Origin of the sequence: Micromonospora citrea, assembly GCF_049629545.1 — a bacterium.
Lineage (GTDB): Bacteria > Actinomycetota > Actinomycetes > Mycobacteriales > Micromonosporaceae > Micromonospora > Micromonospora citrea_A.
Genome location: NZ_JBNADX010000035.1, coordinates 1 through 47,568, shown reverse-complemented (window position 1 = coordinate 47,568; position 47,568 = coordinate 1). Strand labels below are relative to the sequence as shown.

At 70.7% G+C, this 47,568-nt stretch carries 54 protein-coding genes, 1 tRNA gene and 2 pseudogenes; 33 read left to right on the top strand and 24 right to left on the bottom strand.

Annotated elements, in window-relative coordinates; all coding sequences use genetic code 11:
• Positions 1-524: 524 nt before the first annotated feature.
• A complete protein-coding gene (locus ACPFP2_RS27350) occupies positions 525-1,319 on the top strand; it encodes an SGNH/GDSL hydrolase family protein (RefSeq protein ID WP_424092738.1) in 795 nt (264 codons plus the stop codon).
• Between the two features lie 135 nt (positions 1,320-1,454).
• Here the strand turns inward: ACPFP2_RS27350 and ACPFP2_RS27345 are convergent, their stop codons facing one another.
• Together ACPFP2_RS27345 and ACPFP2_RS27340 are read right to left on the bottom strand one after the other, a co-directional pair.
• Positions 1,455-1,631, bottom strand: coding sequence for a hypothetical protein (locus ACPFP2_RS27345; RefSeq protein ID WP_424092736.1), 177 nt, complete (start codon positions 1,629-1,631; stop codon positions 1,455-1,457).
• 62 nt (positions 1,632-1,693) lie between these two features.
• Positions 1,694-2,590 (bottom strand): DUF72 domain-containing protein, encoded by an 897-nt coding sequence (locus ACPFP2_RS27340; protein ID WP_424092735.1) that lies wholly within the window; start codon positions 2,588-2,590, stop codon positions 1,694-1,696.
• 109 nt (positions 2,591-2,699) lie between these two features.
• Here ACPFP2_RS27340 and ACPFP2_RS27335 point away from each other — a divergent pair, with 109 nt between their 5' ends.
• Positions 2,700-3,206: a DinB family protein gene (locus ACPFP2_RS27335; protein WP_424092733.1), complete on the top strand. Its 507-nt coding sequence runs from the start codon at positions 2,700-2,702 to the stop codon at positions 3,204-3,206.
• A gap of 139 nt (positions 3,207-3,345) precedes the next feature.
• Positions 3,346-4,149: a hypothetical protein gene (locus ACPFP2_RS27330; protein ID WP_424092731.1), complete on the top strand. Its 804-nt coding sequence runs from the start codon at positions 3,346-3,348 to the stop codon at positions 4,147-4,149.
• A gap of 44 nt (positions 4,150-4,193) precedes the next feature.
• On the opposite strand, the gene ACPFP2_RS27325 is transcribed toward ACPFP2_RS27330, so the two are convergent.
• Positions 4,194-4,952: a molybdopterin-dependent oxidoreductase gene (locus ACPFP2_RS27325; protein ID WP_424092730.1), complete on the bottom strand. Its 759-nt coding sequence runs from the start codon at positions 4,950-4,952 to the stop codon at positions 4,194-4,196.
• A gap of 233 nt (positions 4,953-5,185) precedes the next feature.
• On the opposite strand from ACPFP2_RS27325, the gene ACPFP2_RS27320 reads away from it, so the two are divergent.
• The gene (locus ACPFP2_RS27320) at positions 5,186-5,890 is read left to right on the top strand and encodes a Pr6Pr family membrane protein (protein ID WP_424092728.1); all 705 of its coding nucleotides are present in this window, start codon (positions 5,186-5,188) and stop codon (positions 5,888-5,890) included.
• A 78-nt stretch (positions 5,891-5,968) separates the two neighbouring features.
• Complete coding sequence (locus tag ACPFP2_RS27315; RefSeq protein WP_424092726.1) at positions 5,969-6,955, top strand: glycoside hydrolase family 88 protein; 987 nt, start codon at positions 5,969-5,971, stop codon at positions 6,953-6,955.
• Here the strand turns inward: ACPFP2_RS27315 and ACPFP2_RS27310 are convergent.
• Complete coding sequence (locus tag ACPFP2_RS27310) at positions 6,925-7,335, bottom strand: mycothiol transferase (RefSeq protein ID WP_424092724.1); 411 nt, start codon at positions 7,333-7,335, stop codon at positions 6,925-6,927. The genes ACPFP2_RS27315 and ACPFP2_RS27310 overlap by 31 nt on opposite strands.
• Positions 7,336-7,358: 23 nt before the next feature.
• Between ACPFP2_RS27310 and ACPFP2_RS27305 the strand changes: the two genes are divergently transcribed.
• Together ACPFP2_RS27305 and ACPFP2_RS27300 are read left to right on the top strand one after the other, a co-directional pair.
• Positions 7,359-7,874, top strand: coding sequence for a 2'-5' RNA ligase family protein (locus ACPFP2_RS27305; protein WP_424092722.1), 516 nt, complete (start codon positions 7,359-7,361; stop codon positions 7,872-7,874).
• Between the two features lie 56 nt (positions 7,875-7,930).
• A complete protein-coding gene (locus ACPFP2_RS27300) occupies positions 7,931-8,323 on the top strand; it encodes an MmcQ/YjbR family DNA-binding protein (RefSeq protein ID WP_424092720.1) in 393 nt (130 codons plus the stop codon).
• Between the two features lie 31 nt (positions 8,324-8,354).
• On the opposite strand, the gene ACPFP2_RS27295 is transcribed toward ACPFP2_RS27300, so the two are convergent.
• Complete coding sequence (locus tag ACPFP2_RS27295) at positions 8,355-9,005, bottom strand: GNAT family N-acetyltransferase (protein WP_424092718.1); 651 nt, start codon at positions 9,003-9,005, stop codon at positions 8,355-8,357.
• Between the two features lie 5 nt (positions 9,006-9,010).
• Entirely contained in the window at positions 9,011-9,742 is a 732-nt protein-coding gene (locus tag ACPFP2_RS27290) for a VOC family protein (protein WP_424092716.1), read from the bottom strand.
• 96 nt (positions 9,743-9,838) lie between these two features.
• Here ACPFP2_RS27290 and ACPFP2_RS27285 point away from each other — a divergent pair, with 96 nt between their 5' ends.
• Both ACPFP2_RS27285 and ACPFP2_RS27280 read left to right on the top strand, forming a co-directional pair.
• The gene (locus tag ACPFP2_RS27285; protein ID WP_424092715.1) at positions 9,839-10,795 is read left to right on the top strand and encodes a helix-turn-helix transcriptional regulator; all 957 of its coding nucleotides are present in this window, start codon (positions 9,839-9,841) and stop codon (positions 10,793-10,795) included.
• A 38-nt stretch (positions 10,796-10,833) separates the two neighbouring features.
• Positions 10,834-11,235, top strand: a complete 402-nt coding sequence (locus ACPFP2_RS27280; protein ID WP_424092712.1) for a hypothetical protein — start codon at positions 10,834-10,836, stop codon at positions 11,233-11,235.
• Between the two features lie 97 nt (positions 11,236-11,332).
• Here the strand turns inward: ACPFP2_RS27280 and ACPFP2_RS27275 are convergent, their stop codons facing one another.
• Together ACPFP2_RS27275 and ACPFP2_RS27270 are read right to left on the bottom strand one after the other, a co-directional pair.
• Positions 11,333-11,512, bottom strand: coding sequence for a hypothetical protein (locus ACPFP2_RS27275; RefSeq protein ID WP_424092710.1), 180 nt, complete (start codon positions 11,510-11,512; stop codon positions 11,333-11,335).
• 108 nt (positions 11,513-11,620) lie between these two features.
• Positions 11,621-11,983 carry an STAS domain-containing protein gene (locus ACPFP2_RS27270; protein ID WP_424092708.1) on the bottom strand — a complete coding sequence of 121 codons (363 nt, stop codon included), beginning with the start codon at positions 11,981-11,983 and terminating at the stop codon, positions 11,621-11,623.
• A 253-nt stretch (positions 11,984-12,236) separates the two neighbouring features.
• Between ACPFP2_RS27270 and ACPFP2_RS27265 the strand changes: the two genes are divergently transcribed.
• Positions 12,237-12,989 (top strand): GAF and ANTAR domain-containing protein, encoded by a 753-nt coding sequence (locus tag ACPFP2_RS27265; RefSeq protein WP_424092706.1) that lies wholly within the window; start codon positions 12,237-12,239, stop codon positions 12,987-12,989.
• A 182-nt stretch (positions 12,990-13,171) separates the two neighbouring features.
• Positions 13,172-13,561, top strand: a complete 390-nt coding sequence (locus ACPFP2_RS27260) for an MmcQ/YjbR family DNA-binding protein (RefSeq protein WP_424092704.1) — start codon at positions 13,172-13,174, stop codon at positions 13,559-13,561.
• A gap of 83 nt (positions 13,562-13,644) precedes the next feature.
• Here ACPFP2_RS27260 and ACPFP2_RS27255 read toward each other — a convergent pair.
• Both ACPFP2_RS27255 and ACPFP2_RS27250 read right to left on the bottom strand, forming a co-directional pair.
• Positions 13,645-14,236, bottom strand: a pseudogene (locus ACPFP2_RS27255) (YdeI/OmpD-associated family protein).
• A 127-nt stretch (positions 14,237-14,363) separates the two neighbouring features.
• Positions 14,364-14,777 carry an SHOCT domain-containing protein gene (locus ACPFP2_RS27250; RefSeq protein ID WP_424092702.1) on the bottom strand — a complete coding sequence of 138 codons (414 nt, stop codon included), beginning with the start codon at positions 14,775-14,777 and terminating at the stop codon, positions 14,364-14,366.
• Positions 14,778-14,857: 80 nt separating this feature from the next.
• Here ACPFP2_RS27250 and ACPFP2_RS27245 point away from each other — a divergent pair, with 80 nt between their 5' ends.
• The gene (locus ACPFP2_RS27245; protein ID WP_424092701.1) at positions 14,858-15,229 is read left to right on the top strand and encodes a YciI family protein; all 372 of its coding nucleotides are present in this window, start codon (positions 14,858-14,860) and stop codon (positions 15,227-15,229) included.
• 402 nt (positions 15,230-15,631) lie between these two features.
• Here ACPFP2_RS27245 and ACPFP2_RS27240 read toward each other — a convergent pair whose 3' ends face one another.
• Positions 15,632-16,396 (bottom strand): SDR family oxidoreductase, encoded by a 765-nt coding sequence (locus ACPFP2_RS27240; RefSeq protein ID WP_424092699.1) that lies wholly within the window; start codon positions 16,394-16,396, stop codon positions 15,632-15,634.
• Positions 16,397-16,449: 53 nt separating this feature from the next.
• Here ACPFP2_RS27240 and ACPFP2_RS27235 point away from each other — a divergent pair, with 53 nt between their 5' ends.
• The gene (locus ACPFP2_RS27235) at positions 16,450-17,052 is read left to right on the top strand and encodes a TetR/AcrR family transcriptional regulator (RefSeq protein ID WP_424092697.1); all 603 of its coding nucleotides are present in this window, start codon (positions 16,450-16,452) and stop codon (positions 17,050-17,052) included.
• Between the two features lie 87 nt (positions 17,053-17,139).
• A pseudogene (locus ACPFP2_RS27230) lies at positions 17,140-17,247 on the top strand (GntR family transcriptional regulator); the annotation flags it as partial.
• Between the two features lie 681 nt (positions 17,248-17,928).
• Here the strand turns inward: ACPFP2_RS27230 and ACPFP2_RS27225 are convergent.
• The 6 genes from ACPFP2_RS27225 to ACPFP2_RS27200 form a co-directional block, all read right to left on the bottom strand.
• Positions 17,929-18,375, bottom strand: a complete 447-nt coding sequence (locus ACPFP2_RS27225; RefSeq protein ID WP_424092742.1) for a hypothetical protein — start codon at positions 18,373-18,375, stop codon at positions 17,929-17,931.
• Positions 18,376-18,503: 128 nt separating this feature from the next.
• Positions 18,504-19,844: a hypothetical protein gene (locus tag ACPFP2_RS27220; protein WP_424092696.1), complete on the bottom strand. Its 1,341-nt coding sequence runs from the start codon at positions 19,842-19,844 to the stop codon at positions 18,504-18,506.
• Entirely contained in the window at positions 19,841-20,647 is an 807-nt protein-coding gene (locus ACPFP2_RS27215) for an ATP-binding cassette domain-containing protein (RefSeq protein WP_424092694.1), read from the bottom strand. The genes ACPFP2_RS27220 and ACPFP2_RS27215 overlap by 4 nt, the downstream gene beginning before the upstream one ends.
• A 14-nt stretch (positions 20,648-20,661) precedes the next feature.
• Positions 20,662-21,468: a zf-HC2 domain-containing protein gene (locus ACPFP2_RS27210; protein WP_424092692.1), complete on the bottom strand. Its 807-nt coding sequence runs from the start codon at positions 21,466-21,468 to the stop codon at positions 20,662-20,664.
• Positions 21,465-22,004 (bottom strand): RNA polymerase sigma factor, encoded by a 540-nt coding sequence (locus tag ACPFP2_RS27205; RefSeq protein WP_424092690.1) that lies wholly within the window; start codon positions 22,002-22,004, stop codon positions 21,465-21,467. Before ACPFP2_RS27205 ends, ACPFP2_RS27210 begins: the two co-directional genes overlap by 4 nt.
• Positions 22,005-22,071: 67 nt before the next feature.
• Positions 22,072-22,752 (bottom strand): TetR/AcrR family transcriptional regulator C-terminal domain-containing protein, encoded by a 681-nt coding sequence (locus ACPFP2_RS27200; protein WP_424092688.1) that lies wholly within the window; start codon positions 22,750-22,752, stop codon positions 22,072-22,074.
• Positions 22,753-22,851: 99 nt separating this feature from the next.
• On the opposite strand from ACPFP2_RS27200, the gene ACPFP2_RS27195 reads away from it, so the two are divergent.
• The 7 genes from ACPFP2_RS27195 to ACPFP2_RS27165 all read left to right on the top strand — a co-directional run bounded on the left by ACPFP2_RS27195 (position 22,852) and on the right by ACPFP2_RS27165 (position 27,744).
• On the top strand, positions 22,852-23,586 hold the full coding sequence (locus ACPFP2_RS27195) for an NAD(P)-dependent oxidoreductase (protein WP_424092686.1): 735 nt from the start codon (positions 22,852-22,854) through the stop codon (positions 23,584-23,586).
• Between the two features lie 157 nt (positions 23,587-23,743).
• Positions 23,744-24,460 carry a DUF4386 domain-containing protein gene (locus tag ACPFP2_RS27190; protein WP_424092684.1) on the top strand — a complete coding sequence of 239 codons (717 nt, stop codon included), beginning with the start codon at positions 23,744-23,746 and terminating at the stop codon, positions 24,458-24,460.
• 144 nt (positions 24,461-24,604) lie between these two features.
• Complete coding sequence (locus ACPFP2_RS27185) at positions 24,605-25,138, top strand: RNA polymerase sigma factor (RefSeq protein WP_424092682.1); 534 nt, start codon at positions 24,605-24,607, stop codon at positions 25,136-25,138.
• Positions 25,135-25,620 carry a hypothetical protein gene (locus ACPFP2_RS27180; protein ID WP_424092680.1) on the top strand — a complete coding sequence of 162 codons (486 nt, stop codon included), beginning with the start codon at positions 25,135-25,137 and terminating at the stop codon, positions 25,618-25,620. Before ACPFP2_RS27185 ends, ACPFP2_RS27180 begins: the two co-directional genes overlap by 4 nt.
• 54 nt (positions 25,621-25,674) lie before the next feature.
• Positions 25,675-25,824 carry a hypothetical protein gene (locus ACPFP2_RS27175; RefSeq protein ID WP_424092679.1) on the top strand — a complete coding sequence of 50 codons (150 nt, stop codon included), beginning with the start codon at positions 25,675-25,677 and terminating at the stop codon, positions 25,822-25,824.
• A gap of 982 nt (positions 25,825-26,806) precedes the next feature.
• Complete coding sequence (locus ACPFP2_RS27170; RefSeq protein ID WP_424092678.1) at positions 26,807-27,208, top strand: GntR family transcriptional regulator; 402 nt, start codon at positions 26,807-26,809, stop codon at positions 27,206-27,208.
• A 170-nt stretch (positions 27,209-27,378) separates the two neighbouring features.
• Positions 27,379-27,744 (top strand): Imm51 family immunity protein, encoded by a 366-nt coding sequence (locus tag ACPFP2_RS27165; RefSeq protein ID WP_424092676.1) that lies wholly within the window; start codon positions 27,379-27,381, stop codon positions 27,742-27,744.
• Between the two features lie 236 nt (positions 27,745-27,980).
• On the opposite strand, the gene ACPFP2_RS27160 is transcribed toward ACPFP2_RS27165, so the two are convergent.
• Both ACPFP2_RS27160 and ACPFP2_RS27155 read right to left on the bottom strand, forming a co-directional pair.
• A complete protein-coding gene (locus ACPFP2_RS27160; RefSeq protein WP_424092675.1) occupies positions 27,981-31,175 on the bottom strand; it encodes an NACHT domain-containing protein in 3,195 nt (1,064 codons plus the stop codon).
• A 665-nt stretch (positions 31,176-31,840) separates the two neighbouring features.
• Positions 31,841-32,428 carry a nucleoside monophosphate kinase gene (locus tag ACPFP2_RS27155; RefSeq protein WP_424092674.1) on the bottom strand — a complete coding sequence of 196 codons (588 nt, stop codon included), beginning with the start codon at positions 32,426-32,428 and terminating at the stop codon, positions 31,841-31,843.
• Between the two features lie 634 nt (positions 32,429-33,062).
• On the opposite strand from ACPFP2_RS27155, the gene ACPFP2_RS27150 reads away from it, so the two are divergent.
• The 3 genes from ACPFP2_RS27150 to ACPFP2_RS27140 are packed head-to-tail and all read left to right on the top strand — an operon-like array spanning position 33,063 to position 36,042.
• Positions 33,063-34,628: a replication initiator gene (locus ACPFP2_RS27150; protein ID WP_424092673.1), complete on the top strand. Its 1,566-nt coding sequence runs from the start codon at positions 33,063-33,065 to the stop codon at positions 34,626-34,628.
• A complete protein-coding gene (locus tag ACPFP2_RS27145) occupies positions 34,625-34,822 on the top strand; it encodes an excisionase family DNA-binding protein (protein WP_091050912.1) in 198 nt (65 codons plus the stop codon). The genes ACPFP2_RS27150 and ACPFP2_RS27145 overlap by 4 nt, the downstream gene beginning before the upstream one ends.
• Entirely contained in the window at positions 34,822-36,042 is a 1,221-nt protein-coding gene (locus ACPFP2_RS27140; RefSeq protein WP_424092672.1) for a tyrosine-type recombinase/integrase, read from the top strand. The genes ACPFP2_RS27145 and ACPFP2_RS27140 overlap by 1 nt, the downstream gene beginning before the upstream one ends.
• A gap of 77 nt (positions 36,043-36,119) precedes the next feature.
• On the opposite strand, the gene ACPFP2_RS27135 is transcribed toward ACPFP2_RS27140, so the two are convergent.
• Together ACPFP2_RS27135 and ACPFP2_RS27130 are read right to left on the bottom strand one after the other, a co-directional pair.
• Positions 36,120-36,191, bottom strand: a tRNA-Val gene (locus ACPFP2_RS27135).
• Positions 36,192-36,276: 85 nt separating this feature from the next.
• Positions 36,277-36,891 (bottom strand): TIGR02611 family protein, encoded by a 615-nt coding sequence (locus tag ACPFP2_RS27130; protein ID WP_424092671.1) that lies wholly within the window; start codon positions 36,889-36,891, stop codon positions 36,277-36,279.
• 294 nt (positions 36,892-37,185) lie between these two features.
• Between ACPFP2_RS27130 and ACPFP2_RS27125 the strand changes: the two genes are divergently transcribed.
• The gene (locus ACPFP2_RS27125; protein WP_007457244.1) at positions 37,186-37,617 is read left to right on the top strand and encodes an SsgA family sporulation/cell division regulator; all 432 of its coding nucleotides are present in this window, start codon (positions 37,186-37,188) and stop codon (positions 37,615-37,617) included.
• Between the two features lie 95 nt (positions 37,618-37,712).
• On the opposite strand, the gene ACPFP2_RS27120 is transcribed toward ACPFP2_RS27125, so the two are convergent.
• Positions 37,713-38,489, bottom strand: a complete 777-nt coding sequence (locus ACPFP2_RS27120) for an SDR family oxidoreductase (RefSeq protein ID WP_424092667.1) — start codon at positions 38,487-38,489, stop codon at positions 37,713-37,715.
• A gap of 136 nt (positions 38,490-38,625) precedes the next feature.
• Here ACPFP2_RS27120 and ACPFP2_RS27115 point away from each other — a divergent pair, with 136 nt between their 5' ends.
• From ACPFP2_RS27115 to ACPFP2_RS27095, 5 genes are all read left to right on the top strand, one after another.
• Positions 38,626-39,522, top strand: coding sequence for a helix-turn-helix transcriptional regulator (locus ACPFP2_RS27115; protein WP_424092666.1), 897 nt, complete (start codon positions 38,626-38,628; stop codon positions 39,520-39,522).
• A gap of 7 nt (positions 39,523-39,529) precedes the next feature.
• Positions 39,530-39,985, top strand: a complete 456-nt coding sequence (locus tag ACPFP2_RS27110; protein WP_424092665.1) for an RrF2 family transcriptional regulator — start codon at positions 39,530-39,532, stop codon at positions 39,983-39,985.
• Positions 39,985-40,503: a GNAT family N-acetyltransferase gene (locus ACPFP2_RS27105; RefSeq protein ID WP_424092663.1), complete on the top strand. Its 519-nt coding sequence runs from the start codon at positions 39,985-39,987 to the stop codon at positions 40,501-40,503. The genes ACPFP2_RS27110 and ACPFP2_RS27105 overlap by 1 nt, the downstream gene beginning before the upstream one ends.
• Positions 40,504-40,731: 228 nt before the next feature.
• Positions 40,732-40,911, top strand: a complete 180-nt coding sequence (locus tag ACPFP2_RS27100; RefSeq protein ID WP_088978182.1) for a DUF4236 domain-containing protein — start codon at positions 40,732-40,734, stop codon at positions 40,909-40,911.
• A 154-nt stretch (positions 40,912-41,065) separates the two neighbouring features.
• Positions 41,066-41,584, top strand: coding sequence for a potassium channel family protein (locus ACPFP2_RS27095; protein ID WP_424092660.1), 519 nt, complete (start codon positions 41,066-41,068; stop codon positions 41,582-41,584).
• Here ACPFP2_RS27095 and ACPFP2_RS27090 read toward each other — a convergent pair.
• Positions 41,553-42,449 carry a hypothetical protein gene (locus ACPFP2_RS27090; protein WP_424092658.1) on the bottom strand — a complete coding sequence of 299 codons (897 nt, stop codon included), beginning with the start codon at positions 42,447-42,449 and terminating at the stop codon, positions 41,553-41,555. The genes ACPFP2_RS27095 and ACPFP2_RS27090 overlap by 32 nt on opposite strands.
• Positions 42,450-42,473: 24 nt before the next feature.
• Positions 42,474-42,995, bottom strand: coding sequence for a VOC family protein (locus ACPFP2_RS27085; protein ID WP_424092657.1), 522 nt, complete (start codon positions 42,993-42,995; stop codon positions 42,474-42,476).
• Between the two features lie 50 nt (positions 42,996-43,045).
• Between ACPFP2_RS27085 and ACPFP2_RS27080 the strand changes: the two genes are divergently transcribed.
• The 3 genes from ACPFP2_RS27080 to ACPFP2_RS27070 all read left to right on the top strand — a co-directional run bounded on the left by ACPFP2_RS27080 (position 43,046) and on the right by ACPFP2_RS27070 (position 47,532).
• Complete coding sequence (locus ACPFP2_RS27080; RefSeq protein WP_424092655.1) at positions 43,046-43,504, top strand: MarR family winged helix-turn-helix transcriptional regulator; 459 nt, start codon at positions 43,046-43,048, stop codon at positions 43,502-43,504.
• 60 nt (positions 43,505-43,564) lie between these two features.
• A complete protein-coding gene (locus tag ACPFP2_RS27075) occupies positions 43,565-45,079 on the top strand; it encodes a tetratricopeptide repeat protein (RefSeq protein WP_424092653.1) in 1,515 nt (504 codons plus the stop codon).
• Positions 45,080-45,309: 230 nt separating this feature from the next.
• Positions 45,310-47,532: a HelD family protein gene (locus ACPFP2_RS27070; protein WP_424092740.1), complete on the top strand. Its 2,223-nt coding sequence runs from the start codon at positions 45,310-45,312 to the stop codon at positions 47,530-47,532.
• Positions 47,533-47,568: the final 36 nt, after the last annotated feature.

Here is a 47,568-nt window from a genome sequence, read left to right as displayed (position 1 = left end):
CACGGCCCGCTCGCGGCTGGACCTGACGCCCGACCTCGCTCCGACGGGGGCCCTGCCCGCCCGGCCGGTGCCGGCGTGCGCCGTCACCCGGCGGCGTCGCACGGGCCCGACGAAACCCCTGCCACCGACACGACGCACCACATGCGCCCGCCCGGCCGGCGGCGTGCTCGTCGCACCGCACCGACCTGAGCTGCGTCCGTACGCGGCGGTCCGGATCCGTCCGGGCCGCCGCGTCGTGCATGCCGTCGGCCGGGCCGCCGCGTCGCGTCGCGTCGTCGGCCGGAGCGTCGTGCCGTGTCGTGGGCCGAGCCGTCGCGTCACGAGACCGAGCGCGGCGTGCGGGTGCGGTGACCCGGTGTGCCCGGGACGGCGGACACAAAGACATCCATGATCGTCGATCAAGCGCCGATCGGCAAGCCGCAATCGCCAGCTTTTCGCCAGGCGTGGGATCGACCCGGGGAAATGTTACCAGCGAGTAGACGCCATGTTACGAAGTGGGCCCCCATCACCACGGAGGTCCCTGAATGCGTCTCCGCCCCACCCCCGCGGTCGGCTCCCTCGTCGCCGGTCTGCTCCTCACCCTCGGACTCGCCACCCCGGCGGCCGCCGCCGGCACCGACTACGCCGCGCTCGGCGACTCGTACTCCTCCGGCGTCGGCATCAACAGCTACGACGGGACCAGCGGCTCCTGCCTGCGCAGCCCCAAGGCGTACCCGCAACTGTGGGCCAACAGCCACACCGTGGCCACCTTCCGCTTCGTCGCCTGTTCCGGGGCCACCACCCGGGAGGTGCTGAACAACCAGCTCGGCGCGCTGAACTCCGGCACCGACCTGGTGACCGTCTCCATCGGCGGCAACGACGCCGGCTTCGCCGACGTGGTCACCACCTGCCGGCTCGGCAGCGACAGCAGCTGTGCCGGCGCGGTGAACACCGCGAAGTCGTACATCACCAACACGCTGCCGGGACGGCTCGACGAGACGTACCGGGCGATCCGCAGCCGGGCGCCGGGAGCGCGGGTGGTGGTGCTCGGCTACCCGCGCCTGTTCGAGCTCGGCTCCTGCGGCTTCGGCAGCATCAGCGCGTACAAGCGCAGCCTGCTCAACGGCGGCTCGGACACGATGTCCGGCGTGATCTCCGCGCGCGCCGGGGCAGCCGGCTTCAGCTACGTCGACGTCCGGGGCCGGTTCGCCGGGCACGGGGTGTGCGCGTCCAGCCCGTGGATCAACGGGACCACCTGGCCGATCGTCGAGTCGTACCACCCGAACGCCAGTGGCCACTCCGCCGGCTACCTGCCGGCGCTGAGCGCCACCACCGGCTGACCGGCAGCGGGACGGGCCGGTGACGCGTCCCCGTCACCGGCACGCGTCGCGTCCGGGCACCGGGGTCCACACCGGACGCGCGCACGATGACGCCCGGGACCGCGAGGTGGCGGTCCCGGGCGTCGTCCGTACCGGTCAGGAGCCGGTGCCGTCCTCGTCGCCGGCCGGGGCCGGCGGCGGCTCGGTTACCGGCCGGCCGGTCTCGTCCACCACGCCCGGGGCCATGCTGCCGCCGTGCGCCTCCTCGGCCTCGCGGACCCGTCGGGCCTCCGCGTCGTCCGGTACGCCCGGCCGCTGCTGCTCGTGCGTCATCACCGCACCTCCCTGTCGTCCCTGGCGCGGTACCCGCCCCACCGGGACGCAAACGGCCATGATCAGACCTCGGCGGGCTCCGTCGCGGGGGTCACGCCGAGCAGCTCGGCCAGCCGGCCCGCGTCACGTTGCGCCTGCCCCTCGCAGCAGTTGTTGAACAGCACGTGCAACTCGCCGGTGGTGCCGGCCAGGTCGGTCAGCAGTCCCGCCCAGCGGCGCAACTCACCGTCGGAGTACGCGTACCGGAAGCGGTCCTCCTTGCCACCGTCCGCCCAGTGCGCGCTGTGCCCGTGGAACCGCACCAGCCCCGGCTCGGCCGTGGCGATCATGATCGGCGGGACCGAGGAGGGATGCCCCTGCGGCATGTCCACGCAGACCATGCTCAGGTCGTGGTCGGCCAGGAAGGTCACCGTCTCCGCCGCGGCCGCGCCGTCGAACCAGGATCCGTGCCGCAGCTCCACCGCCACCCGCCAGGGCCGGCACCGCCGGGCCAGCTCGACGATGCGTCGTCGGGCGGCCGCACCGCACACCAGCCACGGGGGGAACTGCAACAGCACCACACCGAGCCGGTCGGCCGCCGCGAGCGGGTCCAGCGCCGCCCGGAACCGGCGCCACAACTCCTCGTACGACTCCTCGGGCAGGTCGCGGCGGCGGACCCGGGTTCCGCCGATGGCCGGTCGCAGATCCCGGGGCAGCATCTTCACCGGCGTCGGGTGTCCGGTGAAGAGGCTGAACGCCTTGACGTCGAAGGTGAACCCGGGCGGGGTGGCGGCCACCCAACCGGCGGTGGTCTCCGGCGCCGGCACCGCGTAGTAGGAGGTGTCCACCTCGACCAGTCCGAAGTGGCGGGAGTAGTGGGCGAGCCGGTCGGCGGGGGTCTTCACCGATCGCGGGTACCAGCCCGCCCGCAGCAGCGTCCGGTCCGCCCAGGAGGAGGTGCCCACTCGAATCTCACCCATGTCGTCCAGTGCTACCCGCGGCGGCCGCCACGGCAACCCGCGGCCGGCGGAGAACTGTCGGTGGCCCTGCCTACGGTGGGCGTCGACGACATCGACGGAGGGCGGATGGATGACCACTTCGGAGCGGGTTCTCACCGGCGAGCGGGCGGATCTGGCGCAGACCCTGGCCCTGCACCGTGACTTCCTGCGGCAGACCGTGCGAGAGCTGACCGACGAGCAGGCCGCGACGCGCAGCACGGTCAGCGAGCTCTGTCTCGGCGGGCTCATCAAGCACGTCGCGACCGTGGAGGAGCGGTGGGCGCGGTTCATGGTCGGCGGCGCCGAGGCGATGCAGGCCGAGCCGGTCGACTGGCAGGGCGCGTTCCGGATGACCGACGGCGAGACCCTGGCCGGCCTCCTCGACCGGTACGCCGAGGTCGCCGCCCGCACCGACGAACTGATCGCCACCCTCGACCTCGACGCGGCGCGGCCGCTGCCGCAGGCGCCCTGGTTCGAGCCGGGCGCGACCTGGACGGCGCGCCGGGTGCTGCTGCACCTGATCGCCGAGACCTCGCAGCACGCCGGGCACGCCGACATCCTGCGCGAGAGCATCGACGGGGCCAGGACGATGGGCTGACGCGAGTTCGGCTCCGGCGGCCGTGCTCCCCGCCGGAGTCGGCCCGCGCGCCGCGCCTCCCGACCCTGGGCGTGATCGACGCCACCCTGACCCCGGTGGATGTGACGCCCCGACGGTCGGCGGCGCTGAGGGACACGAGATGAACGCACATCGCATGGACCAGGAGACCGCCGAGCGGCTGCTCGTCGGTCCGGTCGTCGACCCGCAGGACGGCCCGGCGTCGCTGGTACGACTCCTGGCAGCGGTCCGGGCCGCGCCCCACCCCGCCGAACTGCGCGGGGAGGCTGCCGCCATGCAGGCGTTCCAGCGAGCGTGCGCGGGAGCGCCGCTCCCCGTCCGCACCCTTTCCGCCCGACCGGGTGTCCTGGCCGGACTGGCCGGGCTGAAGGTCGCGCTGGCCGCCCTCGCCGTGGCCGCGACCGGCGGCGTCGCGTTCGCCGCCGTCACCGGCACGCTGCCCGGCCGGCCGGACTCGGACGATCCCGGCACACGGCCGTCCGCCGCCCCGGCGACCACCCCGGCCGCCACGGCGGACGCGGGCACGTCGGGCGGTCCCGCCACGACCGACGGGGCGTCCGCCTCCCCCACGGCGTCGATCCTCGGCCTGTGCCGTGCCTACCGGGCCGACGCCGGGGACAACCCCGGACGGACCTTGGACAACCCGGTCTTCGAGGACCTCATCGTGACGGCCGGGGGCCGCAACAAGGTGGCCGGCTACTGCGCACGGGCGATCAAGGACGAGCAGAGCCCGGGCGGCCCGGCGACCGACCGGGGCGACGCCACGCCCACCCTCGGTTCGAGCAGCCGCCCCACGCAGCACGCCACCGGTGCCCCGACGCCCCCGCCCACCTCGACGCCGCCGGTCCCGGCCGAGCCGTCCATACCGGCCGGCAAGCCGACCCTGCCGGGGCCGGACCGGACGGATCCGCCCCGACCCGACTAACGGATCCGCTCCGACCCGACCAGCCGCTCGCCCGCGCGACCCGGTCAGCCGTCGACGGCGTGGAAGGCACGGCGCACCCGGGGCTGGGCCCACCGCCAGACCGGCCGCCACACCCGTCCGGGCAGGAAACGGCTGCGCTCCTCCCGTCCCACCCGGGCCCGGGGGTGTCCGAGCCAGCCGGCCGAGCCGCCCTCGTGGTCGAGCAGGTAGTCGATCGCGCAGACGTGCCGGACGCTCTTGTAGCCGTACTGACGCGGGGCGACGAGACGTACCGGGGCGCCGACCGGGCCGGTCAGCGGCGCGCCGTCGAAGGTGTCGGCGAGCAGCACGTCGTCGGCGAGCGCGTCGTCGAGCCGCAGGCAGGCCCGGTAGCCGTCCAGACCGGTCACCCCGATCCAGCGGGCCCGGGGGTGCGGGTGCACCAGGTCGGCGAGGTACAGGTGCACGGTGGCGAACGGCGTCCCGCCCCAGCGCAGGCCGGTCGCCGTCCAGGTGGTGACGCAGTGCAGGTCGGCGACGAGGTCGCGGCGCGGGCCCAGCGCCATCAGCTCGGCGACCGGGACCTGGGTGGGGCGGCGGACCACCCCACCGATGGTGATCACCGGCGCGACGGGCGGGGCCGGGACCCGGCCGGCGAACCAGGGCAGCCCGAAGCGGCGCAGCGGCGCGACGCGTTGCCCCGGCGGCAACGGCCGGGCGGCCCCGGCGGACGACCCCTCGGTCAGCGGCACGGTCGGCTCCTGTCGTGATCGGTCGGGCACGGTGGCCCGGTACGCCCCGGTGGCCCGGTCGTCGGGCGGCACCTCCGACGTCCCGACGAGGGGCCCGACGCGGGCGCGGTACGCCGGTGTGCCCCGGCGGGGGTGATCCGGGCACGGCGCCGGCGGGCGTACCCGATCCGCCGGGCGGCGAGCCGGCGCGGCACCGGCGCCACCAGCGGATGATATGGGTGGACGTCGACATGGACCACCCGTACCGGGGCCGGGGGCCCACTCCGGCGGCCGGTGCGGGCGGGCGGGGCTGGTAGCTTGCCCCGATGAGTCTGCGGCGTCGACGCCTGGCGGTGGTCTTCCGCCTGGCGATCGTCATCAGTGTGCTGGCCGGGATCGTGCTCACCGCGCTCGGCCCGGCCACGGTCACCGGCCTGTTGCCGTACTTCACCATCCAGAGCAACGTGGCGGTGGGCCTCTTCGCCGGCTACGCCGCCTGGCGGGCCTGGCAGGAGCTGCCGGAGCCGCCGTCGGCGCTCAAGGGCGCGGTGACGCTCTACATCACCATCACCGGCGTGGTCTACCACCTGGTCCTGGCCAACCCGGCCAGCCCGTTCGCGATGCCCCAGCCGGACCGGGCGCTCGGCGAGGCGCTGGGCAACCAGTTCCTGCACACCGTCGTGCCGCTGCTGGCCGTCGCCGACTGGGCGCTGTTCGACCAGCGCGGTCGGCTGCGGGTCCGCTACGCCGCCTGGTGGCTGGCCTTCCCGCTGGCGTACCTCGGTTTTGCCCTGGTGCGCGGGCTGATCGTGGACCGGTACCCGTACCCGTTCATCGACGCCGGGCAGCTCGGCTACGACGGCGTCTCGCTCAGCGCGGTCCTCTTCGCCTTCGCGTTCTGGCTGCTCGGGCTCCTCTTCGTCGGCATCGACCGGGGGCTGTCCCGGCGGCCGGGTCCGCGACCGACGGTGCCCGCCGCGCGCGCCGGCGCCGACGACGCCGTGCCGGGCCGCACCGCCGGCCGGCGCTGACCGGAGGCACGACAACCCGCAACGGGTGAACCCCGGTCGCGCTGGTGCGCGATCCCGATCCGGGGTACGACAGGTGAAATGCGCGCACTGGACGATCCCCGGCTGGACCGGGTGCTGACGGCGCTGCTGGCCATGCAGCGGCAGTCCTGGGAGCAGGGTGTGGCCGCCCACGCCCTGCTCGACCTGGGGTGGGACGAGGAGGCGGTGCTGCTCGCCGACGCCGCGGTGACCCGGCAGCACCCGGACGGCCGGCTCGGTGACGTCTCCGGCGAGCAGGGTGCGGTCAACGGCGCGGCCTGCGGCGAGGCGGTCCGGCACGCGGCCCGCCTGCACCCCGACGAACGGTGGACGACGGCGCTGCGGCGGCAACTCGACTGGCTGCTGACCCGCGCGCCCCGGACCGCCGACGGCACCCTGTTCCACCTGCTCGGCAACCGCCAGGTGTGGGCGGACACCGTGTACATGGTGGTGCCGCTGCTCGCCGTGTGCGGGCACCCGCAACAAGCCGCGGCCCAACTGGACGGGCACCGCCTCCGGTTGTACGACCCGCACGCCGGCCTCTACGCCGCCCGCTGGGACGCCGACACCGGAGTCCTGGCGCAGCCGCAGCTCTGGGGCACCGGCAACGGCTGGGTCGTCGCCGGGATCGCCCGGGCCCTGCGGCTGCTGCCGCACTGGCCGGACGGCCTGCGCGAGGAGTTGGCCGGGCACGCCCGACAGGTGCTCGACGCCTGCCTGGCGCACCGGCGTCCGGACGGGCTCTTCCACGACGTGCTCGACGACCGGAGCAGCCACGTGGAGACCAACGTCGCGCAGATGCTGGCGTACGCGGCCCTGACCGGCGCGGCCGACGGCTGGCTGCCGCCGTCGTACGCGGGCACCGGGCGGGACCTGCTCGCCACCGCCGACCGGCAGGTCGACCGGTACGGGCTGGTGCGACCGGTCAGCGGCGCGCCGCACTTCGACCGCCCGGGCACCTCCGCCGAGGCGCAGGCGTTCCACCTGCTCGCCCACGCCGCCCTGCGCCGTACGGGTCAGCCCGGGGTGAGCAGCCCGCGCACGTAGGCAGCCTGCCCGACGTGCTGGAGGTCGTCCTCGACGACGCTGACCAGCCGTACGCCGAGGGTCACCGGCGGATCCCACGCCTCGTCGACGACCCGGTCGAGGTCCGCCGGCGTCAGCGCGGTCAGGAAGGTCCGGGTACGCGCGGCCACCGCCAGGTGGTAGTCGACGAGGGCCTGCGCGCTCTCCGGCCGTACGGCCGCGACCTGCCGTGGGGTGTGCCCGTAGCCGGTGTCGTCCGGGTCGGCGGTCAACCCGAACCGGCCCGCCCAGTCGCCGGAGACCCAGATCTGATCCTCGCCGATCAGGTCGGCGACGTGGTGGTCCTGACACTCCTCACGCCGTCCGGTCCCCGGCTCAGTACCGCCGCCGAGGGCGGACAAACCCCGGCCTCTAGGGTGATCACGTGGTCGCGGCGCTCGAGCTGTATCTGGACACCGACGCCACCCGGCGCATCCGGGTGCTCTGGGACGCGCTGGAGGCCGAGGGGGTGCAGAGCATGCGCTCGCTGCTGGAGCGGCGACACCGGCCGCACGTGTCGCTGGCGGTGGCGCCCCGCTTCGACCCGGACCGGGTCGCCGAGGCGCTGCGCGGCACGCCGGTGGCCGCCCCGCTGCGGCTGAGTTTCCAGTACGCCGGCCAGTTCGTCGGCCGGGTGCTGTGGCTCGGTGTCACTCCCACCGCCGACCTGCTCGCCCACCACGCCCTGGTGCACGACCGGCTGGCCCGGGCCGGCATCGCCCTGTCGGAGCAGTACCTGCCGGGGCGCTGGGTGCCGCACTGCACCCTGTCGATGCGGGTGCCGAACACGCTGATGGCCGCCGCCGTGCGCCGCTGTCTGGAGATGCTGCCGCTGGAGGCGACGGTCACCGCCGCCGCCATCGCCGACCACGCCCGCGACATCTCCCACCCCCTCCCCTGACACGCACCGCACCGACGCGCCCCCTGCGGCGGGCCCGGTCGCCGTATCGTCGGACCATGGCCACCTGGGACGACGTACGCCGGCTCGCGCTCGCCCTGCCGGAGACGACGGAGCGGCCGTCGTACGACGGTCTGCCGGCCTGGCGGGTCCGCGACAAGGCGTTCGTCTGGGAACGGCCGCTGCGACGCGCGGACCGCGAGGCGCTGGGCGACGCGACCCCGGACGGGCCCGTCCTCGGCGTGCGCGTGGCGGACCTCGGTGTCAAGGAGGCCCTGCTCGCCGACGACCCGACGGTCCACTTCACCACGCCGCACTTCGACGGTCACCCGTCGGTGCTGGTGCGGCTGGACCGGATCAGCGAGTCGGAGCTGGCGGAGCTGATCCTCGACGCCTGGTACGCCCGCGCGCCGAAGCGGCTCGCCGCCGCGCACCGCGCCGCCACGGCCTGACTGCGGCCTCGCCCCAGCGGGCGGGCGGTGGTCAGAAGTCGACCCGCATCACGACGCGCCGCGGAGTCGGGTGGCTGACCTCGACGAAGCCGGCGTCGGCGAAGATGCTCCGGCTGCCGACGTGCAGCTCACCCCAGGCGACCTCCCGTCCCGGCCGCGTGATCATCGGGTAGCCCTCGACGGCACGCGCGCCGCGCTCCCGGGCGAAGTCCACCGCCGCCCGGGCCAGGGCACGGCTCACGCCACGACGCCGGAATCCCACCCGGGTGACGAAGCAGGTCACCGCCCAGACCCCCGGGTCGTCGCGGTCCTCGTCCCGGCCGCGCCACGGGACGGGGGTACGCCCGCTCACCAGGCGCTCGTACGCGGTGCGCGGCTCCACGGCGCACCAGCCGACCGGCTCGCCGTCCAGGTACGCGACGAGCCCGGTGGTCCGGTCGGCTCCCGGCTGACCGCAGTCGGTCTGCTCGCGCAGCCGCGCGGCGAGGACCTCGGCCGGCACCGACGGCAGCCACTCCCGGATCTTGTAGCGCTGGCACTGGCAGTGGGCGGCGTCGCCACGGCGGCCGAACACGGTCTGCAGGTCGTCCCAGCTAGCCTCGTTGGCGGGGAGCACGGTGACCGTCCCGGCCATCGGCTCCGCCCCTGTCCGCCCGCGTCCGGCCCGGTCGCCGGATGCCACCGCGCTCACGCTACCGGCTGCCCGTGGGCGTCCCGGTGCACCGGAGCGGGGCCGGGTCCGGTCCAGCCGGCCGTGCCGACGCAGGCCTCGTTGCCCTCGGCGTCGACCAGCACCCAGAACGACGGCGCGTACGCGTCGGTCACCAGCCGACCGCCCGCGGCGAGCGCCGCCGAGACCCGCGCCTCGGCCCGGTCGTACGGCACCCAGACGTCGACGTGGACCCGGTTGCGCTGCGGGCGGGGCGCGTCCATCCGCTGGAACCAGAACGACGGCCCCCGGCCGCCCGGGTCGATCAGGTCCTCGGGGCTGCCGGCGCGGTCGACGTACCCGAGCAGGGCCCGCCAGAACGGCACCACCTCGGGGCCGACGAGCGCGTCGATCGTGACCTGGACGTGCTGCACGGCCGACGGGTCGGCGGGCAGGCCCAGCTCGCGGGCGACCGCCGAGATCCGTCGGGCCAGCTCGACGTCGCGGCCGGTCAGCCCGAAGTGGTCGTCGGTGATGGTGACCAGCCGCACGGTCACGCCCGCGTGCCGCACGTCGACGTCGGGGTGGTGCGCGTCGAGGTCGGTCAGCTCGCTGATCGCGTGCACCAGCCGGGCGCCGACGGCGAACGACCCGGTTCGGAAGTACGTGCTCACCCCGTCCCCCAGCACCCGCCAGTCCCGCACACCGGCGGTGTCGTGGAACTGCTGCGGCGTGACCTGTCCGGTCACCCCGGTCGCCCCCTCGGTCATGGCCTCTCCTCCTCCTCGCGGATCAGCGCTGTCCGCTGGCCGATTCTCGCCCGAGTTCCCGACATCCACTGTCGGGTACGTACGTCACCATGGGGCGTGCGCGCCTCCCGGATGATGACCCTGCTGTTGCAGTTGCAAATGCGGGGCCGGGTCAGCGGCCCGGAGCTGGCCCGGCTGCTGGAGGTCAGCGAACGCACGGTGCAGCGCGACGTCGAGGCGCTGGTAGCCGCCGGGATACCGGTGCGCTCGGCCCGGGGACCGGCGGGCGGCTACCGCCTGGACCGCGGCTACCGCACCAAGCTGACCGGGGTCGGCCTCGACGAGGCCGGCGCGCTGGCCTTCCTCGGCCTCGCCGGCCCGGCGCAGCAGCTGGGGCTCGGGGAGATGCTGGAGGGGGCCCGGATCAAGGTCTGGGCCAGCCTCACCGGCGAGGCCCGGGAACGGGCCGGCCGGACCGCCGAGCGGTTCCACCTCGACCCGTCGCGCTGGTACGGCACGCCCGAGCCGGTGCCGTGCCTGACCGCGCTCGCCGACGCGGTGTGGCGCGACCGCCGGGTGCGGCTGCGGTACGTGCGCGACGGGCGGGCGACCACCCGCGAGGTCGACCCGCTCGGGCTCGTCCTCGCCGCCGGGGACTGGTACCTGGTGGCCCTGCGCGACGGCCGGCGGCGCACCTACCGGGTGTCCCGGGTGCGCACGGTGGCGCCCCTCGACGAGCCGGTACGCCGCCCGGTCGGGTTCGACCTGGCCGGGTCGTGGGCCGAGTCGCGCCGCGAGCTGGAGCGGGAGAGGACGGCCGTCGAGGTGACCGTCCGGGTGGCGCCGGGGGCGTTGCCGCGCCTGCGACGCCTGCTGCCGGTGCACGGGCAGACCGGGGTGGAGGTCACCGCGACCGGGTGGGTCGAGGTGACGATCCCGTTCGAGAGCGAATCCTGGGCGGGTGAGGCCCTGCTGAGCCTGGGCGCCGCCGTGGAGGTGCTCCGGCCCACCGCGATGCGCGAGCGGGTGGCCCGGGAGCTGCGCGCCGCCGCCGCGCGCTACGCCCCGGCGTGACACGGCGGCCGCCCGCTCGACGGATAGGGTCCGGTGCCATGACGTCTTCACTGGACGGGCGCCGCTTCGCCGCCGTGGCGGATGTCGTCGCCGGCGAGGTCGGCACCGAGACCGTCTTCACGTACCGCGAGGCCGACGGTGAGGTGTGGGCCGACTACGCCGGCGGCTCCATCCGGCGCGGCCACCTCGTCGGCACCCGGCACGGCGACCGACTGGACTTCCGGTACGTCCAGCTCAACACCGACGGGCAGACGTCCTCGGGGCGCTGCGTCTCAGAGGTGTCCGTGCTGCCCGACGGCCGGCTCCGGCTGCACGAGACCTGGTGGTGGGAGTCGCGGCCGGGCAGCGGCGTCAGTGTCGTCGAGGAGTTGCCCGGGGGCGCGACGGCGGACGCGGGCACCGCGCCGACGGGTCGCGACGGGCTCGCCGGCTCGGGCTGATCACGTCCGGCGGCACCTGCGGGAACCGGGCTCCGACGGCGGGGAGGCGTTCGCGCGGCGGCGTACGAAGCGCACCGCCCCGACCGCAACCGGTACGTCAGCCGAGCGGGACCGGCTGCGCGGCGGCCAGCGCGGCGGCCCGGTACGGCGGCAGCGGCCCGCCTTCGACGACCACCTCCAGCGGCCACTTCTCCCGCCGCACCGTCCACAGCCGCGACGACAGGCCCGAGTACGCCGAGCGAGGATCGGCGTCCTCGGCGACCAGCAGCACGTACACCCAGCTCGCCCCCTCGCGGGCGCCGAGGGTTTAAGTTGATCAACTGGTGGGTAGATCCCGCCGCGTCAGCACCGGGTACGACCCGACAGGCGTGGAGGGAAAGGCAGGTCAGTCAGTGGTGAACTCGTGCCGCAGGCCGACCATGGCCAGGACGGCGACGGTGATCCGGGACGGCTCCCGTAGCACCAGCGCGGATCCGTCCGAGGTGACTCGCCGGCGCACCGCCAGCAGCGCCGTGACCCCGGCGGCGCAGAAGAAGTCCACCCCGCTCAGGTCGAGCACCAGCACCGGGGGTGGCTGGCCGGACAGCACGCTGTCCACGAGGCCGACCAGCGAGCCGACGGTGTCCATGTCGAGTGGCCCACGGACCACCACCACCGTCGCCGGGCCTTCCCGGGCGAGCGCGAGGGACAGGAGCGGGTGGCAGGTGGTTTCCCGCGTCGCCAAGGGCGGCGCCTGATGGACAGACATGAGCGGCTCCTCGGTGAGGATGTCGGGACCGGGTCGGCGCTCGGCCCGCCGTCGGCGGGCGGCACTGGTCCTGGGCTCATGTCCGAACCCACACCGACCCTAGCCGCATCGCGTCCGATCCGCACCATGCCCAGCGGCGGGCGCGGCACACCGGTGATCAACTGCACCCGCCGTCGGCTCCCGGGGACGAGCCCGGGCAGTGGCCTCACCTTCGGTACAACGACGGACACGTGGTCTTCGGGAGGTAGCGGTGGTGTCCGATGCTGCGGAATCGCATCTGGCCTCGGCGTACGGCCGACTGTTGACCCTGCTGGCGGATTCGCTGCACGTCGATGCGTTTCTCGACCAGGTCGTCCGGGTCGCCGCGGAGGTCGTCCCCCCGGCGGTGGCCTGCGGGCTGACCGTACGCCGGGACGGCGGCGCCTGGACCGTAGCCAGCAGCGGCGACCTCGCCACGAAGGGCGACGAGATCCAGTACGGCGCCGACGAGGGGCCCTGCCTCGAAGCCCTGCGTCGGGGACACATCGTCGAGGTCGTCGACCTGCGCGAGGACGGGCGGTGGTGCCGTTACCGGGAACACGCGCTCCGGCTCGGCATCGTCAGCTCGCTGTCGCTGCCGATGACGGTCGACGGTGAGACCGTCGGCGCGTTGAACCTCTACGCCACCGAACCCGCAGCCCTCACCGGGTCGGCACGCCGGCACGCCGAGGCGTTCGCCGCCCAGGGGACGGCGGCGCTGACCGTCATCCTGCGCCAGGCCGACCAGGCGCTCCTGCATCGGCAACTCACCGACGCGATGGCGTCCCGCAGCGTCATCGACCAGGCCCTCGGGGTGCTGATGGGCCAGCAGCGGTGCACCGCCGCGGAGGCGTTCGCCCTGCTCCGGCAGGCGTCGCAGCACCGCAACCGCAAACTGCGCGACGTCGCTACGGAGATCATCACGCAGGTCAGCGGCCAGTCCCCGCAACCCGCCCCCGGGTTCGTGGCGCCCCGCCAACAGCCGTGATCGAGGCAGCGGTCGCGCGACGGCCTGCCGTGACGGGACGCCCCGCTCCGCTCCATCGCCGCGCTGCTCGGGCCGGAGCAGCGCGGCGATCGGGGTTCAGGGCCTGCGAGCCGGCGCAGACGATGTCCGACGCAGCGGTTAGCCTGTGCGCATGCAGGAGGCGGCGTCCCGGAGCGACCTCGATGGCTGACGCCGACGACGTCCGTCGCCTGGCACTGGCGCTGCCCGACGTGGTCGAGGTCGACAGTGCGGGCTTCGACTTCCGGGTCGGCGGCAAAGGGTTCGTCTGGTCCTATCCGGAGCGCACACCCGGTACGCCACGCCGGATCCGCACCGACATCGCCGTGCTGTACGTCGGCGACGAGGCGGAGAAGCAGGCGTTGCTCCTCGGCGAACCCGAGGTCTTCTTCACCACGTCCGCCTACGACGGGCTGCCCCTGGTCATGTTGCGGCTGGCGCAGGTGGACGTGGATCGTCTGGAGGAACTCGTCACCGACGCGTGGCACATGCGTGCCCCGGGCCCGCTCGTCGGCGAGCGCGACACCACCGCCCCGGCGAGCCACCAGTCGTAGTCCGGCAACTGTCGGAAGCCCCCCGCTCGCCGTCACCTGAGCGGATCGCGGCGCGTGAGCGCGCCTGGTCATGGAGATGTCGATCACGGCGAGCTTGGCGGCTTGGCCTTCTGCGGGTAGATCGTCTCGTGGCGGGCCAGCATGGCGACGAACTCGCCGATCTTCCGCTCGCGGGTCTGTGCTCGTTTGACGGCAGTGAGGCGGTGCACGAGAGCGAACCGGTTGGTTCTGGTGAGTACGTCGAACATGGCCTGAGCGGCGGGGTCGGCGGCGATGGCGGCGAGGAGGTCAGCCGGTACCTCGGCTTCCGAGGGCGGGGCGTAGGCGGCCGCCCACCGCCCGTCCGCCTTCGCCGCTTCCACCGCGGCGCGGCCTGGAGGCAGCATCCCGTCCCTGCGCCTCGAGCCGGGCCACGTGGGCGACGTTGCGTTGTGACCAGGAACTGCGGGGCCTGCGCGGGGTGAACCGGATCCAGGAGGTCTCCTGATCCCGTTTACGGGCCTGCCCGTCGATCCAGCCGAAGCACAGGGCCTCGTCGACCGCCTGTTGCCAGGTCAGCGTCGTGACTGTGCCGCCCTTCCTGGTCAGCGCGAGCCAGACACCGGGCGACGTGGCGTGGTTGGCCGACAACCACGCCCGCAGCGCGTCGGCGTCCGCGACGATCAACTCATCCAGTCGGCACTCGCCATGACCGCAGGCTATCGCTGCCCCGTGGCCGCAGTCTCCTGCCTGTTGACCCACCCGGCCCACCGGACTGCCGGCGCGGGTCGCTCGGCAGACCATCGGAGCAGGCCCTCGATGGTCAGGACGATCCCGAGCGGGGGCCGGCATGTCGAACGTCTCGTGCACGCGCCCGCCCGGGTGGCTCGACCCGCCGACCGAGCATGACGCTGCGCTTCCTGGCCTCGAACTCCTCCGTGCTCAGGGCCCCCGAGGCCCGCTGGTCGGCCAACTGTCGGATCAGGGCGACGCGGTCGACCGCCGGTTTCCGCTGGTCGTCCGGCTCGGAGAGGGCCAGGTCGGCTTTGAGCGCGTCGAACTCCGCGCGCGTGAGCGCTCCGGTGCTCCGCAGATCGTTCAGCGCCTTCAGCCGCGACCAGGGGTCGCGCGCCGCACCCGTCGCACCGCCTCGACGCCGCGGGTCGCCGGTCCGGGCACCACCCTTCGTCCCGCGAGCGCCGACCGGTGGAGGTCCCCGTGAGGAAATCTTTGGCATGGCGTCGGATCCGGAGCGTCTCGTTCGTAGCACAGGTGAGAGGCGGCCGGAGAAGACCGCCGGGACAAGGGAGTCATGGGATGACGCGGTACTTGATCTCGTTCGGTGTCGGCGCGATGGACCACATCCCCGACGAGGAGATGCCCGACGTGGGCAAGGCCTCGCACGCGGTGATCCAGAAGGCCATCAACGCCGGCGTGTTCGTGTTCGGCGCCGGACTGGAAAGCCAGAGGGCGAGCGTCGTGGCAACGGACGGGATGGTCACCGACGGCCCCTACCCGGAGACCAAGGAGGTCATCGGCGGGTTCGTGGTCGTCGACGTGGCCTCACGCGAGGAGGCGCTGGCGTGGGCTGCCAAGATCGCCGTCGCTTGCCGCTGTGCGCAAGAGGTGCGGCAGCTCATGCCCGACCCCGAAACAGACGCGATGCTCCGTCAGGCCGGCAGGCGATGACATCCTGACGACGACTGATCGAGGCAGACCCCGCCATGGAAGAGCAAGAGCTGCGCGGCTGCGGTCGACGACGCGGGTCCGCGCATCGACCTGAACTGGAGATGCAGGGCGGTGACCCGGGGGGATCGGGCGTGGGACGAATCCCGGTCCCCCGGGCCTGACCGACCCCCCCACCGGTGACCACCCAGTCGGGCCCGCCCTCCCGCTCGCCGCCCCACCATCGACATGGTCGGACCTTGGCGTCACGCACGGCTTGCGACCAGCGGCAGATGTACCCACGAGATCCGAAGAACGTGGACCGCCGGGTCGGGTCCTGAAAGCGGGTGATCGACATGCTCGGGTTCATGGGTCGCCGAGCCGGCGCGCGGGCGTCGGCCGCGAGATGGCGGGCACCCTTGGTGGTCAGGCGCGCGGGCCCAGGAACAGGCCGCCACTCGCGTCGATGACCTGCCCGGTGACCCAGCGGGCGGCGTCGGAGGCGAGGAACGCGACCACGTCGGCGACGTCGCCGGGCGCGCCCAACCGGTCGAGTGCCGTCATTCCGGTGATCAACTCGGCCAGGCCCGGTGTCTCGAAGACCGCCCCGTTGGTCGCGGTCCGGGTGGCGCCGGGCGCGACCGCGTTCACCGTGATGCCCCGGGCGCCGAGTTGGTTGGCCAAAGTCAGGGTCATCGTCTCGACCGCGCCCTTGGTCATGGCGAATGACGTTTGGGTGGCGTTGGCCATCCGGGTCGCCACGGACGAGATCACGATGATCCGGCCGTGGTCGCGGATCAGGGGCATCGCCCGCTCGATGATGAAGTACGGCGCTCGTACGTTGACCGCGAACAGATGGTCGAAGGCTGCCCGTGTCGTGGCGCCGAGCGGGCCTGCGGGCGGCGCCGCCGCGTTGTTGACGAGGATGTCGAGTGGCCGCCCGGCCAGGCGGGCCTCGACCCCCGCGAACAGTGTCTCGACATCTCCGTCCACGCCCAGTTCCGCGCCGACGGCGTACGCCGTTCCACCGCCCTGCACGATCTGGTCGACCGTCGCCGTCACGCCGTCCTTGTCTGTGCCGAAGTGCGCGATGACGACGGCTCCCCGCGCTGCCAGCCGGATCGCGATCGCCTGTCCTATACCGCGCGACGCGCCGGTCACCAGGGCTGTCCTACCGATCAGGTCGCTCATGGTGTTAGCCACCCCAAAGTGTTAGTCACTACCAGTGCGGTAGTGTCTATCACGTGGGCGAGCGGCACTCAACACTGCGGGAGCAACGACGGGCCGAGACGCAGCGCATGATCCAAGCGCATGCGGTGCGGTTGTTCGTCGAGCGCGGGTACGACGGCACAACCGTGAACGACGTCGCAGAGGCCGCGGGCGTGTCAGCGATGACGGTGTACCGGCACTTCCCGACGAAGGAGGACCTCGTACTGGTCGATCAGAACGGTCCGCTGGTCGCCGAACGGATCGCCGCGACGGCGGCCGGGCAGCCCCTCGTGCGCCGCATCGGCAGCGCGCTCGTCGACTCAGCGCGGACGCTGACCGCCGGCGGCGACCGGTTCCTGCTGGCCCGTCTGCGGCTGATGATCTCGACGCCCGCCCTACGCGCCCGGCACCTGGACAACCACTACGTCCTTCAACAAGCCATCGTGGACGGCCTCGGAGACGAGGCCGCCGATCCGGACACGGCCTTCCAAGCCGCGGCGGCGGCCAGCGCCTGCCTGGCCGCTATGCATACGGCGCTGGTGCGATGGGCGGAGGACGACGGACGCACGGATCTGCCCGACTTGGTCGCGAAGGCGCTCGCGGCAGCCTTCGGCGACGACACACCCCGACAGGGGTAACCTCAACAACCCCTGACCGACCGAATCGCGAGGCAAGCACCACCGCACGCGACGCGGCAGTGGGACCGGACAAGAGACGCTCGATGCGAGCGCAGCAACACCGTGATCCGCGCCGCCATGCTGCTGCTCAAGGCCGAAGGGCTGATCGACGGTCGGCAGGGCGAGGGCGTCTACGTCGCCACCCCGCTTCCCCGGTGTACTTCCGTCCTGCACGGCGACGAGTTGATCCGTGGTTGCCTTGGGGGCGTCTGGAACAGTGGTGGCATGGACAACCGGTTCCGCCGGCTACCGCCGCGGATCGAACCTCGGTACGAGACACACGACGTCTCCGATCCGCCGCCGTTGCCCGAGGTGAGGGAAACGAGTTGGTTGACGCCGGCTGGGGAGGTGGCGGGCTTCGAGCGGTTAGCCTCCGCCGTTGCCCGCAATTCCGACCGGACCGGCTCGAACACTGTGCGGCAGCGACGGCGTGGCCGAGTGCTGGTGATCCTTTACATTGCCCTGGCGCTGGGGACAGCCGCCGTGGGCTTCGCCCTGAACGCCCACCTCCACTGATCCTTCCCTGGAAGCACGTAGGCCAGATTCTGCCCTTTCCCTCGTAGCGTGGAGGCTAGATGTAATGCCCACGAGCGTTGTTGACGGCGTGGCGGCTTGAGACGAGGCGAGACCTCCGGCGAGGTGTGAGGTGCTGACGCCCACACCGAAACCGGAGGTCTCATGGCCCACCGTAATGCCCGCCTGACGATCCACGGCCGGCGGTTGCTCGTCATGCGTGTCGCCGGCCAAGGTCGCCCGGTCGCTCATGTCGTGACCCTTCAGAAGATCAACGAGAACACTCATCTACAGGCATGGTCATCAGTTGGCGGAAGACTGGGGCTATCGACGGCCACCGAAGGCCGCATGTGTGACTACGCCTACGACGGCAATGGTTACGGCGGTGGCAGTGGCCAAAGTGTTGCCGGCCGGTTGCATCACCCAGGTCAAGACCTCACGGTACGCGGGCGAACTCGCCGGCCCGGAAAGAAGCACCACCAGAGTCCACCCGACGGGCAGAAGCCAGGCCCAGTGAGCCCTCCAGGCAACTCCTCCGAGCGCGAGCAGCCCCCCGATCCCGGCGGCGTCCCTGACCAGGAGCGCCACCGCTGCCAGCGGTTCGCTCACGAGCGCCGGCATGGCGGTGACGACGGCAGCGGTCGCCATGACGGCGAGGATGTGTGCGGCCCGCCGTGGCACCCAGGCGAGCGCAGCCGTCCGATCCAACGCGGGGTCCGCGCCGGCGAGCCCCGGCCCGAAGGCGACGGTCGCCACCAGCACGGTCAGCACCGCCACTGACAGTCTGAGGCGTGGCACATCGGTCATTTGGCCCAGGCACCACAACACGGTTACCCCGGCCAGCGCTGCCCCTGCTGACGTAGGGATGCCTCGGCATCGCAGGTACAACGTCAGCCATCTCATCGGGTGTCCCCGACGAGGACTTCGAGCAGGTTCACCTCGTCGCAGGCCAGTGCCGCCTCCCGCAACGCGGTGACGCGGGCCCGCTGCTCGGTCGCCGGGAGCGATTGAAGCTTCTCCCACGCCCGAAGCGCCGCTTCGCCATGATCACCGGACGGCGGTTTCTCGCCGATCAGCCAGGCCGCCGCCGCTAGCCGTGCGGTGTAGTGTGCTCGGGCCGCATCCGGCTTTCCGATGATGTAGGGACACGGCCGCGTTCCCGCCCCGTCCAGCAGCCGCCACCGCAGCTCGTCCGGAGTTCCCTTCGCGCCTCCCCATGGGTCAAGCTCGAGATCTACGAGCAGGGTGTCGCGCGGTTGTGGTGGGGGCTGCGCGTCGTACCACGATGTGGGTGTCTCCCGAACGGACGTCGGTGCCTGCGGAAGCTTCGCCGACAGTGTCGCGAGCGCCTGCCGCGCCGGTTCCCGCAGATCCGTCAGGGCAGTGGAATGCACCCTGGTCACACAAACCTGGAGCCCCGCATCGGAGCTGCACACCAGAGCGGCAGCCTCCGGATCGGGCACCGGCAGCCGCTGCCGGTCGGCGGGCAGCAGCGCCAGGGCCACTACTGCGGCGACTGCTGCCGGCAGGAGGCCCACCAGCCGCGCGGTCCGGGTGGCGCAGACGAAACCGGCAAGACCGGTGACGGCAAGGCCGACCAGCCAGACGGTGTGCGCGACACTGACTCTGCTGGAGACGGTCACGAAGTCGCCCCAGAACCCGAACGGCGATGGCGTCAGCAGGTGAACGACCTTGGGCACATGGGAGTATCCGCGATCGGTGATGGCGACGACCGCCACGGCGGCACCGACGACAGCGGTGACAGCCGGTGTCAGACGCGACGGCACGAGCGCGCCGACGGTCATGCCGAGCCAGGCACCGGAAACCATCCAGAGGACGCCGACACCGGCTATCACCACGGATTGGCCCGGCAGATAGCTGGCGAGCACCGCGACCTGGGTCACGCCGGCGGCGTACATCAGGACGTAGCCGGCGGCCGCCGACAGAGCCATCGCGGCGGCCCTTGGCAGGACCCGCTGCCAACGCGGCCGGGCGGTCGTCGAGACCAACTCGTCGGTACGGGACCTGCGATCACGGCCCGCGTGCCAGGCGCCCAGGCCGAGAGCCATGGGCCAGAGGATGAACAGGTACTCCCGCTGCCAGAGCGCCAGAAGCATCCAGCGTCCACCCCAGCCGTCCACGGTGAGAAACAGCAGGGCGGCGCCGAGCAGGGCCGTCCCGGCAGCTATCGACAGCGCACCTGAGCGATGGATCTCGATGCGAAGGATCCGTCCGGTCATGCCGCACCCTCCGCGGCTCGATGCCGGCGCAACAGCTCGGTATACCCGCGTTCGGCCGAGCTGTCGCCCACCACACCCTCCTGACCCACCTCCACCAGGTCGGCAGGTACACCCTGGAACACCACCCGTCCGACGTCCATCAGCACCACGTCCGTGCACGCCGCGACCACGTCCTCCACCAGATGTGTCGAGACCAGCACGCAGGTGTGTGTGCCCAACTCACGCAGCAGCGACCTGAAGTCCATCCTCTGCTCGGGATCGAGACCCACCGTCGGCTCGTCCATCAGCAGGATCTCGGGGTCGTTCACGATGGCCTGCGCTATGCCCGCCCGCCGGAGCATGCCTCCGGACAGCGTCTTCATCCGGGAGTTGCCGCGATCGGCGAGCCGCGCCCGTTCCAGCGCACGCTCAACCGCTTCCGGCACGTCACGCGCGGGCACTTCCTTCAGCCAGGCCATGTATTCGATGAACTCCCGCACCGTGAATCGGCCGTAGAAACCGAACTCCTGGGGCAGGTACCCGATGGATCGCCGCAACGTCCGTAGATCGAGCCGTCGGTGTATGGAGTGGCCCAGTAGTTCGAGGTCACCGCCGGCCGGTCGCAACACGGTCGCAAGCACCCGCATCAACGTCGTCTTACCGGCGCCGTTGGGCCCGAGCAGCCCGTGCACGCCGACGCCCAATGACAGGTCGAGACCGTTGACGGCAAGGTGCCGGCCGGCCCGAACTCGCAGGTCCAGCGCCCGGATCGCCCAGGCGTACGTCGTCGACGCCACTGATGCGGCGCTGATCGCCTCTTTCATTCCGTACTTCCTTTTCATCGAAGCTCGGCGGCACTATTGCGACGGGCGATCAGTACGAGGGTTACGACCGCTGTCAGCGCCGCCCAGCCCGGCAGGGCGGCCTCGGTCAGCAGCACCGACATTCGGGCGGTGACGATGCTCGGCCCGATGACCACCGCCGCCCACAGCAGCGCCAGCCCCGCCGTGGCCCGTGGCAGCCCTACCAACTCACCCAGTGCCAGCGCGCACATGGTGAAGGCCAGGCACGGCAGCAGCCAGCGCGCTGGGGAGGCGCCTACCAGCCAGCCGGCCACGGCGAGCACCGGAATGACCACGACAAGGACGACCAAGGTTCGCCGTAGCACCAACCCGAGGCCCGCCCGCGCTGTCGCGGCGACCATCTCGTGGGCCGGATCGACCCGCCGCGTCCAGGCGGTGGCGACTCCGAGAAACGGTGCCACCGGAGCGAGGAGGACAACCAGCGATGGCAGGGCTCCGCCCCTGGCTGCCGCAGCCAGGTCGAAGCCGAGCGCGACCAGGACCACGAGCACTGTCGTCGCGAGCCAGGGAACGAACACCGGCGTCAGCCATCGGGTGGACCGGGAAGGCAGCCACCGACGCCGTACGGGTGTCGGCGCAGTAGCGGACACCGAGGCATCCAAACCGGTCCAGACACGGGCCAGCAGCGCCGCCGTTTCGACGTCGCCAGCCTCGGCCAGGCGGCCCCGGCAGGCCGCACACTCCTCCAGATGTGCCTCCATCGCCCACAACACGTCCGGCGCGATACCGGTGTCGCCGCCGACGTACCGGCCCAGCAGGCCAGTCGAAATGTGTGCGGTCATGACAACGCCTCCCGCAGTGCCAGTCGCGCACGACGGGCGCGAGTCTTGACAGTCCCCTCCGGCAGACCGAGCAGGACCGCGGTCTCGTGGACCGTGAGTCCGTCCAACACCATGGCGTGCAGGACCTGGCGCAGTTCCGGTGCCAGTCTGCGCAGAGCGTCCCCGACCTCGTCACCGACCGTGCCGGCCAATGCCACGTCCTCGGCCGCCGGCGGGTTCTGCAATGCCAGTGGTAGCGGTACGGCCTGCGAATCTCTCGCCCGTCGCCGGAACGCGTCGATCAGGCGGCGCGCGGCGATGGACCACAGCCAGCCGAGCCCGCTGCCGGCGCTCACGCCCGCGAACGAATCCGCCGCCCGCCACACCGCCAGATACGTCTCCTGCATGACGTCGGCGACCAGGTCGTCGTCATCGCAGCGGCGACGGAGCCGGACCAGCAACCACGGGGACGTCTGGCGATACAGCTCGTCGAAGGCCGCCCGATCGCCACGAGCGGTACGCCGCACCAACTCCGCTTCATCCACCCTCACACCCATACAGACGCCCAACCCCGAAGATCAGGTTCTCGCAACGGTGTTTGCTGCGAGCTCGGGTTCTGACGGGTTACCGCCAGCTCTCGCGGTGTCGCTGCAGCCCGTCGAGGACCAGGTCGAGCCCGATGTCGAACTCCTCGGCGTACGCGTAACCAGGTTTCAGGGCACGGTCGACGATCATCTCGGTGAGGTGCGGGAACTCATCGCGGGGCAGCTGTTTCAGAATCGAGCCTGCCACGTCCTCGAGGTCGACGGATGACGTGAAGGGCAGACTGAGCTCCTGGAGCGCGAACCCGTAGATGTAGCTGTCCAGCACCGCGACCGCGTGCGCCGCACCGGAGATTGAGAAGCCCCCCGACCGTAGGCAGCCGATGACCGCGTTGTGGTGACGCAGTGTCGCCCGGCCAGGATTTTTCCGTGAGTCCATCAGGCTGATCGCCCAAGGGTGGCGCACCAGTGCGCCGCGCATCGAGACTGCTCGCCGCCGCATCGCGTCCCGCCAGTCGGCGTCGTCCGACGGGAGCTCGATCTCGTCGAAGACGAGGTCGACCATGCCGTCGAGGATCGCGTCCTTCTTGCGGAAGTGGTGGTACAGCGACATGGCCTCGACGCCGAGCCGCTCGGCGAGCCTGCGCATGCTCAGCGCACCGGTGCCCGCCTCGTCCGCCAGCGCGACCGCCGCGCGAAGCACCACCTCCTTGCTGAGCGAGTTGCGGCGGGGCGTAGGCGTGCCGGCTGGTTCCGTTGTCACGAGTCCTCCTGCTCAGGCTGCTTGGACAGCTTGACAGCCTTACAGCGTAAGGCTATACCTTACAGCGTAAGGCTGGAGCGGCGTGCTGAGGAGAAGGTCATGGAACCGATCGGTGTGGACGAAGCCAAGAAGCCGGGCAAGGGGAAGAAGGTGTGCATCGTCGGCGCGTCCGGGAAGCTCGGGCGCCACCTGGTGCAGCACGCAGTGGACCGGGGGTACGAGGTCGTGGGTGTCTGCCGAGAGCAGAGCGTCCACAAGCTCGCCGAGTTCGCGGGACAGATCACGGTGGTCCCCGGAGCGACCGACGATCGCGCGGTCATCGCACGGGCGGTGAACGGATGCGACGCGGTGCTCACGGTGTTGGTGCCGTGGGGGGTGAACCACTATGCCTCCGGTACGGCCCAGGCTGTGCTCGACCACGCGCGTCCGGGCGCCCGTCTGGTGTTCTCCTGCGGTTGGCACATCGCCCGCGACGGAAATGACGTGTACACGCGGAAGTTCAAGATGTACGCGGCCGTGTTCGGCCGGCTAGCGAAGCTTGCCCGGGTCGTGGACGTGGACGACCAGGTGGAGGCGTGCCGGAGGATCTTTGCCAGTGACACCAACTGGACGGTCGTGCGGGGCAGTGACCTGGAGGAGGGTGACAGTCAGGGCCTGCCGGTGTGGAGCCGGCACGTCGGTGACCCTGTCCTGGCCAGCAACCTCACCCGTCGCGTGGACTACGCCCGTTTCATGGTCGAGGCGGTGGAGAACGACGCTCTCGTCCGAGAGGCCCCGGCCATCGTCGGCCGGCTGACCCCATCGGCCCTCGCGCACGCCGACGGGCCGAGGTGAAGCGTCCGGCTCGTGTCCGCCCCGCGCGTCAGGGAGGCCCCACACCGGAAAACAAGATCGGCTGCCCGCAAAGGCCGTGCGGGTTCCCGGATCCACCACGCGTACCGCCACGGACAGATTCGGCCGGCCGCCCTGCGATCCAGTGGAGGACCACACCATGACCACACCGAAGACGCTCGCGAGGACCGCCGGGTTCCTCTATTTGATCGTCGCCGTGTTCACCATCTTCGCCGGGCTGGTGAACAGTCGCATCGTCGAGTCAGAGGACGCAGCGGCCACGGCCGACAACATCTCCACCTCGGCCACCCTGTTCCGCATCGGCTTCGTCAGTGAGCTGGTGGGGGCCACGGTCTTTCTGTTGACGAGCATGGCCCTGTACCTGCTACTCAAGCACGTCAACCAGATGGCTGCCGCCGCGATGGTCACCTTCGTCGCCGTCAGCGTCGCGATCCAAAGCCTGAACCTGCTCAACCAGAACGCGGCGCTGACGGTCGCCACCGGCGAGGACTACACCGCCGCCTTCGGCCCGACAGGTTCCGACCAACTGACCATGCTGTTTGCCGACATGCAACACGACGGGTACCTCATCGCCCAGACGTACTTCGGCCTGTGGCTCCTGCCGCTGGGCTACCTGGTCGTCAGGTCGGGCTACTTCCCCAAGGTGTTGGGCGTCCTGCTGGTGATCGGATGCTTCGGCCACCTCGTGGACGTGTTCGCACGCTTCCTTGCCCCCGACTTCGGCGCAAGCATCTCACCATTCGCCATGACCCTTGCGGCCGTCGCGGAAATATCGTTCATCTGTTGGCTGCTGGTCAAGACCGTACGTATTCCCGAAGCCAACACGGGGTCAACGACGTTGACGAAGGTCTGCTGATCCCTCGGCCTGCCCGGGGTGGACCGCTGACGACAGGACCCGCATGCCGCCCACGTGACGTCGAGGCCGCGCCGCTGGCCGTGAACCTCCGTGGCCTGTTCGGCGACTGTAGTGGTGTGGCAGGTGTAACGGGCGGGAGACGGCGTGGATCGGGTCAGACGCGATGCGCTGCTGGTGGTACGGGCGCAACTCGGGGACCGGCGGTCGCTGGCCGAGCTGGTCGGGCACTGGCATGAACCGGTGTGGCAGTACGTGCGACGCATGCTTGGCCGACCGGGCCTCACCGACGACGTGAGCCAGGAGGCGTGGGCCTCCGCGCTGAAGGCACTACCGGGTCTCAAGCAGCCGGACCGGTTCACGGCGTGGCTCTTCACGATCGCCCGGCGTTCGGTGATGAACCACCTGCGACAGCAGTACCGCGAGGCTGATCGGCTCGACAGTGACCCGGTCGGGGACGACCAGGTCGCTGCGGTACTGGACCGGGCCCAGGTCGCCGAGGGACTGGCCCACTTACCCGCACCCGAACGGGAGGTGTTGATCTTGTTCTACCTCCACGACCTCGCGCTGGAGGAATGTGCTCAGGTACTGGCGGTCCCGGCGGGGACGGTGAAGTCCCGGCTGTTCCGCGCGCGACGCCTGCTGCGTGACCACCTGATCGAAAAGGGCTACTCAGGATGACCGAACGACCGAGGTACGGCCCGGAGCACATCGTGCGCGGGCTCTCACTACCGCGCCGCGTTGCTCACCTCGTGGCAGGGCTCGGCGGCCTGACGATGGCAGCGGCAGTCGGCCTGTTGTGGGCCACCGAACCCGGCGTACTGCCAGGACGGACGCGCATCGCGTTCGCAGCGGTGATCGGCATCGGGTTGACGTGGGCCGGCTTCGCCGGTTGGGCCTTGGCCCGACGGCCCCTGTTCGCCGTCGACCGGGTGATCGCCGCCTGGCTCGCGGTCACCTTCAGCGCCCTTGCCGCACTCGGCATGGTGACGATCGCCCTCTCCCGAGCCACCGCCGCAGTCGTATTCGCCTGCGGCGGTGTCGGCGCGACGCTGACCGTCGCGGCCGGCACGATGCTCGCCCGCGCCCGCGCCCATCGCAGAACACTGCTGGCCCGTCGGGACGAACTCGAACGCCTGCAGCGTGATCAGTCAACTCATTGAGCAGCCGACTCCAGCGACAGATCGAAGACAAGCCCCTGGCAGGAGGAACCCACCATGAACGCTCGTAAGCCACTACCGATCGGTCCACTGGCCCTGGTCCTACGCCACCTTCAGCCCGCCTCAGCCAGCCGGAGCATCGCCATTCTCGCCGTCGCCCTCGGTACGGCCCTGCTCGCCGGTGCCGCCCTGCTCCTCCTACGCTGACTGCCACCATCGGACGCCCCGGCTCCGCTACGGTTAGTACAGCCCGTTACCGGTGGTTCCGGTGACGGGCTCGCTACCTGCGCTTATTCAAGATGGGCGATACTGGGATCAAACCAGTGACCTCTTCGGTGTGAACTCTCGGCAGCGCGGTCGGATCGGGCGTCGTCCGAGGTCATCCGCGCTGTTGAGGCTCGTCTCGGCCCGGTACGGCTGGCACGGTTGCTGTACTTCGCTGCTGTACTGCCGGCTTCGAGCGGTCGGTTTCCCTGGCCCATCCGAGGAAGCGGCGATGCAACGCGCCGGCTGGCGACCAGAGCATGTCCTCGGCGGCCTGGACGAGGTAGGAGCCGAGGTAGAGGGCCAGCGATACTGGCGCATCCACGTACTCCGCCCGCAGTTCCCGCCTCCGGGTTGGGCAGGGCCAGGGCAGGTCGCAGCCTCCGCAGCTCCAGATCGGCATAACTGGGCCATGGGTGGTCACCACACACCACTAAGGAACCGGGTGGTGATCGTTCGGGCCTGCCGGCTGATCGCCCAGTCCACCTGACAGCACGGGTACGGAGTCAGCCGCGACCACCAGGCGCGACAGCCGGCGCACATGCCATCGAGCCCTCGCACGTGAACCGCGAGGATCGCCAGCTCCTGCCAGTCGTTCACCACTCCCCCTCCCCCGGCCAGTGGCCACGATTGATCGGTATCCGGTGCCGCGCACGACACGGCAGCTCGGCTCAGCAGCGGCACACCCGCCGCCACCGTCGCCAGCACCAGACAGACCGATGCCGCCGCGCGAGGGTCATCGCTACGGCGAGGAGGTACTCCTCGTACGAGACACGCCGCACCGAATCCCCCTCGGGCATGGTCGACGGCACGGCGGCCGGGCCTCCACTGGTCATCCGACCGCCGCACCTGCCAACTCACGGTACATACGTAGGACTGTAGATACAATAACCTGTAGATCTGTTGGACACGTAGCGTCACATTCGTGATCGACCCCAGCGCGGATCGGGCAGTGTTCCGGCAGCTCGCCGACCTGCTGCGTGATCGGATCACGTCCGGCGACCTCGCGCCCGGCGCGTCGCTGCCCAGCGAGCTGCGGCTGGCCCAGGAGTATGGACTGAGCCGGACCAGCGTCCGGCAGGCCATCTCGCTACTCCGGTCGGAAGGGCTCGTGATCGTCGAACCTCCGCGTGGCACCTTCGTCCGGAGCATGGAGCCAACCGACACGGTGACCTTACGCAAGGGAGACACCGCCTCGGCCCGGATGCCTACCCCTACCGAACGTCGGGAGCTGGACATCGGCGAAGGCGTCCCGGTCCTGGTGGTCTTCCGCGCCGACGGCTCCCGCGAGCTATACCCCGCCGACCGCATCCGGGTCGGCCGCTGACCTACGCATTACGAGTCGCTAGCGACCCCGTGGTCTTGGCGCTGCGTCGCTCGCTCCGCCGGGTGCTGGTGTGCGTACTAGTCCGCTGACGTCCGCGGACTTGGCTGCTCGGTTGGCTGCTCCCAACCAGTCGGTCCGCCGCTGTCGTATCAACTGGTTAGGCTCCCGCCGTGCTCAACGACAAGACCACGTACGCACCACTGACCCTGTTTGAGTACGACCATGAGCCGGGCAGCTACTGCCTGATGATGGCCGACGCTGACTGGGACGACGCAGTTGACGTCTTCGAGGAGTGCGGGGCCTACGGCAACGGCTACGACTGGGAGGGCGTTGCCAGGCAGGCGGTCCGAGTTCATGTCCCGGACATCGTCGACCAAGTCGCCTTCGACTCGGAAGGCGGAACGTTCGTGGCTCACAGCGCCGACCTGAACGCGCTGCGGCGGCTGGGTGAGATCATGCAGAACGCAGTGCACAACCATGGCCTACTGGCGGAGCTGATTCGTGGTGCCGACCCGGAGTGGGCTGGACTGAGGTGAGCGGTTAGCCGCTCAGACGTCTCGCTTCTGAGCTCTGTGCACGATGTCCGTCCTCGTCTGGCACCGGTCGGCAGCTCGGAGGACCGTCCCTCTCCGTGTTTCTGGGCGCGCCAACGTCCGGCGCGGTTGCTGTCAGCGTTGCTGTCGACAGCAATCCCGCCAGCACGGTGGGCACCGCCAACGCACCCAGCAGAGCCGAAGTGAATGGGCGGGAAAGAGTGACTCCGTCGCCTCCGCTACCGATATGACCAATGAATCACGTTGCCCTCTTCGGTCAAGTTGACTTCGCGCCTTGCCCAGCGAAGAAGGTACTCCGAACGCTCCGGCGACAACCCAAAGTTGGCAACAGCCTCTGGCGCATCCACTTCAAACTCATCCCGTAACCGGCTAACGAAAACCCATTCCAGAGGCTGTAGAGGACCAAGCCTAAGAAACGCTACCTGATCTTCGCTTTCATCGATTATTCGCCATTTTTCTTGCTCGACTATCATCGCAAGGAGGATCGCCGCGCCAAAGGCAGCATCTTTGTTGTCGGGTACTGGTGTTGTTCTCTTTGCCAACTCCTCGGCTAGTACCGCATGAGTGCCTTCTTGGGCTTTGAAATATGGAGCAACGATGCTCTCCTCGAGCCCAGACCGTTCCATCCAGTCTTGATCTAGGACCGGACCACGATAGATGGCCGGCTCGATCCCCTTACCAAGAGCCGATAGCGCCTCAACTGCAGACTGGTAGGAGTATTTCGGCTCAGCGTCGATTCCCATGTAGGACCTGAGCAGTAATACGCCAACGATTTCCCGAACATCGCCCTCTAGTGCGCGATGGAATAGGGGGCTCAGAGCGCACATCACGCTAGACGTCATACCGGCGGCAACCGCTCTGGCAGGAGGGACTAAACAAGTCCTCGCTGCGACGACGGGAGCCCAAAATGTAATACTAGTCCAAGCATCTAGGTTACTCTCAACACATCCCGAGTCCTGCAAAACCCGCAGGACTCCGGGCTCAACCGACTGCAACGCCTCCCCGAGATCAGAGCCAATGCCGACCGCATCCGCGACCGCGCCCAACCTGGAGACTGCCGACCCAAACGCGAACGTACACGCGGCCAGCTCTGCATCGACGCCCAATATCTCATCGGTAAGCGCGGAGAGCAACTCGTCCCGCGCTACGACTCCAAGGTGATCCGATGCCGCGAGCAGTTGCAAGAGCGGAGCCATTGCTCGTTCGGGGCCAATCTCGGCATCCTCGTTGTCCTCCTCATCTGCGCCCGCGGGGACCCTGTCGCCGAAACCCACCCATTGCCCCGGAACCAAAGAGTAGTTCTCGTATGAGGGCATATCCTTTATCTTTGGTTGCCCCTGGACTGCCGCTCGGAGCGCCACACGAACGAGGGACCTACAGTTCAGCGGCGGCGGGTTTAGAGCGTCTATATGACGAGTAGCAAATGAAAGCAGATTGAGGCGCTCAGAGGGGGTAGACCTCGGGTCTACCAGATTCGCCGAAATTAGGTCGTAGATTTTTCTACGCGCACCACGATAGTGCTCATCTAGCACCTGCACAGCGATTTGTGAAACGATGTCCCAACTTCCCGCCGCAATCCTCGGTCCAACGACACGCCACAAGCGTGCGGGGCTAGGGTTTCGCCGCACCACTTCGACCGCCGTGAAATATTCTAAGAATGTGCGGTGCGTGAACCGATACAGGCGCTCGCCGGATTTTGTGGTGCCGACATCGGTCAGGACCCAGGCCCTACCCTGCCAGCTTCGGTAAAGGGAGATGGCAGCTTGCTCCGCCTCAGTCTTTGATTCGTAATGCTCCTCTTGCCAGTAGTTGGTAAGCTTTGCGCGCAGCTTCTTCTCTGGAAGTGGGTCGAGCGCTCCGTCACTAAGAAACACCCAGTATGCGATCGCCTGCAGGGCGGCCTTCGCGTCAGCTTTCAGTACACTTGGTCCCCGGATTCCTCGCTGCTCGTCCCAACGCTCGAAGAGCATGGTCGCACATCGCTCATAAAGATCGGCCCTGTTCTGAGGGATCGATCGCGCGCCACGATAGACGTTGCAAAGTAGGCTCAGCATCAAAGGGTTTGAGCGGAGATCTTCGATTGAATCTGACTCTTCAAAGAATGATTCCGCTACGTCCATTTGTTCACTAGGGGACAAGTTAGGCTGCAGCGAAAACCACTTCATCGCGTATTCGTGAACGTCTTCCCTGTGCAGCTCGCTTAGTCTGACGGTTGCGAACGTTCCTGGGTTCAGTGGAGCCTCCCAGTAGCCTACGCTCCGCGATGTCACCAATACCTTGACGGACGTGTACAGCCGCGAAAATGCCTCAATGCTGTCCGTTACCTCATTGCGTCGATGTGTGTCGAGCAGTTCATCTAGTCCGTCGAATAGAACCAAACAACCACCGGACGCTAGGACGTAATCTATAGCCCCACTGGGGGCATCCAGGTGAAAATCTTCCCGGATTGATTCTTCAATGTACCGACTTAGCGACACGCTGCGGTGGATTTTCGCGTTCTCGTAACGGCGTATCGTCACAATGAACGGAATCTTCCCAAGGCTACTCGTCGGCAATCCTTGTCCGTCAGACGTTAGATACGCGATACGTTGAACCAGCGTGGACTTTCCCGCACCGGGGTCGCCCAATATTGCAGTCCTGTAGGACCTGTCGAGAAGCTCGTGGACGGTTAAGCGGACGGCCGACCGCTCATCTCCCGGGAAGCCGAAGCGGGCTGGATCGTGCGGTATTAGCGTGGGTTCTACATAGATCGCTTCCATGGGAACAGAACGTTGGTCGTCCAATGAAGCCGGTATGATGTCGCTGCATTTTGCATGGATCGCACTTTGGTATCGGGCTAGGAACTCCGCGATAGCCGGCAAATCATCAGGCTTTTGTTGACGGATTGTTGCGGTACGCTGCGTTAGACCACGAAGGTATCCGGCATTCTTTTCTGCTGCCGCCCGATCGATGGTGCGGCCGTACTCCGACGGAGACGCCTTGCGAAGTTCACCCAGTGCTTCGACTTGCAACCTGGCGATTACGTCAACAACCAGCCTAGCCGCTACTGTCGCCTTCTCCCGGCTCAGCCCGGCGTGCAATACGATCAGTGCGATCGCAATCTCAAGGATGTCGTCGCGAGAACGCTTATACTCCTGAGTTGCGATTGCGACGGCGATCATTCTGCCGATTTCGTGGTACTCGCTGCTTCGAAACAGGAGCGAGACGGAAGTCATCTCACTCGCTGAGAGGTTCTCCTGAAATCGGTTGAGGAGCGGAACAACAGATGCTTCCGTTGTTCTTAGTATCCGCGATGTGATGTCCTCAGCGCGCTGCTGCTTTCCCCTTGCTCGTGCCTTCACTACCTGGCCAGCGCTACCTCGCAGGGCCTGGACAGCGAGATTCGCGAGCGTGCGGATCAAGATCGGGTCCAACAGAATCTCCAGCTTCGCCTACGTGGCCAATACGGGCTTGAGTTCGCGCCCATGCTTGTCTTCGTGGATGGTGGAGCCGTAAGACGCAATACTCCCAGCCAAGGGCCAAGAGAGCCATCCCGTGTGCCGTCGACCCGCCCTCCTGGGGAGCGGGCTGCCGCCCGGCCCGCCACGTCAAGCGGACCTTGACGCACGTTCGGACGCTGGCGGATCGGGCGGTGGTCTGCTCGGCTCGTCCCGGGTCGACGGCAGGCGGGAGCGCCTACCGCCACCACCCACAAACCGCGACCCGCCGGCGGAGCCCTGGCCATCCTGGAGCCGGAGCGCCCCCGCCGGAGGCGCCCTAGCCACAACCCCGCGACTGCCGCCAGCTCGCCGACGCGGCCGGCGTGCGCTCCCCCAACGCCGCGCGGGTCCTGGCCGCGCGGCCCGGCCGGCTGGCGGCCCACCACCTCACCCATCAACGCCCTGTCGTTCTCCGGCGGCCCTCCGGGCTCCCCTCTTCCGCGCCAGCCGCCGGGCGTCAGGCGGGACGGCCGCAGAGCGACAGCGGCAGCGGCCGGCGCGCGCCCAGGCGGCGGCGCGTGCGGCCCGTTCAGGGCCGCCTTGATAGACGTAAGGAAAGTCCTCCCACGTTGGCCGGCAGCCGGCCTACCTGCCCAATCTCACGGGTGGCGTTGGCCGTCGGAGGCGATTGGGATCAGTCTGGCTGCTACGTCTTCGAAGTCGCCGAAGCCACTGACGGTTTGCAGCAGGCCATGCGTCCGGTAGTAGGCGCGCAACGGCTCGATCTGCTCTTGGTGGTTCTCCTGTGAATGCATGTACATAAGCAGGAGTTCCTGACGTCGCTCGGCTAGCTGGGGTTCCAGTTCTATCCGTCGTTCTACCCGGCGGTGAACGGCGAGGCGGAGTTGGTCCTCAGTCAGGACGAGTTCGATCACTGTGTCGGCGACATGGCCGCTCCGCTTCAGCAACTCGGCCTGCCGGATATTGCGAGGGAAGTTGTACAGCACCCAGCCACGGTCGACGTTGGCTAGGGCGTCAGCGACGGCTCTGACCATCAGTTCATCCGGGACAAGATGTCCGGTCTGCATATACCCGTTCGCCCCTTCGCCCAGCGGAGTCTGCTGCTGCACGTGCTCGCGGAAGAGGTTGCCTGCGCTGACGACCTGTAAGCCCCTGGTGTCTGCCAGAGCCGACGCAGCGGAAGCCAGGTCGACTACCGGCCCGGCGATGAGGGCAACGTTGGGCATGTGCACTCCCATGTTGGGGACGCCGAAGAGCCACGCTAGCAGCACAGGTGGCACCTCACGTGAGATGTGGACGTGGAGCATCAGCCCGGATACGGCAGGTCGGAAGCCGATCCTCGATGCCGGTTGCCCGAGTCACGGCGGGTTGACGTGTCGGTTCCCGGTGCTACTCTGGCGCTCGTCGAGCACGCCAGCGCGGCATTCCCGCCGGATGGCTGGACTCGACACCGGAGATGCCGAGCGGCCTTCCTGCCGCTGATGCGGGCCACGTCCCGCCGGCTCTCAATCACACCGGCCGCTGTGCCGGTTCCCCGAATCCGCTGAGCGGCTCAGTACGGCCGTCCCTGCCGTCCACGATGGCCCGGATTCGCACACGTCCACGGGTGGGGCGGCCTGCGGCAGCCTCGTTGGATGCCGATATCCCAGGCTCCCCACCCGTGCCGGCCCGTTCATCAGGTCCACGAGCGCGAAGGGACATGACCCATCGGGCGGGAAGTGGCACGACCACGATTCCGCCCTCCGGCGTCAGCCGCCCTCTCGGCGGTGCCAGGAGACACGACGAACACCACCAGCGGACACACGTCCACGGCTGGTGGTGCTTCGTCTCCCGTCCCTGCCACCTCGCGAGGAGAGAGTCGTGTCCACACCCGTCGACCTGTACCGTCCCGGCATCGCCAGCGGCCGTGACGCCCAAGCCCTGCACCGCGCCGCCATGCCGGAGTTCTCCGGCTGGCTGGAGCACACCCGCACCGCCGGCGGCTGCGCCCGCCCCGTCCGCCTTACCGGCACCCTCGCCGTCATCGAGCGAGACACCGGCCGAGTCCTCGGCGAGCAGCACACCGACAAGCTGCCCGACCATGCGCTCTACAAGGCCTGCGGCAACCGCCGCGAATCGCACTGCCCGGACTGCGCCTGGGTCTACCAGGGCGACGCCTATCAGGTCGTGCGCTGCGGCCTGACTGGCGGCAAGGGCGTCCCCGCCTCGGTCGGTCGGCATCCGGTCGTCTTCGCTACCTTCACCGCGCCGTCCTTCGGCGCAGTCCACCACCGGCACGTCCCCCGCCACATTTGCGCCAACCGGCAGCGCTGTGACTGCCGTCCGGCTCCCTGCCGTGCCCGGAGCAGCGCCGGCACCTGCCGGCACGGGCAGCCGGCGGCGTGCTTCGCCCGTCACGATGCCGACGATCCGCGGCTTGGGCAGCCGTTGTGCCTGGACTGCTACGACCACGCCCACCAGGTCGTCTGGAACTACTTCTCGGGCGAGCTGTGGCGGCGTACTAAGCAGGCCATGGAACGGCACCTCGCCGCACTGTGCCGCCGACGCGGCATCCCCTTCGTGCAGGTCGTCACCGACTCCGGCAAGGCGCGCCGACTGCCGCCGATCCGGGTGTCGCACGGCAAGGTCGCCGAGATGCAGCGCCGCGCAGCTGTTCACTTCCACGTCCTGCTGCGCCTCGACGGCGTCGACCCGGACGACCCGGACGCCCTCGTGCCGCCGCCAGCCGGCATCACCGTCGAAGACCTGGAGGAAGCCGTCCGCACTGCCGCCTCCCGGATCACCGTCACCACACCACCGCACCCCGACCGGCCGCAGGGCTGGCTGATCGCCTGGGGCGAGCAGGTCGACGTTCGACGCATCAACACTGCTGGCGGTGAGCTGACCGACGGCAAGGTGGCTGCCTACCTCGCCAAGTACGCCACCAAGGCCACCGAAGCCACGGGCCACTCGTCCGCCCGCCTCACCCCGGCCACGGTGAACGACTACGCCGATCCCGAAGGCGACCACGTCGCGCGCCTCATCGACGCCTGCTGGCACCTCGGCCGCCCCACCCCCACCGATATGACCGGCGGCGCCGCAACAGCCGACGACCGTCAAGGCAGCCTTGACGCCAAACCCAACATCTACGGCGGCTTGCGCCGCTGGGCTCACATGCTCGGCTTCGGCGGCCACTTCCTCACCAAGGCCCGCCTCTACTCCGTCACCTTCGCCCTGCTCCGCGACACCCGCACTGCCTACCGTCGAGAAGAGGGCGACGAACCCGCCGACACCATCACCGTCGGCACCCTCACCTACATCGGGTCCGGCTGGCTCAACGAAGGCGACGCGTTCCTAGCCAACACTGCCGCCAGACAGCGACGCGAGAGCAGACGCGTCGGCCGGGAAGAACTCGCCCACGAGGCGTGGCTAGAGGTGGCCGCATGAGCCGAGACCTCACCCCCCGCTGGTACTCCCCCGCCGAGGTCGCCGTCCTGCTCGGCTTCGGCATCTCCAAGGTCAAGATGAAGATCGCCACCGGCGAACTGCGCTCCATCAAGGACGGCAAGTACCGCCGCATCCTCCCCGAATGGGTCGACGACTACATCCGCGAACAGGTCGAACGCCAGGAGGCCGCCTGATGCCCGCACGCGCCCGCGCCAACGGAGAAGGCTCCATCTTCCCGTACCGCAACGGCTTCGCCGCCTACGTCTGGGTCACCAAACCCGACGGCCGGCGCGACCGCAAGTACGTCTACGGCAAGACCCGCGAAGCCGTCCACGACAAGTGGATCAAGTTGCACCAGCAGGCCAAGGCCGGGCCGGTGGCGACCACCGTCCCCACGGTCGCTAGCTTCCTCACCTACTGGCTGGCCGAGATCGTCCAGCCGAACCGGGCACCGTTGACGTACGCGACCTACGAAACGTTCGTCCGCCGCTACATCGCCCCCAGCCTCGGCGGCAAGCGGCTCGACCGGCTCCAGACCCGTGACGTGCAGACCTGGATCAACCAAGTGGCCCGCACCTGCCAGTGCTGCACCCAGGGTAAGGACGCCGCCCGGCCGAGTGGCAAGCGGCGCTGCTGCGCGGTCGGCCGCTGCTGCCACGCCGTCCCGTCGACCCGCACGGTCAGCGACATCCGGGCCGCGCTGCGGGCCGCCCTCACCCACGCGCAGGCCGAAGACCTCATCACCAAAAACCCGGCAGTCCCGGTCACCCTCGCCACCGTCCGCCGGCGGCGGGGCAAGTCCTGGTCGAGCGACGAGGCCCGCAAGTTCCTCGAATCGGCCCGAGCCGACGAGGACCCGCTCTACGCCGCCTACGCCCTGGTCCTCGTCACCGGACTCCGCAAGGGCGAGGCCCTCGGACTGACGTGGGAGGACGTCGACCTCGACGCCGGAGAGCTGACCATCGGCCGCCAACTCCAACGCGTACGCGGGCAGCTCCTGCACCGCGACACCAAGACCCAGGCGTCCGACGCCACCCTCCCTCTGCCCGACATCTGCCTGACGGCCCTAAAGCTGAGGAGCGAACAGCGCGACGAAGCCCGAGCAGCCGCCGGTAAGGCGTGGCACGAAACCCGACTCGTGTTCACCACCCGCTACGGCACCCCCATCGAGCCGCGCAACTTCCAACGGTCTTGGCAGACGAGGTGCGATAAGGCCAGCGTCAAGCCGATCACCGTTCACGACGCCAGAAGAACCTGCGCCACACTCCTAGCTGACCTCGACGTCCACCCGAGAGTCGCCATGCAGGTCCTGAGGCACGCAAGATTCTCGATAACGATGGAGATCTACACCCAGGTCTCGTCCAAAGCGACGAGAGAAGCACTCAAGCGACTCGGCGATTCACTCGCGCAATGACCGGACTGCTGTACTTCGCTGCTGTACGACAGCAGAAAGGCCACCTCCCGAAGCCGGGAAGTGGCCTTTGACCTGCGTGGGCGATACTGGGATCGAACCAGTGACCTCTTCGGTGTGAACGAAGCGCTCTCCCGCTGAGCTAATCGCCCTCAGCGCCGTTGACTCTACCTGATCGAGGGACCGGACCAAAAATCCGGGGTCCCGCGGGTCCCCGCCGAGTGGATCACGACCGGGTCAGTTCGTCGCCAGGTAGTGCAGCAGCCGTGCCACCAGGTCGATCCCGAGGCTGTACTTGAGCGACAGCCACACCACGGTCGCGACGAAGACCAGGCCGACCGATCCGAGCACGAAGCGCACGGGCAGCGACCTTGACGTCACCCAGCGCGTCCAGTTGTGCACGTGCCGCCGGGTGAAGCCGAGCAGCCGTCGCGCCCAGTGGAACTCGACGGCCCAGATGGCGAGGCCGGCGATCACGATCAGCCAGCCCGGGCCGGGCAGCGGGATGAGGGCGATGCCGACGGTCACCACCAGTGCCCCGGCGACGGCGATGAAGATCTTGAGGGTGACCCGGCCGGTGGGGTTGGACCGGATCAGGTCGAGGGTGGTGCGGACCCGCTGCCGCCAGCCGGAGTGCGGTCGCTCGGCCACGGCGGTGCCGGCGCCGCCCCTCGCGCCGGGGCGGCCGGAGGTGCCACCTCGGGTCTGGCGGCGGGAGCGCGAAGAGCCGGAACGACCGTCGGCGACCGTCCGTCCGGTCCGGTCGGGCTGATCCATCGGCACCGCGTTCCCCCGCCTTTCGGCTGCTCGGACCTCTACTTCTGGTGAGCCGGTCGCGGTGCGCACATCCATTGAGGATCGGTTCGTGACCATTTCACCCCCCAGTGTCGCCCCGGCCCGTCACTTGCGCAGACCACTGGACGTTACCGGAGTAAGTCGACGACTGAACCACCCGACTTCGGACGGGCTCCCGCACTGGGCAGAGCCGGAAATCCTACAAGAATTCTCGCATTCTGGAGGCGTTTCCGACCCCCTTCCCACCACTGGGTGAAGTCAGCGTATGGCGGAGCGTAGCCAGAGGTAGCACCTGAGTATGGGAAAAGCGGGACACGCGCGTTCCGCAGCGGTGCCGGGGGGAGAACGTCCATGAGTGTCATCCGACCGACGACCGTAGAGGTCGAGACGTCGCTAAGGCTCGTCGCGCCTGACGCCACCGCATTGCCGGTGCGTGCCAGCCTGCGCTACGACCCTGCTGACCCGTATGCGGTCCACGTCCTGTTCCACGCCGAATCCGCCGGTGGCGAGGCCGTGAGCTGGTCCTTCGCCCGAGAGTTGCTGGTCACCGGCCTCGACGAGCCGGCCGGGATCGGTGACGTCCGGGTCTGGCCGTGGGCCACTCCGCGCGGCGACTTCGTCGCGCTGGCGCTGTCGTCGCCCGACGGCAACGCCCTGTTCGAGGTGCCGCGCAGCGTCCTGGTGCGCTTCCTGCGGCGGACGTACGTCGTCGTCCCGCGCGGCCGCGAGGCCGAGCACCTGGACGTCGACACCGCGGTGAACCGGCTGCTCGCCGGTCGCTGAACCACCCGATCGGAGCCGCGCGGATCTGCCGAGTCCGCGCGGCTCCGGCTCCCGCTCCCCGGGTACGACCACCGCCCGACCCGGGACGGTCACGCTCAGCCGTGCGTGGTGATGCCGCCGTCGACCGGGATCACCGCACCGGTGAGGTACGCCCCGGCCCGGGACGACAGGTAGATCGCGGTCCCGGCCATGTCCTCGGGCCGGCCGATCCGACCCAGCGGCACCTGCCGCTCGATCGCCGCACGGGACTGCGGGTCGTCCAGGGCGAAGGCCATCATCTTGCTCTCGAACGGCCCGGGCGCGATCGCGTTGACCGTGATGTGCTCGCCGGCGAGCTGGTGGGCGAGGCTGCGGGTCAGCATGTGCACGGCCGCCTTGGTGGCCGAGTACGCGTACACCTCCATGAACGGCACGCGCAGGCCGTCGATCGAGCCGATGTTGATCACGCGGGCGGGGTCGTCGGCGAGGGCGGCGGCGCGCAGCGCCGGCAGCAGCGCGGTGGTGAGCCGGAAGACGGCCTTGACGTTGACCGCCCAGAGCTTGTCGAACGCGGCCTCCGGGTACGACTCCAACGGCGCGCCCCAGGTGGCGCCGGCGTTGTTGACCAGCACGTCGAGCCGGTCGGTGCGCTCCCTGACGGCGGCGGCGAGCCCTTCGGCGCCCTCGTCGTGGCCGAGGTCGGCCGGGATGGCCTCGCAGCGCCCCTCGGCGGAGAGTTCCCGGGCCACCGTCTCGCAGACGTCGGCCTTGCGGGACGAGATGATCACATGGGCGCCGGCCTGCACGAAGCCTCGGGCGATCATCAGCCCGATCCCGCGCGAGCCTCCCGTGACCAGGACCGTCTTGCCGGCGACCGAGAACAGTTCCGTCATGCGCATCCCATCACGAGTCGGTGGACCTACTGCCCGGTAACGTAGCCCCGCCCCGGCACCCGGACAACCCCGCGTACGCGACAGCAGTCCCGTCGCCGGGATGCGACCGCAGCGGGCTCGGGCTACGGTCGAGGTGATGGTCCCTTCCGGTCAGCTCTCCCCGGCAACCCGTCCCGACCTGTCCGAGATCGGCCTGCTCGACCTCGGCGACCTGGCGCCCGAGCCCGCCTGGCGCCGCCCGGTCCTGCTCGACGCCGACCTGCTCATCCTGGTCACCGGCGGTCACGGCACCGCCGAGCTGGACTTCCGCGCCCTGCCCTGCCGTCCCGGCACGCTGCTGCGGGCCCGCCCCGGCCAGGTGCTGCGCTGCTCCCCCGGCCTCGACGCGACGGTGGTGCGCTGGCACGGCGAGGCGCTGCACGGCCTGGACGTCGACGTCGACGCCGTCCCCGCCCACCATCAGCTCGCCGGCGAGGACGAGGACGCGGTCATCAACGAGGTGACCCAGTTGACGGTCGACGTCCGCCGGCACCGGTGCGACCCGGCCGCCCGCCCGCTGCTGCGCCACCAGCTCGCCGTGCTGTTGCTGCGGCTGGGCCTGTTGCCGACGAAGGGCGGGCCGGCGGCGGACGGCGCGCACCGCGCCGAGGTGGCCACCTTCCGGCGGCTCTGCCGCGAGATCGAGCGCGGCTACCAGCACACCCGCCGGGTGGAGGACTACGCGGCCCGGCTGGGCTGCTCGGTGCGTACCCTCACCCGGGCCTGCCTGGCGGTGACCGGGCGCAGCGCCAAGCAGGTCGTCGACGAGCGGGTGGCGTTGCAGGCCAGCCGGCTGCTCGCGGCCACCGACGAGCCGGTGGCCCGGATCGGTCGTCGGCTCGGCTTCCCCGAGCCGACCAATTTCGGCCGTTTCTTCACCCGGGAGGTCGGGGTCAGCCCGGGAGCCTTCCGGGCGGCGCGTCACGAGCCGCCGCCCCGGATCGTCCGGCCGCGCCCGCCCGCCGAGCTGTCCATCGGCAACGGGCGGGCATGATGACGGGGTGCAGATCTCCGCGCGCGGCGACTACGCGGTCCGGGCGGCACTGAGCCTCGCCACCGCGTACCCGTCGCTGCTCTCCACCCAGGCGATCGCCACCGAACAGGACATGCCGCGCAAGTTCCTGGAGGCGGTCCTGGCGGACCTGCGCCGGGCCGGCATCGTCCGGGCCCAACGCGGCGCGGAGGGCGGCTACACGCTGGCCCGGCCGCCGCGTGAGGTCACCGTCGGCGCGATCCTGCGGGCCGTGGAGGGTCCCCTGGCGGGGGTACGCGGGCTGCGCCCCGAGCAGACCCGGTACGAGGGCGCGGCGCAGAACCTGCCCCGACTCTGGGTGGCCGTCCGGGCGGCCGTACGGCAGGTCCTCGACGAGGTCAGCCTCGCGGAGATAATCAGTGGTCGCCTCCCGGCGCACGTCCGTAGGTTGACGGCTCTACCCGACGCCTGGGAGCCACGCTGATGCCCACCCCCGTCCTGCACACCGACCGGCTGCTGCTGGAGCCGTACCGTCCGGACGACGCCGAGGACGCCGTCGCGCTGCTCACCGACCCCGAGGTGGGCCGGTTCATGGGCGACGGGCCGCTCACCCCGGCCGAGGCCGCGGCCCTGTACGGGCGGCTGTTCGACACGGTGTACGCGAACGACCTCTTCGACGTCTGGGCGGTGCGCCGCGACGGCCGGTACGTCGGGCACGCCGAGATCAAGCGGACCGAGCAGGTGGACGGCCACGAGATCATCTACGCCCTGGTGAAGCCGGCCTGGGGCGGTGGCCTCGGCACCGAACTGGCCCACGCCCTTCTCCGGTACGGCTTCGACACCCTCGACCTGCCCCGGGTGTACGCCACCGTGGCGGCCGAGAACCACGCCTCGTTGGCGCTGCTGGCCAAGCTCGGCTTCGTCCACGAGCGCGACCTCACCGAGGACGACGGCAGCCTCACCCGGGTCCTCGCCGTCGACCGCGTCGCCGTCCCCGGCTGAGTCCACCGACGGCATCGCGCCGAGGCCCACCGGCGCACCGCGCCGGTGGCACGCCGTTCTTCGCCGCCGGCGTTGCCTGCCCGTCCGCCCTGCGGGGCACGTTCGGCCCACCGGTGATGCGGGTGCCGTCCAGGGACGGATCGATCGCTGGTTTCGGATTTCGGAGATCCGGGCATGTTCGGGGCCGAGACGGCAGGGAAAGACAGGGAACGCGAAGGGAGCCCCACGATGGGTCTGATGTTCCGCAAGCGCAAGAAGTACGGGCCGATCATCCTGAACTTCACCGAGAACGGCTTCTCGTCCTGGAGCATCAAGATCGGTCGCTGGTCCTGGAACTCCCGGGCCAAGGCGCACCGCGTCGACCTGCCGGGGCCGCTCTCCTGGAAGCAGGACAAGACCCGGGCGTGACGTCCCGAGGCCGAGCGGGGTGCCGGTGGTTCACCGGCACCCCGCTCGGCTCTGCGGGCCGGTGACGGCCCTCGGACCCGGTCCCCGCCGACGCGCGGGGGCCGGGTTCGGCGTTCCCCGGGTCGGTACGCCGTCCGACCCGGAGAATCGCCGCATGGGTGGGGACGGGTCGTACCGGCGGGAGCAGCGGTGGGCGCTGGTGGGCTGCGTGCTGCTGGTGCTCGCCTACTTCCTGGTGCCGGTCGAGCCGGACCCGAACGGGCTGCGGCTGGCCCTGCGCTCGGCGGGCACCCTGGCCCTCGTGGTCACCGTCGCGCTGCTGGTCACCGGCCAGGTCCGCCGGCAGCTCACCGGGCACGCCCCGACCGGGGACGCGGAGGTCCGGGCGCTGATCCGGCTCACCGTCGCCCTGGTCGCCGGGGTGCTGACCTTCGCGCTCGCCGACTACGTGGTGGCGAACAGTCGCCCCGGGCAGTTCGTCAACCTGGAGACCCGCGTCGACGCGCTCTACTTCGCCCTGGCCACCCTCACCACCATCGGCTACGGCGACGTGCACGCGCAGGGGCAGATCGCCCGGCTGGTGGTCTGCGCGCAGATGCTGTTCAGCATCGGGGTGATCGCGACCGGGGCGTCCATCGTGGTCAAGCAGCTGGCCGGCCGGTCCCGGCGCTGATCAGCACGTCGCCGCCGAGGCGACCCTCGGCCGGGTCCCGGACGACCGCGCCGGAGTGCAGCAGGCCGGTCAGCGCGGCGAGGGTGTCGGTGGCCCGGTAGGCGGTCGCGGTGACGGTGTGCCGGCGCAGCTCGGTGACCGTGCGCGGGCCGGAGCGGGCCAGTTCGGCCAGCAGCTCGCGGCGCAGCGGCGCCGGGTCGGGGTGCAGCGCGATGTCGAGCAGCCCGCCGGCCGGATCGGCGGGGTCGCGATAGCGCACCCCGGCGAACTCGTCGACGGCCCAGAGCGTGTCCTTGAACGCCTCCAGGCTCTTGTCCAGCCCGGTGCCGAAGGCGACCCGCCGGGTCGGCGAGCCGTCCGCGGGGACCAGCTCGACCTCGCTGACCAGCGAGAAGCCGGCGGCCTCCAGCGCCGGCCGGAGGCTGCCCGTCGCCTCGGCGGTGAGCAGCAGCTCGGCCGGGCGGCCACCGGCCGCGACGGCGCGCAGCGCCGGCCCGTCGGCGGCGCCGTCGACGAGGGCCAGCAGGGGCGCCCCGGCCGCGCCGGCCGCCTTGAGGGTGACCGGCAGCCGGGAGGGGTCGCCGGGCACCACGTGCACGGCCACGTCGGCCGGCAGGGTGGCCTCGACCGCGCCCAGCCGGGCGGGCAGGTCGGGGCCGCCACCGGCCAGCACCAGGACGGTCAGCCGGCGGCCCCGGAACCGGTCGGCGAACTCGGCCACCACCCGCAGCGCCGCTTCTGCGGTGCCGGGGTCGCCGGCGTACGCGAGGGCGAGGGTGGCCCGCCGGGAACGGTGCATCGCCCCCGGCAACCAGTGGTCGAGCTGCCGGACGAGCAGTTCACGCAGGACGGCGTCGGTGGACATCCTGCCGTTCTACCGTACGGGCGATCAGGCCGGGACGGAGATCCCCACCCCGCCGCGGGTCTGGCCGCCGTAGCGCTGCCGCTCGCGGTCGATGTCGAGCCGGCCGATGCGCTTGCGGGCGGCCAGCGCGGCGTCGTCGAGCAGGTCGGCCGGGACGATCCAGACGATCTCGAACTCCAACCCGTCGGGGTCCTGGCCGTAGAGGCTCTTGGTGGTGCCGTGGTCGGAGGTGCCGACCAGGGCGCCCGCTGCGGCCAGTCGCTCGGCGGTGCGGGCCAGCTCGTCGAGGGTGTCCAGCTCCCAGGCGAGGTGGTAGAGGCCGACGGTGGCGCGGCCGGCCGCAGACCGGCCGGCGGCGGCGCCGATCTCGAAAAGACCGAGGTCGTGGTCGTTGGTGGAGTCGGGGGCCTGGAGGAAGGCGGCGCCGGAGAACCCGTCCGGGGTCATCGCGACCGGGCGGAAGCCCAGCACGTCACGGTAGAAGGCGACGCTGCGCTCCAGGTCGCCGACGTAGAGGACGGCGTGGTTGAGGCGGTGGATTCCCATGGGCTCCACGGTAGCGCGTTTTGGTTGAGCCTTCAACTACTCCCGCTATGATGGCCGTCATGACCCGGTGGCTGGACCACGACGAGCAGCAGACCTGGCGGGCCTTCCTGACCGCCTCACGGGCGCTGATGGACACCCTCGACCGCGAGCTGCAACGCGACGCCGGCATGCCGCACGCCTACTACGAGATCCTGGTCCGGCTCTCCGAGGCCCCGCAGCGGAGGCTGCGGATGAGCGAGCTGGCCGAGAGCACCGGCTCGTCGCGCAGCCGGCTCTCGCACGCCGCCGCCCGGCTGGAGGCCGCCGGCTGGATCCGGCGCGAGGAGTGCCCCACCGACCGGCGCGGCCAGATCGCCGTGCTCACCGACGCCGGGTTCGCCACGCTCGCCGCCGCCGCGCCCGGCCACGTCGAGGGCGTACGCCGGCACCTCTTCGACGCGCTCAGCCCCGCCCAGGTCGACCAGCTGCGCCGGATCAGCGAGACCCTGGTCGCGCACCTGACGCGTTGACGACGGATCAGATCACTTCCGGGTCTTGTACATTGCGTCGCCGGACCAGCACGATGGGGCGTGTCCTCCGGCTTCGGTGAACTGACCTTCCAGGCGCACCAGCTGGTGTCCGCCGGTGACCTGGCCGGCGCCCAGCGGCTGCTCGCCGACGCGCTGACCGACGCCGACCCGCGCCCCGACCATGCCTCGCCCGAGCTGGCCGACGCGGCCGGCCTCCAGGCCCGGGTGCTGGTGGCGCTCGGCGAGCCGCACTCCGCGCGGGGCTGGGCGGCCTTCGCGTACGCCGCGGCCGCCCGGCTGCACGGGCGCTCCGACGAGCGCACCGTCTCCGCCGCGGCCACCCTGGCGGCGGTGCTGCACCGGGTCGGCAGCGACGCCCGCGCCGCCCGGCTCTACTCCGAGGTGATCCTGGAGCTGACCGCCCACGACGGCCCCGAGTCGCTGCGGGTGCTCGCCGCGCACGCCGACCTGGCCACCGTCGAGTACGCCCGGGGCCAGTGCGCGCAGGCCCGGGAGCGCCTGCAGGACGCCTGGGAGCTGCACCGGGAGGTCTACGGGGACGGGCACCCCAGCGGCATCAAGATGCTCGCCCGGCTCGGGGCGATGCAGCGCGACTGCGGCCGGTTCACCGAGGCGCAGGACAATCTCGCGCTCGCCCGCGAACTGGCCGGCCAGCACCTGGACGCCGAGGACCCGCTGGCCCGGCAGGTCGCCACGCTGGCCCGCTCCGCCGCCGACCCGGACCACGTCTGCGACGACGAGCCGCCACCGGAGCGGGAGGTGCCGGTGGTGCCCGCGGCGCGTACCGCCCCATCGGACGAGGGGCCGCCCGAGCCGCCGTCCTGGCCGGTCGGGCCGGCCGCGAGCGACGAGACGTACCCGCCGACGGTGCCCGGTCAGCGGTTGCCCACCGAGGACGTGGACGCCGGGTACCCCTACGATCCGGACGCCGACCGGTGGCCGCCGCAGCCCCCGCCCGACCCCGCGTACGACCCGGTCCCCACGTCCGGCGGATACGCCGAGGAGGCCGACGGGGTGCACCGGGTGGGGCGGCAGCCCGATCCGTCCCGACTGCTACCGGTCGTGGTGCCCCGGCACGTCGCACCGCCTCCGCGCCGCAACGTGGCGCTGCCGGCCGTGGTGGCCGGGGTGGCCGTGGTGCTGCTCGGCACCGTCGCGGTGATCGCCGGAGTGTCCGGGGTGGACAGCGACGATCCCCCGGCCGCCCCGCCGACCGGGCCGGCCGGCGTCGCGTCGACCGGCCCCGGCCCGGCGTCGCCGAGCACCGGGGCCCTCGCCGCGCCCGGCACGCCCCCGGACCGGGTGACCCTGGACGACCGGCGCGGCGACATCGCCCTGTCGTGGCGGTACCCGGCCGGCGCGGAGGGCCCGGTGGTCGTCTCCGGCGGCCGCACCGGTCAGCAGCCGCGCGCCTTCCAGGAACTGCCCGCCGGGACGGAGAGCTTCGTCGTGTACGGCCTGGACCGCACCACCGACTACTGCTTCACGATCGCGGTGGTCTGGTCCACCGACAGCGTGGGCCGCTCCCGCGAGGTCTGCACGAAACGCCGCTGATTCCCCGCGCGGCACCGGTGTGACGTGGTCGCGCGGCGGCCGGCACGCTTGGTGGGGCGACTCGCCGCGCGGTATCTTTCTCAGTTCAGGCACAAAAAAGGAATGGCGTCGAATGCCATTCCTGCAGCGATTTTAATTGACGAGGAGACGGCTTGTCAACGCACTCCGACGGTTCCGCCGGCCAGCAGCGGGACGACGACGAGATCGGCCGCGAGCAGGAGTACGTCTCGATGCTCTACGGCCGGCTCGACGGCATGCGCGAGCAGGCCGCCCAGCGGCTCACCGAGCAGCTGCGCACCACCGGCGGCACGCAGCAGGCCCGCTCCCAGCGGGACAGCTCCGTCCGGATGTACGCCGAGCAGGTCGAGCAGTTCTCCGCCGTGGAGAACGGCCTCTGCTTCGGCCGGCTCGACGGCGCCGACGGCGCCCGGCAGTACATCGGCCGGATCGGCATCTTCGACACCGGCGGCGACTTCGACCCGCTGCTGATGGACTGGCGCGCCCCCGCCGCCCGACCGTTCTACCTCGCCACCGCCGCCAATCCGCAGGGGGTGCGGCGCCGCCGGCACCTGCGTACCCGGCAGCGCAAGGTGACCGGGCTCAACGACGAGGTGCTGGACATCGCCACCGCCTCCCCCACCGCCCACGAGGAGCTGACCGGCGAGGCGTCGCTGCTCGCCGCGCTCAACGCCGGACGTACCGGGCGGATGCGCGACATCGTGGAGACCATCCAGGTCGAGCAGGACCGGATCATCCGGGCCGACCTGCCGGGCGTGCTGGTGGTGCAGGGCGGCCCGGGCACCGGCAAGACGGCGGTGGCGCTGCACCGGGCGGCGTACCTGCTCTACACCCACCGGCGGGAACTCTCCACCCGGGGTGTGCTGCTGGTCGGCCCGAACGCCACTTTCCTGCGCTACATCTCCCAGGTGCTGCCCACGCTGGCGGAGACCGGCGTGCTGCTGCGTACCCCCGGCGACCTCTTCCCCGGAGTGAGCGCGCGGCGCGCGGAGCCGGCGCGGACCGCGGCGCTCAAGGGCCGCACGGTGATGACCGAGGTGCTCGCCGCCGCCGTGCGCGACCGCCAGTGGGTGCCGGACGAGCCGCTGGAGATCGAGGTCGAACGGGAGACGCTGCTCCTGGACCCGGCGACCGTCCGCCAGGCCCGGGACCGGGTGCGGCGCACCGGCCGCCCGCACAACCTGGCCCGCGCCCTCTTCGACGTCGAGATCGTGCACGCCCTCGCCGACCAGGTCGCCGAGCAGATCGGCGCGGACCCGCTGGGCGGGGGGAACCTGCTCTCCGAGGCCGACCGGGCCGAGATCCGCCGCGAGTTGCGCGAGGAGCCCGGCGTCCGCGCCGCGCTGGACGAACTCTGGCCGGTGCTGACCCCGCAGCGTCTGCTCGCCGACCTGTACGCCTCGACCGACCGGATCGCCGTCGCGGCGCCGATGCTCACCGACGACGAGCGGGCGCTGCTGCACCGCGAGCCCGGTGGCGGCTGGACCCCGGCCGACGTGCCGCTGCTGGACGAGGCCGCCGAACTGCTCGGCGAGGACGAGCGGGCCGCCGCCGCGCGCCGCGAGCGGATCCGCGCCCTGCAACGCGAGTACGCCGAGGGCGTGCTGGAGATCTGGCGGGGTTCCCGCTCGATCGACGTCGAGGACGAGGCGGACGGCGGCGAGATCCTCGGCGTCACCGACCTGCTCGACGCCGACCGGCTGCTGGAGCGGCAGGAGGAGGCCGACCGGCTGACCACCGCCCAGCGGGCCGCCGCCGACCGGGGCTGGGCGTTCGGGCACGTCATCGTCGACGAGGCGCAGGAGTTGTCCCCGATGGCCTGGCGGCTGCTGATGCGCCGCTGCCCGAGCCGGTCGATGACCATCGTCGGCGACGTGGCGCAGACCGGGGCGCTCGCCGGCACACCCTCCTGGGCCGACGCGCTGGAGCCGTACGTGGCGCAGCGCTGGCGGCTGGAGGAGCTGACCGTCAGCTACCGCACCCCCGCCGAGATCATGGCGGTCGCCGCCGACGTGCTCGCCGAGATCGACCCGGCGCTGCGCCCACCCCGCTCGGTACGCGCCGGCGGCGTACCGCCGTGGGACCGCGCGGTCGCGGCCGGATCCCTCGCCGACGAGCTGGTCGCGGCGACGGCGCGCGAGGCCGCCGGGCTGACCGACGGTCGCCTCGGCGTCATCGTGCCGCAGGGGCGTGCCGACGAGCTGGCCGCCGCCGTGGTGGCCGCGCTGCCGGAGGCGGCCGTCGGCGAACAGCCGGAGCTGGAGAGCCGGGTGGTGGTGCTCACCGTCGACCAGGCCAAGGGCCTGGAGTTCGACAGCGTGCTGGTGGTCGACCCGGACGGCATCGTCGCCGAGTCCCCGCGCGGACGCAGCGACCTCTACGTCGCCCTCACCCGCGCCACCCAACGCCTCGGCATCCTCCGCCCCACCCCCTGACACCCTCCCCCCCACCCAACCTCCCCGCTCCCTCCC

Bases quoted from the DNA above. Each gene is read 5' to 3' on its own strand.
- ACPFP2_RS27350 (WP_424092738.1), top strand. From the start codon at position 525: ATGCGTCTCCGCCCCACCCCCGCGGTCGGCTCCCTCGTCGCCGGTCTG.
- ACPFP2_RS27345 (WP_424092736.1), bottom strand. From the start codon at position 1,631: ATGACGCACGAGCAGCAGCGGCCGGGCGTACCGGACGACGCGGAGGCC.
- ACPFP2_RS27340 (WP_424092735.1), bottom strand. From the start codon at position 2,590: ATGGGTGAGATTCGAGTGGGCACCTCCTCCTGGGCGGACCGGACGCTG.
- ACPFP2_RS27335 (WP_424092733.1), top strand. From the start codon at position 2,700: ATGACCACTTCGGAGCGGGTTCTCACCGGCGAGCGGGCGGATCTGGCG.
- ACPFP2_RS27330 (WP_424092731.1), top strand. From the start codon at position 3,346: ATGAACGCACATCGCATGGACCAGGAGACCGCCGAGCGGCTGCTCGTC.
- ACPFP2_RS27320 (WP_424092728.1), top strand. From the start codon at position 5,186: ATGAGTCTGCGGCGTCGACGCCTGGCGGTGGTCTTCCGCCTGGCGATC.
- ACPFP2_RS27315 (WP_424092726.1), top strand. From the start codon at position 5,969: ATGCGCGCACTGGACGATCCCCGGCTGGACCGGGTGCTGACGGCGCTG.
- ACPFP2_RS27300 (WP_424092720.1), top strand. From the start codon at position 7,931: ATGGCCACCTGGGACGACGTACGCCGGCTCGCGCTCGCCCTGCCGGAG.
- ACPFP2_RS27290 (WP_424092716.1), bottom strand. From the start codon at position 9,742: ATGACCGAGGGGGCGACCGGGGTGACCGGACAGGTCACGCCGCAGCAG.
- ACPFP2_RS27280 (WP_424092712.1), top strand. From the start codon at position 10,834: ATGACGTCTTCACTGGACGGGCGCCGCTTCGCCGCCGTGGCGGATGTC.
- ACPFP2_RS27270 (WP_424092708.1), bottom strand. From the start codon at position 11,983: ATGTCTGTCCATCAGGCGCCGCCCTTGGCGACGCGGGAAACCACCTGC.
- ACPFP2_RS27260 (WP_424092704.1), top strand. From the start codon at position 13,172: ATGGCTGACGCCGACGACGTCCGTCGCCTGGCACTGGCGCTGCCCGAC.
- ACPFP2_RS27250 (WP_424092702.1), bottom strand. From the start codon at position 14,777: ATGCCAAAGATTTCCTCACGGGGACCTCCACCGGTCGGCGCTCGCGGG.
- ACPFP2_RS27245 (WP_424092701.1), top strand. From the start codon at position 14,858: ATGACGCGGTACTTGATCTCGTTCGGTGTCGGCGCGATGGACCACATC.
- ACPFP2_RS27240 (WP_424092699.1), bottom strand. From the start codon at position 16,396: ATGAGCGACCTGATCGGTAGGACAGCCCTGGTGACCGGCGCGTCGCGC.
- ACPFP2_RS27220 (WP_424092696.1), bottom strand. From the start codon at position 19,844: ATGACCGGACGGATCCTTCGCATCGAGATCCATCGCTCAGGTGCGCTG.
- ACPFP2_RS27215 (WP_424092694.1), bottom strand. From the start codon at position 20,647: ATGAAAGAGGCGATCAGCGCCGCATCAGTGGCGTCGACGACGTACGCC.
- ACPFP2_RS27210 (WP_424092692.1), bottom strand. From the start codon at position 21,468: ATGACCGCACACATTTCGACTGGCCTGCTGGGCCGGTACGTCGGCGGC.
- ACPFP2_RS27205 (WP_424092690.1), bottom strand. From the start codon at position 22,004: ATGGGTGTGAGGGTGGATGAAGCGGAGTTGGTGCGGCGTACCGCTCGT.
- ACPFP2_RS27195 (WP_424092686.1), top strand. From the start codon at position 22,852: ATGGAACCGATCGGTGTGGACGAAGCCAAGAAGCCGGGCAAGGGGAAG.
- ACPFP2_RS27190 (WP_424092684.1), top strand. From the start codon at position 23,744: ATGACCACACCGAAGACGCTCGCGAGGACCGCCGGGTTCCTCTATTTG.
- ACPFP2_RS27180 (WP_424092680.1), top strand. From the start codon at position 25,135: ATGACCGAACGACCGAGGTACGGCCCGGAGCACATCGTGCGCGGGCTC.
- ACPFP2_RS27175 (WP_424092679.1), top strand. From the start codon at position 25,675: ATGAACGCTCGTAAGCCACTACCGATCGGTCCACTGGCCCTGGTCCTA.
- ACPFP2_RS27155 (WP_424092674.1), bottom strand. From the start codon at position 32,428: ATGCCCAACGTTGCCCTCATCGCCGGGCCGGTAGTCGACCTGGCTTCC.
- ACPFP2_RS27145 (WP_091050912.1), top strand. From the start codon at position 34,625: ATGAGCCGAGACCTCACCCCCCGCTGGTACTCCCCCGCCGAGGTCGCC.
- ACPFP2_RS27140 (WP_424092672.1), top strand. From the start codon at position 34,822: ATGCCCGCACGCGCCCGCGCCAACGGAGAAGGCTCCATCTTCCCGTAC.
- ACPFP2_RS27130 (WP_424092671.1), bottom strand. From the start codon at position 36,891: ATGGATGTGCGCACCGCGACCGGCTCACCAGAAGTAGAGGTCCGAGCA.
- ACPFP2_RS27125 (WP_007457244.1), top strand. From the start codon at position 37,186: ATGAGTGTCATCCGACCGACGACCGTAGAGGTCGAGACGTCGCTAAGG.
- ACPFP2_RS27120 (WP_424092667.1), bottom strand. From the start codon at position 38,489: ATGACGGAACTGTTCTCGGTCGCCGGCAAGACGGTCCTGGTCACGGGA.
- ACPFP2_RS27115 (WP_424092666.1), top strand. From the start codon at position 38,626: ATGGTCCCTTCCGGTCAGCTCTCCCCGGCAACCCGTCCCGACCTGTCC.
- ACPFP2_RS27105 (WP_424092663.1), top strand. From the start codon at position 39,985: ATGCCCACCCCCGTCCTGCACACCGACCGGCTGCTGCTGGAGCCGTAC.
- ACPFP2_RS27100 (WP_088978182.1), top strand. From the start codon at position 40,732: ATGGGTCTGATGTTCCGCAAGCGCAAGAAGTACGGGCCGATCATCCTG.
- ACPFP2_RS27095 (WP_424092660.1), top strand. From the start codon at position 41,066: ATGGGTGGGGACGGGTCGTACCGGCGGGAGCAGCGGTGGGCGCTGGTG.
- ACPFP2_RS27090 (WP_424092658.1), bottom strand. From the start codon at position 42,449: ATGTCCACCGACGCCGTCCTGCGTGAACTGCTCGTCCGGCAGCTCGAC.
- ACPFP2_RS27085 (WP_424092657.1), bottom strand. From the start codon at position 42,995: ATGGGAATCCACCGCCTCAACCACGCCGTCCTCTACGTCGGCGACCTG.
- ACPFP2_RS27080 (WP_424092655.1), top strand. From the start codon at position 43,046: ATGGCCGTCATGACCCGGTGGCTGGACCACGACGAGCAGCAGACCTGG.
- ACPFP2_RS27070 (WP_424092740.1), top strand. From the start codon at position 45,310: ATGCTCTACGGCCGGCTCGACGGCATGCGCGAGCAGGCCGCCCAGCGG.